Origin of the sequence: Streptomyces lancefieldiae (genome assembly GCF_031845825.1) — a bacterium.
GTDB lineage: Bacteria > Actinomycetota > Actinomycetes > Streptomycetales > Streptomycetaceae > Streptomyces > Streptomyces lancefieldiae.
Map to the genome: position 1 here is coordinate 57672 of NZ_JAVRFH010000001.1, position 57671 is coordinate 115342.

Genomic DNA, 57671 nt, shown 5'->3' on the forward strand with positions numbered 1-57671 from the left:
CGGTCGAGGTTGGACTTGAAGTCCCGATCGGTGCCGAAGTACCGCTTGCCGAGCGTGTCGATCGTGGAGACATGATCCATCATGTTCTCCTCGAACTTCTTGTCGAAGACGATGCCGAAGTTCTCTTCGTCGTTGACGACGGCGGCGGCCCGGACCTTCGGGTCGTCCTTCGTGGCGTTGAAGGCCGGGAGGACGTCCTCCTCGGTGAACTCCGTGCCGAACTTGGCGTTGAACTTCTCGATCAGCTCGGACAGCAGTGACTTCTCGGCGTCCGTGGCACCGCCGACCCCGTCGCCGAAGCCCTTGAGCTCGGCGGGACCCTCGGGGTTGAGGGACACGTCGTGCTCGCCGGTCTTCTCGACGCGCAGGTGGCTGAGGTCCACCTCGCCTATGTCGACTCCGCCGTCGGCGAGCCGCGGGAGCCGGTTGAGCAGGTACCGCCCGTACAGATACAGGCGCTCCAACTCGGCGTCGCGGTAGGGCACGATCTGCGCGAGGAAGCCGTACTTGCGGACGTAGTCGTTGAGGTTGGCGCGGAACTCCTCGGCCACCTCGACGTCGTCCTCCTCCTCGCTCTCCAGGAGGGCGGTGAAGCGAGTGACGGCGGGGGAGAGGAGCCGGTACAGCTCGGCGTGCAGCTTCTCCCACTTGGACTGCGAGCCGCCCGCCTTCTCCTGCGCCTCGAAGTACGCGGCGACGAACTCGTCCATGTCCTGCTCCGAGATGATCGGCGCGGACATGACGCGGCTCTGGGCCGTGTAGAGCAGGTTCGGGTCGGAGGGCAGGGTGTGCGCCTCCTCGAAGTACGGGCGGAACGCGTCCTGGATGTCCTCGGCCTCGTTGACGAAGTCCAGGACGGCGAGGTCGGCCTGGGACTTGCGTTCGGCGGTGCGGTTGAGGCGGGAGAGGGTCTGCACGGCGGCGATGCCGGTCAGCGTCTTATTGACGTACATCGTCGTCAGGAGCGGCTGGTCGAAGCCGGTCTGGTACTTCTCGGCGACGACGAGGATCCGGTACTCCTGCTGGCCCTTGCCGCCGGCCTTCACGGCCTTGTCGTCGGCGCGGGTGTAGGCGAAGGCCTTGGGCAGCGCACTCTCGGAGAGGCCGCCGTTCTCCTTGACCTCGGTGGTCTCCTCGCCGTCGATGGTGAGGGAGCCGGAGATCGCGACCAGGACACCGAGGTCCGGGTACTTGGTGTCGTACGCGCGGTCGGAGATGTAGCTCCGGATGGCACGGGCCATCTGCACGGCGGAGTGGCGGGACGCCGTGACCACCATGGCCTTGGCCCGGCCGCCGAGCCGGCCGCGGGTGTGGGCGACGAAGTGCTCGACGATCACCTGGGCGTGCTGGGACACCGTGTGCTCGTGCATGAGCGCGAACCGGGCGAGCAGGCCGTTCGCCTTGGAGGGGTCGACCTCCTTCTCGTCGTGGTTGAGGTTCGCGAGCTTCCAGTACGTGTTGTAGGTGACGTAATTGCGGAGCGGATCGAGGATGAAGCCTTCCTCGATGGCCTGGCGCATGGAGTAGGTGTGGAAGGGGCGGTAGACGGCCTTGCCGTTCTCCACGCCTTCCGTGCCGAAGAGTTCGAGGGTCTTGGACTTGGGCGTGGCGGTGAACGCGAAGTAGGAGAGGTTGGCGGCGTGCGAGCGCTCGACCGCCTTCGCCTTCAGCTTGTCGTCCACGGTGACCGTGGTCGCGCCCTCGTCGTCCGAGTCGGCGTCCAGGCCGAGGTCGCGGAGGGCGGACTTCACGGCGGTGGCGGCGTCGCCGGACTGGGAGGAGTGCGCCTCGTCGACGATGACCGCGAAGCGGGTGCCCTTGATCTCGGTCGGGTTGCGCTTGATGTAGTCCAGCAGCGCCGGGAACGAGTGCAGGGTGACGGTGACGATCTTGCCGGTGTCCCGGGAGAGGGCGCGGGCGAGCTGTTCGCTCTTCGCGCCGTGCTTCTCGTCGACCTTCACGACCAGGCCGTCGGTCTGACTGAAGCCGCCGACGGTCTCCCGGAGCTGGGCGTCCAGGTTGCGGCGGTCGGTGATGACGATGACCTTGTCGAAGACGGGCTCGCCGGGCTTGATCCGGCCCTCTGCGAGGGCGTCGGGTCGCAGGACGTGCGGATCCCTGCGGGCGTGCAGATCACTGAGGCGGTGGGCCAGCCAGCCGATGGTGTTCGACTTGCCGGACCCGGCGGAGGCCATGACCAGGTAGTTCTGGCCGGCGCCGTGGACGGAGGCGTGCGCGGTGAGCTTCCGGACCACGTCCTACTGGTGGAAGCGGGGGAAGATCGTCTTCTTGGTGATGCCGCCGCCAGGCGTCTTCTCCTTCTGCTGGTGCACGAAACGCTGGAGGAGGTCGAGCCAGTTGTCCCGCCGCCAGACCTCTTCCCAGAGGTAGGAGGTGGCGTACTTGCCGTGGGCGGTGGGTGCCGGGTTGCCGGCCCCGCCGGGCTGGCCGGGGCCGTTCGATCCGGTGTTGAACGGCAGGAACTGCGTGCTCTTGCCGCGCAGCTGCGTGGTGACGAAGACCAGGTCCGGATCGACGGCGAAGTTCGCGATCACGCGCCGCGTGAAGATCAGCTCGGTCGGGTCGCGGTCCGTCCGGTACTGCTCCTTGGCCTGCTCGACGCCCTGTCCGGTGAGCGGGTTCTTCAGCTCGGCCGTGGCGACGGGGATGCCGTTGAGAAACAGGGCCAGGTCGAGGCGGTGGCCCCAGTCGGCCTGCTTGGTGGCGTAGGGGAGCTCGCGGACGACGGTGAGGCGGTTGGCCCGGTAGCCGTCGAGGACGGAGTCGGCGGAGATGAGGTTGGGCTTGAAGTAGGCGACGCGGAGCCGGACTCCGCGGTCCTTGACGCCATTGCGGAGGACGTGGAGGAGGCCGTCATCGGCGATGGCCCGGTCAAGGCGCTGTGCGAAGCCGCGCTGTGCTTCGTTGGGGTCGCCGCCGTAGACGGTGAGCAGTTCCTCCCACCCGTCGGGCTGGGTGGCACCGATGAAGGTGAACAGCTCGTTGGTGTCGAGGCCGAGGTCGGCCTGGTAGTCCTCAGGGTTCGCCTCCCGCCAACCGCGCTCGCAGAGGGCGGAGACGATGGCGGACCCGAAGGAGGACTCGTCGTGCACGGGGCTCATGCGGCGACTCCTTCGGTTACGTTGCGCCCGCTGGCGGTCGATACGTCGAACTGGCCGGTTACAGCGGCGGTAATCAGGGCTTGACGGCGCTCGGCGAGTAGCTTGATCGACCTTTTGAGGGCGCTGCGTACGCGTGCCGTTCTTGAGAAGTCACCGTCGAGCTTTCGCGCCGTTGTTGCTTGCAGACTCAGAGGACATAAGGAGGTCGCCTTTCTTCAAGGCGTACTCTTGGCGCGGCGATACTTGCTCCGGAAGCGCTTTGTGCTGTGCAGGGTCGAAGACGCCTCCGTTGACGCAACCGGCTTTGATCACCCCCCACTCGCGACTGGAAACTTGTCGGTCATCGCACTGCGGCGACCAGCCCTGCTCGATGCGCAGCAACATGTGCCGGAGCCGAATGGCGCCGTGCTTCTGCATCAGATCTTGATAGACCTCAGAGAGACTACTGACGTCTCTGTCGGTAAGGAGCTGCAATTGGCCGGTTTGCCTGGAAGTGAGGTCATCGATGCGGGCGGTCTCGGCGTCGAGGAGGTGGTCCTGGAACTGCACCAAGGCGTGGACATGGGCCGCCCCGGCGAACTGCGGGTCGAGCTGTACGCCGGTGACGCGCGGGTGCGGGTGAGCGGCACGGCGACCCGGCTTCCGCAGGCCGACGAGCGGTAGAGCGCGGTCGGCGTACGCGCAGGGGGCGGGGCGCCCGTACGCGGTGCGGGGGAAGCGGGGCCAGGTGGCGTGAAGGCCACGGTGCGTGTCCCTGGAGTGAGCCGACGGCGACGGTCGGGTGCCTGCGGCGGGTCGAGGGGTGGGCGCCTCTGGGCGGGTGGGGGAGGTGAGGTCACCGGTGACGGCTCATGGCGAGGGCGAGGCGGGCGTCCTTCGGTCCTTCGCGCGTCATGCTGGTTTGCGCGGGCATGGAGAACACCCGGCGCAGGCGGCGGCTGTAGCGCTTGGACCGGTGCAGATCGCCGGTGTGGCGGCCGGAGTCGCGGGGCACGGGAACCAGCCAGGCCGCAGAGGCGAGGTGCCTGGAGTCGGGGGACGGTGCCGCGGGGGTGAAATACGGACGGACCGGTGGTTTCAACGCAGGACGTCTCGCAGCAGCCTGGCGTGCTTCACCGTCTGGCTCGATCCCGTGCGCGCGGCCATCGCGTCGACCTCGGGGGAGACCGCCCTTGGCCGCGCAGCGCGAAGCGCACTCGACCGCGAGCGCGAGGAGTGCCCCGGCTTCCCGGACCGGGAGGAGGGCGCCGGTACGCGGTGCGGTGGACGGCCGGATCCCAGAGCCCGGCCGCAGGCAGACGCCGAAATCACATCCTCGACGCGGCTGTGGACCTCCACCGGCACTGCATCCGGCATCGACGCGGTAGCGGCCTCACCCGCGATCGGCCGGGGGCTACTGCGCTTTGAGGCTCGAGGGTTAGGGTCGTGGCCGGTTCATTGCCACTGGGGAGAGGGCACCGAGGATGAGCGGGACAGTGACGGCGGTCAGCAGCAACGGCGAGTACTCGTTCACCAAGCCGAACCGGGACAGCATCACGCTGCTCGCCGGGCTCGGCGTGGAGGGCGACGTCCATGCCGGCGTGACGGTCAAGCACCGCTCACGCATCGCCCAGGACCCCACCCAGCCGAACCGGCGCCAGGTCCACCTCATCCACGAAGAGCTCTTCGCCGAGGTCGGTGCGGAGGGATTCGAGGTGGCGCCCGGCGATCTCGGCGAGAACATCACCACCCGTGGCATCGATCTGCTCGGCCTGCCGGTCGGCACGCTGCTGCGCATCGGCGACGACGCGGTGCTGGAGGTGACCGGCCTGCGCAACCCCTGCCTGCAGATCGACAACTTCCAGGACGGGCTGCTGAAGCAGGTCGTCGGCCGCGACGAGGCCGGGAACATCGTACGCAAGGCCGGAATCATGAGCATCGTGTCGGAGGGCGGAACGGTGCGTCCGGGCGACACGATCGAAGTGGAGCTTCCCAGCGGGCCGCACCGTCCCCTGGATCGGGTCTGACCGACGCGGCCCCGGGCCCGCAACCCACCGCACCCGTCGGGGAACGACTCCGGACTCCCCGGCGGCACGGCCACCCGCGCGGGCCGTTTTCAGCCGCCGCCAGGACCGTCGCTGCCGAGGCTGGAGAAACGTCAGCATCCGCCGATGAAGCGCAGAGCCGAGGGAACGCCGATGCCAGCGGCGGAGGCGCTCGGCGACGGGCCTGTCACCAGCGGCGACGCCGGTACGGGAGGGAGCTGTACATGAGGCGGGTGCGGTGTGGGGCCGGGATGGGAGGTGTCAACTCTACGGACAGGCGTCGCTGTTGTCCCTATGGTGGGTTGTGAGGGACGGCCGGTGCTCGATGGGGTTCTGTACGGGGCTCCGTGTCGGGTTGCCGAGTGGAAACACCACCTATCACGTCGTGAGGGGACGGCATGACGGCGACCGCGCCAGCGGGCGGGACACCGGAACCCCGGCCGAACACCGCCGGGGACACAGGAGGGAGCACCCCTCCGGTGCCGGCAGGGCAGAGCGGAACCCCGGACGGGACTTCACCGCCCTCCCTCGTACCGCCCCCGCCGACGCGACCCCCAGATGTGTCGCCCCCGCCCCCGGCTTCCCCCGGCGCGGGCAGCGGGGCCGACGACGGTCTCCGGACGGTCCTCCCCCGAAGCGCTCGGAGTGCCGACCGGGGCCTCCCGGCGCAAGAGGAGGCTGTGGTTGTCGGTGGCGGCAGTGAGCGGGGTGCTGGGCGCCTTGGGCGGTGCGCTGCTGGCTTACGTCATGATCGGGCCGAGCGTCACCAAGGAGAACGACTCCAACAAGGCGTACGACGCCTCCCAGCCACCCTTCACGGTGTCCGTGCAGCCCGAGCGGAGTGAGCCCCGTGAGTGGGCGATGGTGCTCGACAGGACGCTGACCGACGACGAAGTCCGGAAAATGAAGAGCAGTCCGGACGTCTTCGCCTACCTGAAGTCGCTGGGTGGCCGTCCGCTCGCCTACGCGCCGATGCTGGAGCACGCTCCCAAGCGGTACATCGAGGAGCAGTCCTCCAGTGGGCGCATGGAGTTCTCGGACACGTTCAAGATGACCGTGCTGAGCACACGCCAGTACCGGTGACCATCAACGACTGGAAGGTCACCGACCTCACGTGCCGGGAGAGCACCGCACAGGCCGTCGTCGGCCTTCCGCCGCAGGGCGGGGCCGCCTCGAGGGTATCCGGCTGCACCTTCCGCCTCGCGCCGACGAACCGGTGCTGACCGACGACACCGAAGGACAGGGCGAGCCCTATTTCGAGAACCGCTTCGTCGAGGTCGGCAACGGTCAGTCCTAGGGCGGGCTCCGGGCGGAGGTCATCGCGCCGCGGGGACAGACCTGCGAATGGGGCGTCCAGGTCCACTACAACGACACCCATCGGCCGGAAGGGCGGTGGGTCCAACTGAAGGACGACAAGGGCGAGCCGCTGCGCATCCGCACGGAGTCCGTCCCGGAGAACCCCCGACAGAGCTGGGTCTTCGGGGCCGTTCCCTGGACGTCCTGCCACGACGACCCCGAGGGGAACATGTGCTCCCTGCTCTGACAGGCAAGGTCGCGGTCCTGGTCGCCGTGCTGGCCGTCCTGTGCGTCCAGGGGTGCGGCTCCTCGCGGTCCGAGGGAGAGGAAGGGCCGGAGCCGGGTCCCTCGGCGCCCTACCGGGGCAACCGCGGATACACCCTTCCGGACAGCCCGTTCACCCGCGAGGACACGGTCGTCACCGCGACGTGCAGCATGGGCGCGCGCTATGCCGGGGTCAACGTGCAGGCCTGGGATCCCGAGCGGTGGGAACTGCGCGAAACCCGGAACTTCTTCATCCCGGTCGACGCCGCGTTCAGCAACTATCCGGACGTCAAGGACGTCCACAGCCCTCTCGTGGACCTCTGCGGAGTGAGTTCGGACAGTCCGTCGCCCTACGCCGTGGACGAGCTGGAGTACGTGACTCCCAGGATCCGTGCCCTGTTCGACCTGGCGTACACGCGCATGGCGGTGGTGTTCCGGGACCCCGACGGCAGGACGACGCACGCCGGCTACGTGGAGAGCGAAGGCAACGCCGACGACTTCGTGAGTCTGAGCGACGCGGAGGGCGACGACGAGCAGAACGCCGTGATGGCGCCCGACGGACGCAGCGTGTGGTTCACGTACATCACCGCCGACGGTGAGCGCAGGATCGGCTCGCGGTCCACGGAGGGGGATCACCGACTGTCGGACGAGGGTCCGGCGATCGGGCACGACCTCCCCCTGACCGTCACCGGGAAGCCCCCGCACGCCGTCCAGGCGAACATGGTCCACCTCGCTCCCGACGGCCGCCGTCTCGCCGCGACCGCGCCGAAGATCTACGGGCACGTCTTCCCCACCCTGAATTCCTCAGGACCGCTCACCGCGGCATCGGGCCGCTCCGCCACCCTGCTCAGTGGGTGCGTCGGCATCGTCGGCTGGGTCGGTGACGAACGGGTGTTGTGCCGCACGCCGTCCGGCACCTTCCGGACCGTGAACGCTCGTGGCGGCCGTGCGGAGGGGGCTGCCGTCGCCGTGGCCCGCGAGGACGACGGGATGGTCGCCGAGGGGATGGTGGTCTCGGCGGACGGTGAGAAGTTCATCACCTCCGTCCCCCCGCCCAACGACCGCTCGGGGCAGCTGGTGGGCCTGGGCGACTTCAGGGTGGTGTCGACCTCGGGGGAAGGAGCCGCGATTCCCGTCTCCGCCGAGTCCTTGACCAACGACACGCTGTTCCTGGAGTGGCGCTGAAGCACGCGGGTGCGGGCGTACAGGCGGGGGCTGTACGGGGGAGGGCGCGGCGTTCGTACGCGGTGCGGGGGAAGCGGACCGAAGCGGCGCGAAAGCCACGGTGCGTGCCCGGACCGTCCACTCGGCTGCCACCGCCGACGCACCACCGCCGGGGCGAACGCCCGAACCGCCGACCGTGACCGCACCCCCCTGTCCGCAGGGCCTCCCGCAGGGGCCGCGAGTCCGCGGTCGGTGGACGGTGTTACGTTCCGCGACATGACCGATCACGCGCTACGGCTGCTGCGGCGGGATCGCCGTCTGGCCGAACTGGCGGCCTTCCCCTTCGGCTTCGACCTGGACCGTGCCGCCCACGGCCATGTCGAGGAGGTCCGCCTCGCCTCGGGCGGGCCGCTGGAGGCGGTGGCCGGGGACGACACCGGCGGCACGTACTTCGTGTGCGCGGACGGCTCGGTGCTCTACGCGGACTCGGAGGGCGCTGCGGGGATCATCGGCTCCAGCGTCGACGAGGCCCTGGAGCTCGTGATCGGCCTGCCCGGCTGGCGCGGCTGTACACGCCTGTCGCCGGACGACGGCGAGGAGAAGATCCTGGCGTGCGTCGCGGGGACCGAGGACGAGATCCGTGAGTGCTACGAAATCGACGAGGAGCGGGCCGAGCTCCGTGCGGCGCTGGGCTTCCCGGAACGCTCCCCGGTCGAGCTGGTGGGCGGACTGCGTGCCGCGCTGCTGCGCACCGAGCCGGACTTCGTGCTGCTCAACGCGGACGAGGGGTGCGCCTACGACCGGTTGGGCCCGGACGGTCCCCCGCTGTGGGAGCCCGTGCTCGCGGCGGGACGCGCCGATCTCGCCCTCCTGCGGCAGGGCGACCGCACGGCATGGCGTGAAGTCGCCGAGGACCCGGTCCGGCGCCGGATCACCCTGCGGGCCGCGCAGTTCGACCGCGCCGAGGGCGATCCGGAGCTGCTGCGGCACCTGCTGCGGCACGAGACACGGTCATCGATGACGGACGAACTGCGGCTCGCGGCCGTGCTGGTGGGGCTGCACGGGGACACCGGAGATCTGCCGTTGCTGCTCGAGGTCCGGGAGACGGACTTCGACACGGCGTGCGGCCTGAGCGGTGTGCCGGAACCGGGTGCGAGCGCGGACGAGTTGCGACAGTGGGCGCGGGAGCTCGACGAGTCGATGTTCGGGACGGACCCGGCGGACGAGCCGGTCTCCACATGGACCGACCTGGCGCGGGACCAGGGGATGACGGACCTCGCGCGGGTGACGCTGATCCGCGCACTCGACACCATCGTCATGGACCAGAGCAGACTCCGCCGCCCCGGGGCTCCCCGCACCCTGGCCACGGCTCCGCTGAGCGGGCTCGCCCGGGACTTCGAGGAACTCGGCGACCTTCCCCAGGCGCTGCGCGCCCAGCGCCTGTACGCGGCCCTCCAGGAGACGGCGTGGGACCGGGCCTCGGCCCGGCACAGCCTCGCCCGTCTGGAGCGGGAGGCGGGCCGGCTGCCGCAGGCGGTGGACAGCCTGGCCGCCGTGCGCGAGGCCCTGGCCACCCCGGACGACGACTCGCTGCGCCACTGGCGGCGGGTCAACCTCGGCCGTTTCATCGCCGAGGAGCACTACCGGCTCACCCTCGCCTTGGCCGACGCGGGCCGCCCCGAGGAGTCCCGTGCCCTCCTCACCGCCGCCGACGCCCTACTCGGCGAGCTCTCGGAGAACGCCGCCAAGGGCGTCCGCGAGCTCGCCGAGCGGACCGCTGCCCGCGTGCGGGAGGTCGACTGGGGGACGGGCACGGTGGGCGGGACAGGGGGGGAAGGGGGATGAAACAGCACAGGGCGAGGGCTTTCGGGTGACAACGCCGTCCGTTTCGGTGAACCCGGGCTCGACGGCCGTCACGACGACGGAGACGGGCCTGAACCGGCCTTTTCGCGAGCGCACTCGGGCGGCTGGGGGGAACTGAGCCGTCGGTCAGCCGCCCTGGTAGATCGTGGTGCACAGCAGCGTGGCACCGTCGTCCACCAGGGCGGCCCAGTAGCGCGTCTGGTCGCCCGCCACCCGGCGGCAGTTGTTCGCGTCGGCGCCCGCCGGGGCGCGGTAGACGCCTGTGATGTGCATGATCTGGTTGTACGGGACGGGCACCGGCTCGCGTCGGCAGACCACGGCCGTCATCAGGGCGAGGGAGATCGAGTCGCCGGACTGCCGGCCGAGAATGCAGTAGTTGGCGTGGTAGACGCGGGTGCGGCAGAGCTTCGTGGTGTCGCCGGTGGTGGCGGACCGGTAGCTCCAGGACGACTTCCCGTAGCCGGTGGGGCAGGCCGTGTTGATGGCGGTCACCTGGACCTGCGCCTGCTCGCCGGCGCAGGACACGGGGTCCGGCGGAGCACCGACGCTCCAGTCGACGCTGGTGGTGCCCCCGCGGCCCGTGTCGTAGACCGGCAGGCAGTCGCCGACCGAGATGGCTTCGAACGCCTTCTCGGTGGGATCCGGAACGGGTGTCGACGGCTCGGGGTCGGGCTCGTCGGCGCTCCCCTCACCGGTGCCGGAGCCATCGGTGATGCGGGCGGTCGGCGAAGACGTGTATGAGGCCGGGCTGGAACTGGAGGGGGGCGGGCCGGCCAGCAGGTCCTTCAGTTCGCCCGCGTTGTTCAAGCCCAGCCAGCCCAGGATCGACAGCACGGATGCGATCCCGCCTAGCAGTGCCCATACCCTGGCACTGGAATGATCATCGGATGCGCCTGCCACCATGCCCTCCCCCGCTGAGGCTCAGGCGATGCTAACCATTCTGGCGCCACTGAGGGCCGAACCCCCTTCATCTCAACTCCGTTGGCCTCCATGCGCGCGGATCCAGCCCCCTGCTGATCGCCGGATCCGCCGTTGATCAGTCACTCCCCAGGCCGCTCAGGCGTGAGGTGGCGTGGTCACAGTGCGATTCGGACGGTCTTGACCTGGGTGTAGGTGTCGAGTCCTTCCAGGCCGCCTTCGCGGCCCGGGCCGGACTGCTTGTGACCGCCGAAGGGGAGGTTGCCGGTGCTCATCTCGGCCCAGGTGTTGATCCAGACGGTGCCGGCCTCGATGGCTGCGGCCATGCGGTGTGCGGTGGTCAGGTCGGTGGTCCACACGGAGGCGGCCAGTCCGTAGTCGGTGTCGTTGGCCTGGGCGATGGCGTCGTCGATGTCGGTGAAGGTGGTGATCACGCCGACGGAGCCGAAGATCTCCTCGCGGACGACGCATGTCGGGGCGGACGTCGTCGAGGAGGGTGGGGGCGAAGAAGTATCCGTGGTCACCGAAGCGCCCGCCGCCGGTCACCACGTTCGCGCCCTCCTCGCGGGCGATGTCGAGGTAGGAGCTGACGCGGTCCAACTGCGCCTTGGTGGAGAGCGGTCCCACCAGCGTGCCCTGGGTCAGCGGGTCGCCCGGGGTGAACGCCTCCATCGTCTTGAGCAACTTCTCGACGAACTCCTCGCGGATGCTCTCCTCGACGAACACCCGTGATCCGGCGACGCAGACCTGTCCCGCGTTACCCAGGAAGCCGGCCGCCACGCCGCGGACCGCGACGTCGAGGTCGGCGTCGGCGAAGACGACCGACGGCGACTTGCCGCCCAGTTCGAGCGTGATGCGCTTGAGCGTGTCGGTGGCCTGGCGCCGGACCAGCTTGCCGGTCGCGGTCGACCCGGTGAAGGCGATCTTCGCGACACCGGGGTGCGCGACCAGCGCCTGACCCGCCTCGGTACCCAGTCCGGTGACGACGTTCACGACACCGACCGGCAGGTCGGTGTCGGCGAGCAGCTCGGCCAGGCGCAGCGTGCTCAGCGAGGCGGTCTCGGCCGGCTTGAGCACGACGGTGTTACCGGCGGCCAGGGCCGGGGCGAGCTTGCCGGGCAGTTGGCCCATCGGACCGTTCCAGCCCCAGATGATGCCGACGACACCGAGGGCCCCTTGCGGGTGTAGGCCATGCGGTCCTTGCCTGCGGGAACACACACGCCGGACAGCTTGGTGGGCCAGCCCGCGTAGTAGCGGAAGACCTCACTCGCCTCGGCCAGCATGTGCGCGGTCAGCATGCGGGGTGCGCCCATGTTGACCGAGTCGATGGTGGCCAGTTCGTCGGCGTGTTCCTCGATGACGTCGGCGATCTGGTTCAGGATCCGGCCGCGCCGGTCGGGGCTCATTTCCGCCCAGGTGGGATCGGTGAACGCCGCGCGCGCGGCGTTCACCGCGGCGTCGACGTCGGCTGCCTCGCCGCGCGGCACACGGGCCAGCGCCTCCTCGGTGGCCGCGGCGTGTACTTCATGGACCCGGCATGCCACGCCATGGAGCTCATCACCGTGCCGTACGGCGGCTGGACCTCGTGACCACACGCACCGAGGGCCGCACCCCCAGCGCGGGGTGCGGCCCTCGGTGCGTCGCCCGTCCCCGTGTGATCGCCGCCGACGCCCCGCGACGCCGGTGCTGCCGCCCACGGCCTGTCCCGTGCGTGATCTGCGAGCGGTTTCGGTTGGGGTGGCCCGGGGAAGCTCGCGGCCGTTGTCGCCCGGTTCTCAGGGCTCCACGCCACAGCGTCGCGCGATTGCTTCGAGGCGTTCGAGTTCCCGTCGCGCTGCTGCCGGGTGGGCGAGGTCGAGGGCCATGCCGGCGCGGGCCGTGATGTAGAGGATGTCCTGGTGGGTGGCGGTGTCCAGGCCGGGAGCGTTCTGGAGTCGGCGGCTCGTGACCCTCAAGAAGAGCGCGATGCCGTCGAGTTCGTCACGCAGGTGCAGGGGCAGCACCTCCCGCAGTTCGTCCTTGGCGTAGTCACGCGCCTGCCGGTCCGCCGCACAGGGGCCGGGCAGCACGGGAGCCCAGGGAAGGCCGGCTACTCGCGCGTCGTCGTACATCTCCGCCACCAAGGCGCGCGCGGACTCGGGGTCGCCCGCGGCAGCTGCCTCGCGGGCCGACTGCAAGGTGGAACGAAGTCGGGCACGGGCCTGGGGGTCTTCGCCGGTCCGGGCGTCCAGATAGCCGGACCACACGTCGAACGCCTTGCTCAGCTCGGCGTCCAGCATGATCTTGTACACGTCCGGCACTCTGCCGCCCCTCCGTCGAGCCCGTCCTGGCATGGACGGCAGCGGTCAGAATAGGAGAGGCACGGGGCGGGACGCCTGTGTATTACCCGGTGGCGGCGTGCAGGCCTCCGCGTTACGGGACAACGCTTAGTGGCGGAGGCGCTCGGCGACGGTCCCGGCCACCTCCTCGAGCCATTGGCGGACGCTGATCCCTGAGGGGGGTGATACGTCCATCCCCAGCACGGAGACAGCCTGCTTCAGGTCCTTGTCCGTGGCAGCCATGGCGAGAAGCCCCGTGATGTCCCGTACGAGCTGGCCCAGGTCAGCGTCCGATGCCCCCGACAAGTAGTCGTCGACAGCCTCGGCGTAGGAGGTGTACTCATCGGAGAAGTCCTGATGGAAGTGGGCTCCGAGAAACTGGTTCAGTTCGGGGAAACGTTCTCTGTACTCCCACTTGTTCTGCGGCAAGGACCGGTTCTGCTGTGCGGGACTTCCGAGGCGGCGGACCAGATGCTCGCGGATGATGCGCAGGCATTCTTCGACGCCCCGCCCGGACGGCGGCTCGATCTTCGGGAGCAGTTCGATGTCGTCCGCGATCTCGGGGGAGAACAGGCCGGTCCGGAGGATGTCATCAAGCTGATGTACTGCGTTGGACGCCCGCTGCGGGTCTGTGGAGACGATCCTGAGATACGCGGACAGGGCGGGCCCAGGGGTCTCGGGAGTGTCGGTGAAGGTGTAGTCGTGCGCCGCGTAGGCCTCCAGGAGTGTCTGCACCTCGTAGAACCGGAATCCGGGGCCGGGGGACAGTGTCATGAGGCTGCTCCGTGTGGTCATGACTCAAGGGGTGGGGTACGAGGTCAGGATCCGGAAACCCGCGGGGGCTTGGGGGTCCCGCTTCAGAATGACACGGACCGAGCGCACCTCCTGTGGTGGGCTGCCATGCTTGAAGTCGGAACGGGTGAGTCGAAGACCAGTGGTCTCCCGGAAGGACCTCTCCAGCTCGAGCTTGGCCTTCCTGCCGTGCAGCCAGCTCTCGATCTTCTTCTGATTGCGCAGCAGGGTTTCGTCCGCGAAGCGCTGAGCATCGGCTTCGCTGAGAAAACGCGAATCCGCGTCGAGCTTCGGGTCGGCGCGGAGACGGTTGCGCATGTCTCCGGTCGTCTTCTCGACGTGCCGCTCAATGGTGTGAGCTCCGTTCTTTCCCTCATCTCCTTTGATGTCGGCACGATGCTTGGGTTTCACCGGGCCTTTCCGCTTGCTTCGTGGCCAGGCGTGCTGAGTCGATTCAGCCGGGGGCCCTGCCGTGCCACCGGCACCGCCGTTGGCTCCCACGGCCATGAGGACGATGCCGGCCGTACCGAGGAGAGCGGCGTTGACGCCCGTTCCGGCAGCGGCTGAGCCAACCGTGCCTGCCCCGGCGAACGCGAGTCCCCCGGGCGGGAACAGAGCGAGGAGTGAGAGCAGAAGAAGGGCGAAACCGAGGTAGGCCAGGAAGGAACCGAGCGCATCGAGCAGATGGAAGGTCGAGAGGATCCTGCCGTCAGGACCGGTATCACCGAGTGCGCGGTAGAACAGGAACGCACCGGTCGTAGCTGCCCCCAGAGCGCAACCCGTGCGAAAACGGTGAACGGCCAGCGGCTCCCCGAGGAGATGAGCCGAGACGGTCTGCCAGGTGCGAAACAGAACGAACAACTGCCAGGCGATCCACAGGAGAGCGGCTGCCCCGAAGCCCATGAGGATCCTGGCTCCCGACCGGGTGCTGAAGAAGGCCTGCAACCCGGCTGTGGAGGCGAAGGAGCCGGCACCGAGAAACAACAACGCGGGCAGGCTGAGAGCAAGAGGAATCAGCAGCAGCCACCAACGATGCGCCTGACCTGCGCGGGCGGCCTTCAGGCGGGCACGTATCGTGCCGCGCTGCCATGCTTGCCGCTGATCCGAGGAGTCCATCTGCGCGGTGATCCCGGAGACCGCCTCGCGCAGTCGTTCCGTGTCGTCGGACGGCGCCACAGAGGCGGCGTACAGCAGGGAGCGCCGCAGCCGCACGTAGCGCAGGGTGATCAGCAGACTCCACGGGAAGCACCAGGCGGCGTAGCGCAGCAGGGCGCCCAGGGTGTCGCCGTCGAGTCGCTCAGAGGCCAGCAGTACGCCCGGCACCGTCTGCTTGCCACGGTGCAACCGGTGTACGTCGACGACCATGGCCACACCGAGACACACCAGAGGCATTGCCCACGCGTTCGCGTCCAGTGTGTCCAGCCACTGTCGGGCCTGCTCGTCTCGCTCCTGGACGACGTAGTTGTTGAGCATGTGATGCACGGAAGGCACCAAGAGAGGCGGAATCGCGAACAGGCGTCTCCAACCCCGTGTCCGCCACAGCAGGCCTACTCCCAGACCCGCGACGGCCGTCCACACCAGATGTGTGAACGTCTCAGTACTCAAGGGGGTGCTCGAGGCCGTCTGTCCGAAAGGGGCCGGGAGCCATGAGGTGAACACTTGCCCCGGCCCGGGCACATAGGGCGGAAAGAGGCTGTCCGGGATGATCCAGCCGCCGTCCCGGGTGATCGCCCGGTCCGCGTCGAGGCCGTATCGCAGTACCGCTTCCAGTAACCCGAAGCCCCCGCCCAACGCGGCGCCCAGCACCACGAAGTCGGTCAGCCCCCACTGACGTCGGATCTTGAGGCTCAGGCCGGCCAGCAGCAGAGGGGAGACCTTGAGCAGTTCCTCGACCCAGGGTGCCACCGTGTAACTGGTGTTGTTGACCACCTTCACCAGCGACAGACCGGAGTAGTCCGCGTAAAGACGCGTGTAGGTCAACTGCAGCAGGGCCGTGGCAACACCGGACCCGTATACGCCCACCGCGATCGCCAGTAGCACGGTCGACAGGCGGACCGAGCGTGTCGGCCACGACAGAGCGAATAACTGCAGCACACCCCAGACGGCCGCAGCCGTCATGACCAAGACCATGCCCCCGCCTCCCCTTTGCCACCACTTGTTTCGTGGAAGCAAAGTCAAGCTAGGTGGTCAACTTGCCGGAAAACAAGAGAATTCAGAGAAATGATGAGCGTGAGAGTTGCAATCAGGAACGGCGCAGCGTGCTGCTGTGCCGATAGCAACGCTACGGTCCGTCACAGTAGGTGGTGTGACCCAGGCACTGTGGTCCGTCCGCTCCCGGACGCCCCGGTCAGCATCAGGAACCGGTCGACGGGGCGGGCGCGGATGCGTGCAGCCTGCGCGTCAGCTCGGCTGCCTGAGCCTCCCGCCCGAAGTGGACGGCGCCTCCGTCCTCGCCGTACGCGTCCAGCCCCCGGGTACGGAATCCAATCACGCCGGGTGAAACGGCGTGACCGACGGCGAGAGCGGCCTGGTCGATCCCCGTGCTCAATCAATGCCCCCGGTCTCGACGAGATGGGCGATGAAGGTGGCGACGACGTGCGGACGGGGGGCTTCCGGGACAGGGGCGTCAGGGAGGCCGGCCTCTGCGCCCCACTCGGTGTTGAACATGACGGCCGTGCCCGCCGGCACCACGTTGTTCCTGAGCCAGAGGACGAAGCCTGCCGCGGACCGGGCGGTGCAGTCCTTGACGGACACGCCTTCGGGCGACGGCAGTGCCATGCCTTCGAGCTGTTCGTCGTCCAAGGTGATCCCGAAGTGCATCGACGACCCGGTGACGGGTCCGTCGGTGCCGTCGTCGACACGGACGGACTCTTCGAGGTTCCGCTCACGCAGCACCGCTTCCAGACGCTCGTACGTCAGACTCCAGCTCTGCCCGTCTGGCGGGGTGAAGACGTACACGGTGCGGAGTTCGGCGATCTCGTCCGGTTCCATCGTGCTGCGGTGCTTCCTCTACGGCAGGCGGTGGTGTCGGGGAACGTAGCGGGCGCGTTCCTGGAGTAGCGGTGAGACGCGCCAAAGCGGATGTCACCGACGGGTGCTGTACGTGAGTCAGCCATCCCATGGCTGGTCGAGCCGAGGCGTACGACGGCTCACGAGGCCGGCAATTCCCTCGAAGAAGTGCAGGCCTCGTGAGCCGTAGACCCGTGCGGCGTCAAGGAAGCCAGCGCAACCGTGCGTCGTCGGCCATCTGACAAGTCAACCGGATCCCTCCGGACGAGGTCACCTGAGCACCGTCCAGGTTGCACTTCCGGTTGGGTTCGTTGCAGCTGCCCTTCTTATGGCCTGGTACATCGGCGCAGTTCAGCGTGTCGTGCGCCGTTTGTCCCTCCGGAGAGAGGTTGTCGTAGTTGCTCCCGTCATGTCGGCCCGGTGAGTCGGAGGGAGTGCTCTGAGGAGTGGGCTCCGTTCGGACCGAAGGTGACTGCTCCGTCGGCTCCGGCTGCGCCACCGACTCAACGGGGTGCACCTTCGTCTGCTCGGCAGGTGATGCGGTGACGGTTACGGTCGCCGTTGCCGTAGCAGTCATCGTGACAGTGGTCGCCGGAGCCGGACGAGTCGCAGTCGTAGCAGTGGTCTGGGTTGCGCCTTGGCCCAGAGCAATAGCAGCGACACATGCTGCGACCACAGCAACCACAGTGATCAGATGCCGCGCGCGGAGGCGAGAGGGAGGAGCATGCGGCAACTCAGCATCTGAGGACGTGAGGAAAGCTCGACAGGAGTCGTTGGACTCCTCCTCACCGGCAGTACGGACGAGCTCTTCCTCTTCCGGGTCAAGGTGCTGCGCAGGGGGCGGGGCGTCGGGTTCGGGGACTTTGGCGTCGGCGGGCTCTTCTTTGCGCACCAACATTCTGGAGAGGACCGCGTCCAGCTGTGCGCGGCGTGCTTCCTGAGCCTCCCGCTGCGCTTGGTCAGGATCCGGCCTGGGGAACGGGATCCTGCAAGTCCAATCGCTCCTGTGGCAGTTCACGCAATTCGAAACGCCTTCGTTCTTGACCCACATCAGCCAACCTACGTTGTGGCCGCAATATGGGCATAGGTGTTGGATTGTAGCCATTTCCCCCTCTTTAATGTCCTACACATGCTTGAAGTGCCTTAAATGTAGATCATGCGTGGAGTGGCTTACTCCGCACTCTCGTCAGCTTGGAGCCCATTGCGCAATGGCACGTTTTTCCCGAAGTGGTGGCGAGTCGCGCGGGTGTGTGCGTTCAGGTGCGTGCTGCGTGTGGGAGGGGCGGCTGAGCGTCCCCGGTATGGGGGAAGCGGCGGCAAGCGATGCGAAAGCTACGGTGTGTGTCTCTAGAGTGATCCGAGTGTGACGGTCGGGTGTGGTGCCTGCGGTGAGTTGAGGAGCGGGCGCCACTGTGCGGGTGGGTGAGGTGAGGTCTCCGGTGACGGCTCATGGTGAGGGCGAGGCGGGCATCCTGCGGTGTTTCGGGCAGCAGTTGCGGCTGTTGCGGACGAGCCGGGGGCTGACGCGGGCGGAGTTGGGTGCGAAGCTCGGGTACGGCGAGGACATGGTCGCGTCGGTGGAGTTGGGGCGGCGGATTCCGAGGCCGGAGTTCATCGAGCGGGCGGATGCGGTGCTGGAGGCCGGCGGGCTGTTGGCGGTGATGAAGGAGGAGGTGGCGCGGGCTCGGTATCCGGCCTTCTTTCGGGATGCGGCGAAGCTGGAGGCGGAGGCGGTTGAGCTGCATGTGTACGCCAACCAGGCCGTGCCGGGGCTGTTGCAGGTCGAGGAGTACGCGAGGGTGGTGTTCGAGATGTGGCGCCCCCTGCTGGGCGAGGAGACCGTGAATCAGCGCGTAGCCGCCCGGCTGGCTCGCCAGGAGTTGTTCTCGCGCATGCCCATGCCGACGATCAGCTTCGTCATCGAGGAGAGCACTCTGCGTCGGCCGCTGGGAGGGAGCGCCGTGATGCGGGCTCAGTTGGAGCAGATCCTTCTCTACGGTCAGCAGCGCAACGTTGAGATCCAGGTCATGCCGACTGATCGTCGCCAGCACGCCGGTATGGGTGGCCCGTTCACCTTGATGGAGACGAGCAAGGCGCAGAGGATCGCTTATGTGGAGGTGAACGAGCACAGTCACCTCTACAGTGAGCGGCCGGTGGTCCGGGGGTTCGAGGAGCGGTACGGCATCCTGAGAGCACAAGGCCTCACGCCGTCGGAGTCACTGGCCTTCGTTCAGAAGCTGTTGGGAGACCTATGAACACGAAAGACACACGCCTCCAGCCCACCTCCGAGCTGCACTGGTTCAAAAGCAGCTATAGCAGCGGCGCTGGCGGTGAGTGTGTTGAAGTCGTGGTTACGGCTGCGGGTGTGAGTGTGCGTGACTCGAAGCGGGCGGCGCAGGGTGGTCCGGTGCTGAAGGTGGGTTCGGAGGCGTGGATAGCGCTGCTTGAGACAGTCTGAGGGGAAGGGCGCTCGCGCTGGGCGGCGTTCTCCCTTCGCGCGGAGCGCCGCCCAGCGATATGCCTCATGTGCCTCAGCGCTTTGGCGGAGTCCAACGCCCGGTAGCGATCTCCTTGTCCAGGCGAGATTGGAAGTGCGCGTGCGCGGCGCGCATTTCGGCTTCGCGGTCTGCCTTGTAGAAGGGGGCGGCGTAGCCGGCCGGGGGTGGGATGGTCTCAGGTTTCTCCAGGTGGGCCAGCAGGTCGAGGTAATCCTGTTTTGTCTGGCCATAGCCGTAAGTGTTGTGATTCGCAGCTATCTTTCGGCCATTCGCGTCGAAGTACGTGGCTGATTCGTAGTCGGAGAGTACCGGGTATCGAGACTTATAGATGGCTACTAGCTGATCGGCGGTAATGCCGAGCCAAGCGGACACGAGCGCGTCGAGCTCGACGAGCGCCGCACGGCGTTCGTATTCGGTGCGCAAAGGCGTGTCATATTCCCAAGCTGGTTTAAGGTGTGCAGCGAGCGGTTTAAGGTTCTGCCAGTTTGGGTTGGCCCACTCTTCGTAGTTTGGCCAAGTGAGGTGAAACAACTCCTTCCAGATCGGCGCGTAATCGCGGGTTAGTGCGTTGAGGCGAAGAGTCCGGAGGAGGAGAGGATGGGCAAGGGGGTGATCGGGGATGGGGGCAGGCATCTTGTGGGCTTCGGCGACCTGGAGGTGGGAACGCCCGGTGATGCGCAACAGGTAGTCCAGCGGGATCGCTGCCCAGAAGCCTGCGTTTAGAGCGGTCAGACGGTTGTCTGGCAGGGCCATTGACTGCACGGTGTGGACGTGTGCGGGGCCTGGCGGGACGAGGGCGGCGAAGAGACTCCGCTGATTACTGTGATCCACCATGACGCGCCATGCCACGCGGACGTAGTCCGTGTAATGGCGGCCTCTAATCGGATCCCAGACATCCTGTGCAGCACGGTAGTCTGTCTCGGGGCAAGCTCGAACGTAGTTGCTGCGGAGAACTGCGTCAGCCGGGAACTCGCGAAGGTCTACGGCAGACCAGTCACGGTTGGTCTTGCACGGGTTGTTGGGGTACTTGCTGAACGGAGTCGCGCCCGCAAAGTGGGGCCCTTGGATGACCAGGTCGTGGAGGTTCGTAATATCCGTGGTGGCCCATCGGATGTATCCCTTCTCCTTCCCCATCTTCTCATGATAACCGGAACTGATCCTTGGGGAATTCTGCCCAACCCGGTTAGAGACGTGAGACAAAGCGCTGATGGCACCCTGCTCATCCTTTGTGACTGGGTAGAGAAGAGCTGCCTCATGGTCCGGCACCTCGGTCTCGCCCGACAGTCGGTTCCATTCGGCCAGGCGCTCCACATCGACATGGACAAGGCGAGCACTGTGGGGGCGGAGGTCCCACTTACCGTCATGTTTGATGCCAGGCAGGGAGCCTTGGCCGTCGTGGTGGAGCGAGGCCGTGAGAGTCTCAGGAGAGAAGAGCCAGCTCAAATGGATGAAAGAGATCGAAGCTGGAGCGCCATAAATGTTCACGCTGAACTCGTTGTTCGCGTGAATTTCAGGAAAGATGCCGGCACGATTGTGGAAGTGTGCATGGACCCTTAGATGCCGGTAGACTGATCCGCGTAGAGGCCCTTCCTTAATGCCGCCGAAGTGGCTGTCAGGGTGGATGAGTCCGATGGTGCCCGCGCCTGCCGCAGAGTTCCAGGCACGGAACATAAAGGCGCGGTACAGATCTGGCTGGGTGCCGACCAGCAAGGGGTACATTGCGGCGTTACCGAGTGACGACACGAGGCCGACGGTGCCAGACAGCTCGTTCAGGAAGTACACACGTGCTGGGGATCCCTTGTCCAGCAGTTCTGACTTTCGCAGCCGCCACTCGGCCACACTCGGCTTTTCTGAGAGCATGAACCACGGCTCGTACTCCGCAAGTACCTCATCCTCGTGCCACCGAGGCCGAACCCAAGGTGGATTCCCCACCTGCAAGTCGAACCCGCCCACCGTAAACACTTGGGCGAACTCCAACTCCCAGTGAAAGAACCCCTGCCGCTCAGCCACATCCCGCGTAACCGCCGCCCACGGATACCGCGACACCAGCGAGGTGAACCGCTCCATGCCCATCCACTCGGGCAACTCGTCCTCGTACCGCTCCAGTTCGGCCAGCGTGTCGAACTGGGACACCAATGAGTCCGCCGGCACGTCATCCGTACCCAACAGCGACTCGGCGAAGTCCAGCCAGTCGTCCAGCGAGGCCAGCGGGATCACCGGGCGGCGCTCGCCCCGGATCTGCTCCTTGCGGCTGCCGCCCCGCGCGCCCTTGGACTTGACCTCGACGACCTGGACGTCACCGAACAGGTCCTCCGACTCGTACGTCTCCCGCGCGGGCGCACCCGACTGGGCCGGGACGGGAGACGGGGACGCTGCCACCGTCCACCCCGCCGACTGCGAGGCGACCTCCGCCGCCCGCGCGTACGACTCATGTGAACCGTTCAGCAGCGCAGCGCTCTGCACAGGCCAGAACCACAGCGCGCACCACGCGTCCATCAGTGTCTTCAGCCGCCAGTACGGGGTGTCCACCGCCTCCAGGTCCGCCTTGACCTTCTCCCTCGGCACCGCGACTTCCGGCGACCGCAGCCAGCCGTTCTCCGCGCCCCACACATCAACCCGCCGCGAGATCTCCCGCTCGGAGATCTCCAGCCGGCGGACGACCAGCCCCCACAGGTACTCCGCCCGCCGGGCCAGGCCCTGCAACCGCTTGGTCTGCGTGGCGTTGGGCGACTTCGTGATCGCCTTCCTCCAAGCGGCCAGCGCCTTCGCCTCCGCCGGGGCCAGGGCCTTGGCCTCCTTCTCGGCCGCGACCGCGCCCCACTCCTTCGCCGGGAGGAGGAAGTGGTGCACCGCCCCCTCGGGCAGCGGAGTTCCCGCCAGCGCCTCCGACAGCGGGAAGCGTTCCGGAGTCGTACCCAGCCAGCCGCCCTTCTTCAGGCGCTCGGCGGAGTAGATCTCCCTGCGCCCGCCGATCAGCGAGTTGCCGCGCCGCAGGTGCAGGCCGAACCACGGGGCCTCCATGCCGGGGTGCATGGTGTTCAGCCACAGTGACACCTCCGCCAGCTCCACCGCCGTGTTGTTGAGGTCCACGCCGTAGGAGTTGTGCAGGGCGATGTACGCCTTGGCCTTCTGGAGTTCGACCGCGTACTTCTCGGTGTCGATGGCGACGCCCAGTTCGTCCTGGCGGCGCCGCAGGTACTCCGCCGCGACCTGGTTGATCGCCTCGTTGAGGAACGCGCCCGAGCCGAGCGCCGGCTCGCAGATCTTCCAGTCGAGGAGTTCGCGCGCCTCCGTCACCGTGTCGTCCTGGTCCAGCCGGTGCTGCAACGCGAGCTGGACCGTCACGCGGGTCAGCGACTCCGGCGTGTAGTAGGAAGCCGAGGTCTGGCGGTCGCGTCCCGACAGGCGGTACACGAACGCGCCCGGCGCGTATTGCACGCGTCGCTCCTCGCCGGTGTCCTCGTCCTTCTCCCGGACGAACACCTCGTCGGGGTACTCGTCGGCCTTCGACGCCGGGATCAGCCAGGAGCCGTCCTTCGGGTCGCCGTTCTTCGCGACCTCGTGCAGCTCCTCGCCCGCGACGAAGCCCGAGTAGGACATCAGGCCCTCGTACACGGCGCCGAGCTGGTTGATGCCGAGCTGGGCGTAGGAGATGAAGCCGCCGCGCTCGCGCTTCTTGCCGCGGGTCAGCATCAGCAGGCGCAGCACCCGGTACAGCGTCTCGTTGCGCAGCCGGGTGTCGATGAAACGCTCCCCGCCCTCGGCCTCACCATCTACGCGCGGGTCGGGGATGGCGTACCGGCCGATCAGCTGGATCGCCCCCGGTTCGAACAGCTTGGAGTGCAGCGGCTCGAAGCGCAGACCCATGTCCTCCGAGGTCTTCGCGGACACGGCCTCGGCCGGCTCCGCGTCCACGCCGTGCGTGCGGCGCGGGCGGTGGCCCTCCTGGACCTTGCGGAAGAGGAGGTCCAGCGACTCGTACAGGTAGAAGCCCTGGCGGGACTTCTCGTCGACCAGGTCCCGCTCGGCGATCAGCTCGCCGAGGCGGCCGAGGCCGTAGCCCATCTGGTACTCGGGGTAGTCCGAGGGCAGGATGCCCAGCTCCGGGCGGGCCTCCGCGTACAGCAGGAACAGGACGCGGTACAGGTAGCGCAGCGACTCGCGGGTCAACTGGCGGCCCAGCTCGGGGAGTTCTTTGACCTCCTCCGGGCGGACGCCGGCCTCGCGGAGCCGGTCCAGGACCTCGTTGGCGATCAGCTCGACGCTCAGCCGCAGGCCGTCGCGCAGTTCGCTGGAGACGCCCACCGCGTGCTTCGTCGACTTGTCGAGAAGAGAGGCGAGCGGGTTCTCGCCGCCCTCCTCCGGCGTGCGCAGCGAGTCGGCGCCGAACAGGGCGGCCACCGTGTCGATCTCGCCGCCCGCCTTGGTGTCGTTGCGCTCCAGCACCCGGTCCAGCGACACCGCCAGGTAGCGGCCCTCGCCCCACACGGCCCGGTCGGCGAGGACGACGACGCCGCCGACCAGCAGCAGGACGTAGCGCGGGGCGTCCTCGCAGGCGAAGAGGAAGGAGGCGAGCTTGGAGCCCGTGGCGATGGTGTGCCGGCCGTCCAGGCGCAGTTCGTCGAGCAGGCGGCCCGCGCCCTCGGGGTCCAGGGCGTCGTCGGGCTCGGCCGACCAGCCGCAGTCCAGGGCGACGAGGTCCTTCTCCGCGTGCGCGACCGTCACCTCGTACGACTGGTCGGCGCGGACGACGGTGAGCGGGCCCGGCTTGGCGTCGAAGCCGAGGGCGCGCAGCACCTCCGCGTTGAGCGCGCGGACGCGCTCGCGCCACTCGGGGGCGTCGTACGTCACGGCGTCGTCACCGGTCGCCGCGCGCTCCTCGTCCATCGTGAAGTAAGAGCGGGCCGAGAAGTACGGGCGGCGCAGCGCCCGCAGACCCGCGCGCGGGGTGATCGGCAGGGCGCCCTCGGGGCGCTCGGTGCCGGCGGCGTCCTCCTCGCGCTGCTTCCACTCGGCGAGCAGACCGGACTTGAGGTCCTTGGGCAGGACCTCGGCGAGGTAGTGCGCGGAGAAGTAGTCGCCGCGGTTGACCAGGGAGTCGAACGTCATCGTGGTGAACCTCTGGGTGATGGGTCAGGCGGCGGCGTGGGCCGGGGCGAGGACGGCGAGGACGCGGAGCATCGGGCGGCCGGTGGTGAGGAGGGAGTCCGCGAGGGAGGCGAGGCGTTCGCGGGTGCCGGTGGGTGCGGCGCCGTTGCCGTTCGCCAGCGTCGGCTGCTCCCACGAGCCCAGGCGGGCCTTGTACTCCTCGATGGGGGCGCGCAGCGGTTCGTCCCACGCCTCGCGGTGCCGCTCCAGGAACACCTCCGCGGTGTCCAGGACGCCGGGGATCGCCTCGGCGAGGCGGGACGTGTCGTGGGCGAGGCCCGGGTTCGCCATCGTCGGACCGACCTTCGCGCGGTGCAGGACCGCCACCATGTCGTCGTCGACCTCGCCGTCCGTGGTGACCGCCATCCACTTGACGACGGTCGGGCGGCCGAGCGCGTTGGAGTAGATGCCCTGCACCAGGTACGTGGGCTGCGGCACGTCGGCGGTCAGCACCGGGGCCTCCTGGCGGTCCAGGCGGACCAGGACCTTGTCCGTGAGCCACTCCATGACCGGGTGCAGGTCGGTCAGCAGGGAGATGTCGGGCCAGCTCGACGTCGCCGAGGCGCGGGCGCGCGTCAGGCTGTGGTCGGCGAGCCGCCGGTTGAAGGTGACCTTCAGGCGGTCGCGCAGGCCCTGCTCGCGGACGTAGTCCAGGGGCAGCGCCTTGAGGCGGTGGACCAGGTCGGAGGGCGGGACGAAGGAGAGCAGCCCGGTCTCGGGGTCGGTGGACAGGTCCAGCCGGTCGTGGGCGTCGGGGTATACCTCGCGCAGCGCCTCGTCGAGGAAGTCGCGGGCGGAGGCGAACAGCCGGGGCACGTGCGCCCGGGGGACCGTCCCGGTGCCGTCGCCCGCGTCGGAGGCGCCGGCGTCCTCCTCCGGTTCGTCGCCCACGGCGCCGAAGAAGTCGGCGAGGAAGTCGTCCACGTCGCCGTCGGCGTCGGAGGCGCCGCGGGAGTCCAGGGACTCGTCCACGTCGCGGCCCCGCAGCAGGTCCTGGATGAGGGACTTCTCCTCGGCCTCCGCCCGGTACAGGCCGGACACCGCCTCCGCCGTGCCCAGCGACCGGTGGGCCTCGGCCTCGCGCTCCAGCAGGCGTTCCGCGACGAGGGTGTCGTCCTTGGCGCCGTCGACGGAGCTGGTGAGGATCAGCGCCCGGAACTGCGGCTGGTGCGGCTGCCCGTAGCGGTCGATGCGGCCGTTGCGCTGCTCGATGCGGATCAGCGACCAGGGCACGTCGTAGTGGACGAGCTGGTGGCACTGGCGGTGCAGGTTGACGCCCTCGGAGGCGACGTCGCCGGTGAACAGGATCCGCACGGGCGTGTCCGCGAGGCCGAAATCCTCCACGCACTGCATCTGCTGCTCGTCCGACAGGCCGCCGTGCATGACCCGCGCCGCCTGCTCGGCGGCCTTGCCCTTGAAGCCGAGGGCCCCCGGCACGGTCCGCGCCAGCCACTCCAGGGTCTGCACGCGCTCGGAGAAGACCACGACCCGGGTGTCGGACTTCGGGCCGACCCCGATCTCCCGCAGCTGCTCCACCAGGGCCCCGAACTTGCCCGAGTCCTCCTCCGACATGCCCGACGCCAGCTCCAGCAGCCGGTGCAGGGCCGCGCGCTCGGCGGCCGTCGCCTCCGGGTCGTCCTTCTTCTCCAGCGTCTTGATGCGCGTGGTGACCGTGGCCTTCAGCGCCGCGTGGGAGGAGAGGAACGACTTCAGCAGCGTGTACGGGAACAGGGGGACGTCGCTGACCGACTTCGCGCCGTCGGACGGCAGCCAGACCGCGGCCAGTTCCTCGAAGACCTTCTCCTCGGCGGGGGTGGCCGTCACCCGGATCGAACGGGAGGGGCCGCGGTCCGCCCACTGGCCCTTCATCTGCTCCCGCACCTCGGGGCTGACCTTGGTGCGGCGGATGAACAGGTGCTTGATGTCCTCGGCGCGGTAGTGCTCCGGGTCGCGGATCGCGGCCGGGTCGAGCAGGGAGATCAGCTCGGCGAAGGAGCGGGCGTCACCGTTGTGCGGGGTCGCGGAGGCCAGCAGCAGGGCGTCCGTGTGCGGGGCCAGCGTGCGGGCCAGCTGGTTGCGCAGGGAGCCCTTGTTGATGAGGTTGTGCGACTCGTCGATGACGACCGCGTCCCAGGTGATCCGCTCCAGGTGGTGCTTGTACTGGTCGGTGTTCTTCAGGGTGTCGATGGAGACGATGACGCGCTTGAAGTACGTGAACGGGTTGCGGCCGGCGGGGATCTCCCGCTGGATCCGCTCGATGCCCACCGAGTCCAGGCGCACCAGCGGGATCGCGAACCGCGTCCACAGCTCGTGCTGGAACTGCTCCAGGACGTGCTGCGGGGTGACGACGAGGATCCGCTCGCCACGGCCGCGGCGGATCAGCTCGGCGAGGGTGAGGCCGATCTCCAGGGTCTTGCCGAGGCCGACGACGTCCGCGATGAGCAGGCGGGGGCGCAGATTGCGGCCCGAGAGGGCGAGTTGGGCGGGACGCTGCTGGTAGGGGAGGGAGTCCAGGAGGAAGGAGTCCGCGAGTGCCAGGCCCCGCTCGGCCTGCGGCAGCGGCGTCTTGCGCAGGACCGCTTCCAGGAACAGGCGCGAGCGGCGGAAGTTCGGCGAGTCGTCCGGCACCAGGCGGGTCCGCCTCGGGTCGAGCAGCTCGACCTGGTCCAGGCCGGTGAAGAACACCGCCTCCTGGTCGCGCACGAAGTCCGACGCGCCCACCGCCTCGATCCGGGCGCCGTCGTGCTCGGTCCGCGTCGTGTTGCGGACCAGCCACACCTCGTCCCGTACGAGGACCTGGGCGCCCGGCGGGAACTGGGCGTCCCCACCACTCACCGTGGGAGTGGTGCTCAAGTCGGCGGTCACGCGGGTGCCTCCTGGGCGTTCGTGTCGATGGGGTGGCTGCGTCCCCTGGCGTACGGTCGGTGAGCGTATGGCCGGTGAGCGTACGGCCGGACCGGTGACCGGTGACCGGTGACCGATGGGACGTGTGGTCGGGGGAGAAGGTGTGCGACGGGGTGCGGCAGGCCGGGACGGGGATCAGAAGGCGGCCTTCGCCGCATACGTGGCACGGAGACGCTCCGCCGTCCTGCGGGCCTGTACGGAGTGGCGCAGGGTGTGCGTCGCCGTCCTGGGCCGTCTGGATGCCGTGGGCGGGCGGTCCGGCGCCGGCTGTTCGGTCGTCGGCTGTTCAACTGTCGGCGGTTCATGCGGAGAGCCGGCGGACGGGTCCTGGGGGGTCGGAGCCACTGGGCCGGGGGCGACCAGGGTGAGGGAGGGAGCCGGGACATCGGCCGGCATCGGGGTGTCCAGGTCGGCCGGAGTGATCTCCGTGGCGGGGGTGTCACTCGCGGGGGCGGGCCAGGGGACGGTGGGGGAGACGTCGGCGGACGCCGGCCTGTGCCGTTGCTCCGCCGTGTGCGCGGTGAGCTTGCGGCGCGCCTGGGCGATCTTCATGCCCTGCGCCTCGATCAGCGCACGGCACTGCTGCACCACATCGGTCAGCGAGGGCCGGGTCCCGGCGTCGTGGGCGAGCATGGCGGTCAGTAGCGGCACCAGTTCGCCGGGCAGACCGGACAGGTCCGGCGCCGTACCGGGGTCGGTGACCAGGTGGAACACCATGTACGGGGTCGCCGCTTCGTGCGGATAGTGACCCGTGGCGGCGAACAGCAGCAGCGCGCCCAGCGCGTACACGTCCACGGCCGCCGTCAGCGGCTTCACACCGGCGGCCTGCTCGGGAGCCATGCAGATCGGGGTGCCGACGACCTGGTGGGGGGCGGTGAGGGAGACGTTCGACTCGGTGAAGGCGGCCAGGCCGAAGTCGATGATCTTCGGGCCGTTGGGCCCGAGCAGGACGTTGGCCGGCTTCAGGTCCCGGTGGAGGAGGCCCTGCGTGTGCACGGCCGACAGTGCCTCGGCGAGGACCGCACCGAGCGCCGCGGTGAGGACGGACGGGAGCGGTCCGTGCGTCTTGACGTGCCGGGCGAGGTCCGGGCCGTCCACGTACTCGGTGGCCAGCCACGGCTGCTCCGCCTCCGCGTCGGCTCCCAGGAACGCCGCGATGCGCGGACCCCAGATGGTCTTGAGCACCTCGATCTCCTGCGCGAACCGCTGACGGGACTCGTAGTCCACGACCGACGGCTTGATCACCTTCACCGCCGCGGGCTCACCGCCGAGCGACTCTCCCAGGAAGACCTGACCCATGCCTCCCTGGCCGATCCGGCCGAGGAGTTCGAAGTCGCCCAGCGCGGGCGGGTCCTCGGGGTTCAGGGGCGTGATCTGCACGTGTGTCCTCGAAATTCGGTCATGGCGAGCGTCTGATCAGCCGCGATGCGCGCCTGGAGACACGGTAGTGGACGTGGTGGGCATGTGGGACGCGTATGACGGGATGGAGATGGCAACCCCTCTGGGTGAAGAAGCTGTGGAGAGTCGGGACAGGTGGGGGCGACTGCATGCGTGCCGGCAGGGCGATGTCATGGTTTGCCGCCTAACGGGCGTAATTGTCATTCGCCTGTGGCGCCGCGTCCGGAGACGGAAGTAGTTGTCCACCGGTCAACCCGCCCGCCAGCAGCCGCGCCGTCTCCTCCGCCAGCCGCGTCGCCCGCTGCGCCTCCGCCCGGAGTTCGTGCACGTGCCGGAACGCCTCCCCGTACCGCCGCTGCTCCTCCAGCGGCAGCAGCGGCACGCGCAGCCGGCCCGGAGCGACCGTCAGGACCGTGCTGCCCGTCGACGCACCCGCGATGTTCTCCTCCGTGCCCAGGAACCCGGCGAGGAACCAGGCGTCCAGGCGTGCCGGGTCGGGGCGGAAGAGGTGGACCTGGTGGCCGAGCAGCGCGCCGGCGTCCTCCTCGCCCGCGACCCGGGCCATCGGGCCGTCCGTGCTCGCGACCGCCCGCACGAGGACGTCCCCGGCGGCGATCACGGGCGCCGTGCCGCTGCGCAGCTCCGCGGGGTCGCCGGTGGGACCCGACCCGCGCGCGATGTCCGAGCCGGTGAGCACCGCACGGGCCCCGGCCTCGCGGCTCTCGCCGTCCTCCCGGCCCCGCGCGTTCTCCGGCAGCGTGCGCAGCAAGGTGAGCGCCCCGCCGCGCGCGAGGTCGGAAGCCGTCGCCGTCCGCCACTCGCGCACACCGACGTCCGAGGCGCTCCAGCCCTCGCGTCCGGCCGTCCGTGCGAGGGACTTCGCGGCCTTCACCAGGTTCTGGCGCGTGGCGCCGACCTCGGCCGACAGCTTCGCCGGGTCGACCTCCGACCGTGACGCCCGTACGAGCCGCGCCGGGGTCAGGTCCACCACGTCGTCCAGCAGGTCCACCACCCCGACCGCGTGCGCGACGCCCGGCTCGCCCTCGAAAGCCTCCGGGTCCGCCGTGAATGTCTCCCACGCCTCCAGCGCCCGGGCCGTGACCCCGGCCCAGCCCACGGAGGCGGACCGGCTCGCGCCCCGCGTCCGCGCGGCCACCGCCGTCCCACCTCGCCCGGTCGCCGTCACCGTTGGTGTTTCCGCCGCCGTGTCCACGAACAGCACGGACTTGCGCTCCGGGCCGCCCGGCTCGGGCCGCTGCAACACCCACACCTGAAGCCCGATGTGCAGCGGGACCGACGCGCCGACCGGCAGCGCGATGACCGCGCGCAGGGCCCCGCTGCGTACCAGCTCCGCCCGCACGCGACGGCCCGACGCGCGGCCGGCCGTGGCGGGCGGCAGGAGCAGGGCCGCGTGGCCGCCGGGCGTCAGGTGGGCGAGCGCGTGCTGCACCCACGCCAGCTCCGACTCGGCGCGGGCCGGTACGCCGTACGCCCAGCGCGGGTCGTACGCCAGCTCGTCGTGGCCCCAGTCGCGGACGCCGTACGGCGGGTTGCACAGCACCGCGTCGGCGACCAGGTCGGGGAAGGCGTCCGCGCGCAAGCTGTCGCCGGCGCGCGCGGCGACCGTGGCCTCCGGGGCGGTCAGTGTCAGGCTCACGGCGCTGCGCCGGGCCTGCACGGGGAGCGTGTCCTGGCCGTACAGCTCGCGGGCGCCCCGGCGGGCGGCGGCCGCCAGCAGGGTGCCGCTGCCGCAGGCCGGGTCGAGGACGCGGTCCGGGGTGCCGGGGATCAGGCGGGCGAGCAGGTCGGCGAGGGGCGCGGGGGTCCGGTACGCGCCCGACGCGGCGCTGTCCTCCAGTTCCCGCTCCGCCAGTACGCCCAGCGCGGCCTGGCCGCCCTCGTCGCGTACACACGCGTACAGCGCGCGCAGCACCGCCGTGTCGTCCGCCTCGAAACGCACGGGGTCCGCGCCCGGCACGGCCCCGGCCACCGACGCCGCGTCGTCCTGCGCGCGGGCGGCGAGGTCCGCGTCCGGCAGCCGGATGGCGGCCGTCAGCTCCTCCGGTGAGCGGCCCGCCGCCGCGAGGACGAGGAGCAGCAGGTCCGACGTGCCGCCGCCGCTCTGCGCATGCAGGCGCAGGACGGTGCGGAGCTCCTCCGAGGGGCTGGCCGCCGAGGCGTGGCCGCGCGAGGCGAGCCAGGCGCGCACGGACTCCAGGTCGTACAGCGGACTGCTCTCCGTGCCGCCCGAGGGTGCGGGGAAGTCCTCGTGCCGACGGCGCCAGTTGCTGACCGTGGCGCGCGTGACCCCCGCGATGCGGGAGATCTCGGCGGCGGTCACCTGGGCTGATGACTGGGGCATGGCGGGAGTCCTGGGCCTCTCAGTAGCGAACGGTCAACAAGCTACAGCACTCGTCAAATCTGTCAACCCGTTTGACGACGCTTTCGATGTCATGCTTCTCTGTGTCTGCTCACGAATGGAAGCCGCTCACCAGAACTCCGGGGGAGTCCCATGCGCCTGACCATGCCGACCGCCGTCGTCGAAGGCACCCAGCTCACCGTCATCCCGTTCCGCGACGACGCGGTCGTCGGGACGATGGCGGTGCCCGCGCTCGTCCAGCTGGTGCCGTCGCCCCGCGCCGAGGAGGACCCGCGCAAGCTCAAGGCCGCCTCGGGTCTGGTGCGCCGACACGCCGAACTGCGGGCCACCGTGCAGCGCACGCTGAAGTCCTCGCAGAAGGGCAAGAACGTCGGCCCCTACTCCGAGTACATCGCCGCCGGCCTCAAGGGGGAACTCGGCGCCGCCTGGTCCACGCCGCCCATCACCCTGTGGCATGCCGGACCCCTCGCCGCGCTCAGCGACGAACTCGTCCCCGGCACCGGCCTGCGCACCCTCACCGTCGCGCCCGGCACGATGGTCGTCGCCATCGACGGCGAGACCCAGACCACCGCCTGGCACGACCTCTACGACGACCCCGAGGCGTACGGGCTGACGTACCCGCAGCTCTCCCAGGTGCGCATCCCCTTCGAGCTGTACGTCGACCTGGCCCCGGCGGACGCGCGGCAGATCTTCTACGACCGCAACGTCCAGGGCGTCGCCGTGGCGAAGAACCTCGCCATGTCCATGGACCAGCGGGACTTCGGCACCCGCCTCGCGCACCTGGTCGCCGACTCGGTGCGGATCGACGTCGACGGGCAGCGGGTGCCGTTCGCCCGGCTCGTCAACGTCAGCAAGCGACAGCTGTCGGCCGGGGACCGCGAGGTCGTCACCCTCTCCGCGCTGCGCGCCCTCGTCGTCACCACCCTCTACGGGCGGGGCGGGCTCGCGCGTTCCGCCGAGTCCGTGCACGAGGACGAGCTGCCGGCGGGCGTCAGGCCCGAGCAGGCGGAAGCCGCCGTCGTCCCCGTCCTCGGCGAGCTGATCGTCCGCCACGCCCGCGACTTCGCGGAGCGCGGCGCCATCACCGCGCCCGCCGTTCTCGCCGGGCTCGGCATCGCCGTCCACCCCACCATGCCGTGGAGCGACTCGGGGCCCGTGTTCCGCATGGACGACCTGCTCCGCCTCCTCGACGGGATCCGCTGGGAGCGGGAGGCGAAGTACTGGGACGGGGTCGCCGCCAAGACCGGGGCGTCCGGCCGCCTCAACTTCAGCGGCGGGGTCAAGGACTCCGGCGGTCGCGTCGCCGACGCGATCCTCTACCCGGCGACCGAGACGGGCCGCAGGATTCGCGGCCTGTAGGCAGCGCCCGGCCCCCCGCCGGCAGGAAGAACCTTCCCCACCACGAGGCGCGCGGAGCGTCGGACCGTAAGGCCCGACCCTGACGCGTACGGAACGGAGTACCTCATGACCGACCGGCAGCCCGTTCCGGAACCAGGTTCCGCAGGCGGCCACGCCACCCAGCCGGCTTTCGGACCGCACGGCGGCGGCCAGGTCCCGTTCCCGCCGATGCCAACGAACAGCCCGGTCGGGAAACCCGGCCCGCCACGCAGAGCATGGTGGAAGTACGGCGCCGCCGCCCTCGTCTTCGAGTACTTCAAGACCAACCGGTGTCAGGAGTGGAAGAGGGTCGGCTGAGACGGGCAGCGGCCCGTCCCGGATGCCACACGGCCCCGGCGGGCAGGTCACCTGCGGATATGGGGCCGGGGGGAGGGCTAGGTGAAGTTTCTGTGCGCGGTTACTCTGTCGGCGTGTACGACATGACCGACCCGGTTGCCGCCCGCCGAGCGGCGATAGCCGCCGAGAAGGAGCGCCTGGCGCGAGCACGGGAGCGTCGGCCGGGCCGTGGGCCCGCCGGAGCGAACGGCTTCGCCCAGCGGAAGTGGCGTTGGCTCGGCGTCAACGGCGGTGAGGCCGTCGAGGCCGTGCTGGCGATGCTGCGTGACATCGTCGAGGTGCCCGCGCTGACGGGCGATCAGCGCGACACACTGACCCGGGCCGTCGCCGGAGTGCCCGACCGCGAGACGCTGCTCCCCGCGGTCCGCGCGGGCCTCGCGGGGCTGAAGCCGGAAGGCGTCCTCGGGCACCTGCGGACTCTGTGGGCCGCCGAGGTGCGCTGGCTCAACGCGCCCGGATCGGAGCGGTGCCGGATCCTGTGCTCGACCGCCCCCGGCCTGGAACTGGTCGGCGTCAGGTCCCGCGCGGTCTCGGGCGGGCCCGCGTTCTCCCTGTTCGCCACCGCCGCCACCCGAGGCGCGATTCCCGTGCCGAACGCGGTCCTGGCCCAAGTCCTTCCCTGGGCGCCCCTGTCGGTCCTCGACGATCTCGTGGACCACGGCGGCCTGATGGCCGAGGACGAGCCCTGGCAGGCGCGTGACGAGGACGAAGCGCTCTACCTGCGCGCACGCCTGGTCCCGAAGTCGGTCGGTCCCGAAGAGGCCGAACGGCTCGGATGGCACGGCATGCTGCGGCGGCGGGCATTCCTGGCCGACGAGACGATCATGCGGCAGGAGCCCGAGGACGTCTGGGACCTGCTGTACGACGTGGTCAGGGACCTTCAGCTCCCGTCCCTGGACGCGCTCGACGCCGCGTTGCCGCGCGCCCAGCAGATCCAGTTGCGCGACCTCAGGTCCGGTGCGCTCCTCGGCCAGTGGGACGGCGACACCGTCCGCGACGAAGGACTGTGGAAGCTGATGGCCGCACTGTGGCGGCCGACCGCGCCCGTGGACCCGCGACGCAGCGACTTCTACGCTCTGTTCGCGCTCAACCGGGCCTACGACCTGCTGAGGTCCGGCGATCTGGAGGGGGCCCGTCGCCAGGCCGAGTCCTTCGTGCGGGAGCGGGCGCATGGTCCGTCCCTGGCCCCCGGCCTCATGGAGGAGGCGTACACCCTCGCCGCGTACATCGCCGCCGTCACCTCGCCCGAGGTCGAGAACGACCGGGCCGCGAGGGAACAGCTGGCCCTCGCGGAGACGTACGCGCAGAAGGCGGCGGCGAACGGTGATCCCGTCGCGGAACGCAATCTCGTACAGGTGCGCACCTGGAGGGTCACGCCCAAGAACAAGCGGGGCGAGATGACGAACCCGTTCCTCGAAATCGGTCTCGACCATGGGGCGGACGGCTGGGAACGACACTGCCGGGACCTCTTCCGCAGCTACGCGCAGGAGGGGGACCAGACGGCCCAGGCCCGGCTCAACCGGGCGGAGGGCCGCATCGAGGAGGCCGCGCGGCACGAGGCCGGATACGACGTCTTCTTCCAGGTGCCTCTCGACCGCTCCCGCTATGAGTGGCCCGACGCGGTGCCCAGACGACTGGTGCCGCCGCTGGAGCCGATGGTCCGCCGTACCGCCCTCACCAGCGGCACGGACCTCGAATCCATCCGAGCGCTCGCGGCCGTCGAACTGCTCGACGACTTCCGCAGCACCGCACCCCATCTCGACCGTCACGGTCCCACCCGCTGACGGCCCATTCCGACAGAACGCACGACGGTGAGCGAGGCGCAACCAGCCCATGGCCCGAAACAGGAAGACCACGGCAGGCCGTGGTGAGAAGAGAGTCAAACCTTCCAAGAACGAGCGTGCACATCGTCCCTGCCCGCACTGCGGGCAGATACAGCCGGGCAGGAACCGCGCGGACGCGCCGCACAAGCCCGGCGGGCTGAAGCACCGCAAGGCGAAGCAGCGACAGTCGGCCGACCAGGCCGCCGCTGCGAAACAGCAGGCCGCGCCCCGAGCGCCGGAGCCCATCGACGCCAAGACCATCATCCAGGGCGTGGTCGAACGGATTCCTGCCGCTCTGGAGGCCACGGCCGCCGGTGACGTCGCCGCCCCGGCCACCGGCGTCAACGTCGCCGTGCGGAAAGCGGTCCTGGACGAGTTCCGGACGCGGACCCAGTTCGCGGGGCGCCTCGCGGAGATCGACGCGCTGCTGTGGGCCCAGCCGGGCCACGGCGGCGAGCTCGTCAGCGGCACCCTGGAGGACCATCTGCGGCAGTTGCGTCTTCGCAGGGTGACCGAGCCGGAGGAGGAGGGCCAGTTCCTCGTCACCGAGGGCGAAGGAGACGGCTTCGAGGTCCTGCGTCCGGCGTACGTGGACGAACTGACCGGCAAGGTCCTTCTGTCCGGGCACCTGCGGAGGGTGGGCGCGCGTGACGGTGCTGTGGGGGGAGAAGAGTGACAACGGGCATCGACTTCGGCACCACCAACTCGGTGGCCGCCCAGTGGAACGGCGAGTACGTCGAGATCCTGGAGCTCGGGGGCCAGGGACTTGACGCGGACTGGGAGCGGCCCGGCTTCGAGAAGCTGTACCCGTCGGTGGTGGGCACCAGTTCCCTCCGCACGGGTGCCCTGTTCGGCTGGGAAGCCAAACTGCGGTCCGAGAAGGCCGTCGAGGCGTGCAAGCGGCTGCTGCGCGAAGAGCCGCTCGTGACGGTCGGCGGTCGGCGGTTCGCTGCCACCACCGCGGCCGCCGGCGTATTCCGCTCGATGGCCATCGCCGCCGAGGAGGAAGCCGCGACCGAGATCGGTGAGGCCGTGATCACCGTGCCGGCGAACGCCACCGGAGCGGCTCGTTTCCGTACCCGGGAAGCGGCGCGTGCGGCGGGCATCGCAGTCAAGACGCTGCTCAACGAGCCCACAGCCGCTGCCATCGCCTACGCGCACACCATGGAGGAGGACGGGGAGTTCCTCGTCTTCGACTGGGGTGGCGGAACCATGGACGCCACCCTGCTGCTGCACGACGACGGATTCTTCGACGAGAAGGCCAGCCGTGGGGTCAACAAGCTCGGCGGTCTGGAGATCGACGCGCGACTGCGTCGCATGGTGCTCGACCGGGCGCCCGCGCGCAGGACGTGGTCCGAGTCCGAACAGCGGCAGTTCGCCCTCGACATCGAGCGCAACAAGATCCTCCTGTCGACCCAGGAGTCCGTGCGCGTCACGACGCCGGACGGCATCGTCGTGGAGATCAGCCAGGACGAGTTCTCCGCCGCGATCCAGGACCTCATCAGCCGGGCACTGGATCCGGTCGAGGAGTGCCTCGACCAGGCACGTATCGATCCGAGCGAGCTCAAGGCCGTGCTGATGATCGGCGGCAGCAGCCAGATCCCCGCCGTGCGCGACGCCGTGGCCGAGGCGCTGGACTGCGAACTCGTCGGGGCGGATCTCTGCCACCCGATGACCGCGGTCGCCGAGGGCGCCGCGATCTGCGCGGCCGCCATGGACGGAGAAGTGAAGAGCATCATCCGCGTCGTCAACACGCACGCGCTGGGCACGATCACCAAGGACCAGTACGGCAAGCGTGAGTTCAGTGCGCTGATCGACCGCAACCAGCGCCTTCCGCAGCAGCGGAAGAAGTCCTACCAGCCGTCCAGGGACGGCGTGACCAAACTGACCGTCGAGGTGTGGGAAGGCGACCCGGACCGGCCCGTCGACCACCCCGACAATGTCAAACTCACCGAACTCGTCTTCACCTACCCGCCGCACCACTCCCGGGTGGCCGAGGACGGCGTGTTCGACCTGGAGTACACCTACAGCAAGGAAGGCCTGCTGACGGTGAAGGCCATGCTGCAGAAGACGGGGCATCCCGTCCTCGACGGCGAGGTCAGGGTCTTCGGCGACAGCACCGTCCCCCCGGAGATCGAGAACGAGCTGAAGGAACTCTTCTCGTTGCGCACGACCGGCCGGGAGGCGCCGCGGCCGACACATCCCCATCCCGTCGCGGCACCCCCGGACCAGCGTCGGGCCGACGCCGGGGCGGCGAGGGGAACGGCGGTCCGGCCGACGCCTGCATCCCTGGCCAAGTCCGTCACGGCCGGCAAACAGCCGGCCAGGGCCCTGGTGGTGGATGGTTCGAACCTCGCGTGGAACGGTCGTCCGCCCCGCTCCGCAGGAGGGCGTCCGAGCTTCCAGGCACTCCAGACCGCCATCAAGGCGCTGCGGTTGAAGAATCCCGCTCTGGACATACACGTCGTCGTCGACGCCACGCTCCGGCACGATGTCACCGCGGAGGAGCGCCCTCTGGTCGAGGAAGCGATCGCCGCCGGCACCGTGGTGCAGCCCCCAGCGGGCACCGAGGGCCGCGGAGACGCCCTGGTCATCAGCATCGCGGCCGAGATCGGCGGCGTCATCGTCTCCAACGACAACTTCGCACCCTTCCAGAAGGCGAACCCCTGGCTCCTGGAATCCGGCCGGGTTCTGGGTGCCACGCATTCCCAGGGGCTCTGGTTCTTCAACCCGCGCGTACCCAACGCCGCCGTACCGACAGGACGCCGCCGTTGACATCCGTCGTGCGGGTGTGCTGCGCGCGGGGACCGTGTTCCGCGCCACGCAGGGCACACAGACCGCGCTCTGTGTCCCAGGACCCGCCGTTCGTACGCACTGCCTTCTCGGGGTCGGCGCGCCGGCCGGAGGTGAGCTCCGTCATCGTGCCGTTCCTCAGCCCTGTTCGGTGGCGGAAGCAGCCGCGTGTGCCTTCTTCCTGTGGTTGACGATGCTCGCCGGTGCGCCGACGTAGTCGCAGGACGGGCATGTCTGCCACGCTCCCTCGGCCACGGCGCGTGCGCTCACCGAGTGTCCCGGGCCGTACCCGTGGCCGTGCAGCAACTGGGCGACGGACGAGCCGTATTCGGCCGCGAGGAGCGCCGCCTCCGCGACCTTGTCGTGTCCCGGTGCGAAGAAGGACCCGGCGCCTGTCTTCTTGGCGCAGCCGCACCAGCAGGTGCCGGTGGGAGTGAGGTCGGGGAGAGGCTTCGTCGTCATGACGTCACCGTAGATCAGCGGGCGAGACGCGCCCGGCCCTTTGGGATGTTTGGTCGCAGCACATGGTGTCGGTGCCCGACCCTCCCCGCCTGACCAGCGTGAAGACGCTCCTGCATATGATGTGCAAGTGCGCACTCCGGACTACAGCATCAGGACAGCAACCCCCGCCGACCTGGACGCCGCCCGAGCCGTCATGCTCGACACCGTCTACCGCGACTTCGGCACGGGATACGTGCCCCGCTGGCACGGCGACATCATCGACCCGGCCGGTGCGTACCTGAGCCCGGAGCGGCACACCCTCCTCGTCGCGGTGGAGGGGGCCGGTGAGGTCGTCGCCACCGCCGCGCTCGACTCCCGGGGGCCCGCCCACCCCCCGAACCCGCGCCACGTCGCCGAGCGCTACCCCTCCGGCGTCACCGCACAACTGCGGCGGGTGTACGTGCGGCCCGAGCACCGTCGGCGCGGGCTGGCGCGGCGGCTGGTCGACGAGTTGCTGGCGTTCGCCGCCGCGGACGGCGGTTACCGGGCCGTGTATCTGCACACCGACCCGGGTGTCACCGGGGCCGAGCCCTTCTGGCGGTCGCTCGCCAAGGTCGTGCACGACGAGCGGGAGGACGCGGGCGGGGGGCAGCGGGTCGTGCACTTCGACGTGCCCATGGGGTGAGGGGTGGCCGGCACGGTAATGGAAATGATTGCCAGGTAGGCTTCCGTTCGCCGCACCGCCAGTGCCCCCGCGCCCGCCGCCTTCGCCCGACCCGCTCACCACGCACCCGATCGAACCGAGGACCATGCGCTCCCACCGCCGCCCCCGGCTGCTCGCCCCCCTCGCCTCCCTCCTGCTCCTCCCGCTGATATCGAGCTGCTTCGCCTCCGGCGGCGGTGACGACTCGGGCTCCGGCGGCGACGACGGCGGCTCCCGCCTCCGCGTGGCCCTCGCCTTCCCGCCCGCCGAGAACTTCTCCCCGTACGGCGCCGACGCCACCCTCCTCAGCCGGCTCGGTGTCACCGAGGGCCTCACCGCCCTCGACGCCAACGGCTCAGCCGCCCCGGCGCTCGCCGAGTCCTGGCGGCGGGACGGGGACAAGGCCTGGGAGTTCACGCTCCGCGACGCCACCTTCCAGGACGGCGGCGACGTCACCCCGGCCGCCGTCGCCGACTCCCTCACCCACGCCACCGACGCCCAGCCCGCGCCCGCCGCGCTGGCCGGCGTCACCCTCACCGCCAAGGCCGACGGCGAGCGGGTGGTACGGATCACCACCGCCGAGCCCGATCCCGTACTGCCGCTGCGGCTGTCCAGTCCCAGCCTCGCCGTGCTGTCCGCCAAGGCCTACGCCGGCGAGGACCGCGTCGACCCCGTCGGCCACGCCACCGGCCCCTTCGAGCTGACCAAGGTGAACGGCGCCACCTCCGCCACCCTCGACCGGTTCGACGACTACTGGGGCGGACGCGCCCAGGCCTCCGGGATCGACGCCCGCTTCATCGCCGACGGCACCGCCCGCGCCAACGCCCTCAGGACCGGTGAGCTCGACATCGCCGAGGCCGTACCCGTCGCCCAGGCCGCCACCCTCGACAAGGACACGCGGCGCGACACCGCCACCACCCGCACCACCAGCCTGCTCCTCAACGCCTCCTCCGGGGTCTTCGAGGACGCCGGGCTGCGGGCCGCCGCCCGTGCCGCCGTCGACACCTCCGTGTTCGCCAAGGACGTGTACGAGGGGTACGCCGACCCCGGTGCCGGCATCTACGGGCCCGCCGTGACCTGGGCCGAGGGGAAGCGGACCGCGCCCGTCGGACGCGCCGCGGCCGGCAGGGCGGGCGGCCGGACACTCACCCTCGCCACCTACGACAACCGGCCCGAACTGCCCGAGGTCGCCCAGGTGGTCAAGCAGCAACTGGAGAAAGCCGGGTTCAAGGTGAAGCTCACCGTCCGTGAGTACTCCCGGCTGGAGAGCGACGCCCTGGAGGGGAAGTTCGACGCGTTCGTCCTCGCCCGGAACACCCTCGTCGACACCGGTGACCCCGTCGCCGTCCTCGCCGGCGACTACACCTGCGACGGCGGCTTCAACATCGCCCAGCTCTGCGACAAGGACGTCGACGCGGCCGTCGCCAAGGCCGAGCAGACCGCCGACACCGACGAGCGGCAGGACGCCGCCATGGCCGCCGAGGCACGCATCCTCGGCAGCGACGCCGTCGTCCCCCTCGTGCACCAGCGGATCATCACCGGCATCGCCGACTCCGTACAGGGCGTGGTCCTCGAGCCGTACGAGCGCACCCTCGTCGGCACCGGCACGCGGCGCTGAGCCGTGCGGCAGCGGATGGCCACCGTGGTGTGGCGGGTCGTCCTCGCGGCCGGGCTGGTGTGCGGGATCGGGCTGCTGCCGTGGCTCACCCGCACCGACCCGGCGTACACCGTCCTCAAGGCGCGGTCGGCCGAACGTGATCCGACACCGGAGGTGCTCGCCGACATCCGTGAGCAACTCGGGCTCGACGGGGGGCCTGCGCAGGTGCTCACCCGCTGGCTCGGCGGGCTCGTGCGCGGCGACGCCGGGCAGTCGTGGATCTCCGGGAGCGATGTCCTGCCCGACGTGCTCCAGGCGCTCGGTGCCTCCCTGATGCTGATGGCCGTGGCGCTCGTCGTCGCCTGCCTCACCGCCGGGCTCATCTGCACCCGCACGCTCCGCCTGGGCGCGCGGCGGCGGCTCGACGGGCGGCGGCGCGGCGGCACCGCCTCCGCCGTGATCGCCTCGCTGCCCGAGTTCCTCGTCGCCTCCGTGCTCGCCACCGTCGTCGGGGTGCAGCTCGGGTGGCTGCCCGCGCTGGGGTGGTACGGGCCCCAGTGGACCGTGCTGCCCGCGCTCGCCCTCGGGCTGCCCGCCGGGGCCGTGCTCGGGCGGCTCCTCGACGACCTGCTGCCCGGCGCGTTCGGCGAGCCCTGGGCGCTGGCCGCCGCCGCGCGGGGACTGACCGGCCGGCGCATCGCCCGCCAGGCGTTGCGGCGGTGCGTGCCCGCGCTGCTGCCCAACCTCTCACTGTTCGTCGTGGGCCTCACCGGCGGAGCCGTCGCCGTCGAGCAGGTCTTCGACATCCCCGGGCTCGGCCGCACCACCCTCCAGGCCGCCCTCGCCCAGGACCTGCCCGTCCTCCAGGCCGGCACCCTCGCCCTCGTGCTCCTCGGCGCGCTCGCCACCGGCGCCACCCGCCTCGCGGCCCGCCTGCTCACCGGCCCCGCCCTGCGCGACGGCGCCCTGTCCTCCCTGCACCGGCCCACCCCGCCCGCCGGCGGACTGCTGGCCCTCCTCTACGGCGCCGTCCTGCTCGCCGTCGTCGGGCTCGGCCTGCCGCGCGACCCGCTCGCCCTCGACACGGGGGAACGGTTGCGAGCCCCCTCCCTCGACCATCCCTTCGGCACCGACGCCCTCGGCCGCGACCTGCTCGCCCGCGTCGGTCACGGGGCCCTGGACACCCTGCTGTTCGCCGCCGCCATCAGTGCCGCCGCGCTGCTCGCGGGCGTACTCCTCGGACTCGTGCCCCGCATCTCCGCGCCGCTCGTCGACACCGTCAACGCCGTACCGCCCGTGCTCGTCGCCCTCCTCGTCACCGCGGTCGCGGGGAGCGGGGCGGCCACGCCCGCGTTCGCCGTGGGCGCCGTCGCCTGGGCGCCGCTCGCCGCGCACACCTCCTCCCTCCTCCGACAGGAACGCGCCACCCTGCACATCACCGCCACCAGAGGGCTGGGCGCCGGACGGTGGCACCTGCTGCGCCACGAACTGCTGCCCGCCGTCCTGCCGCCCGTCCTGCGCCACGCCCTGCTGCGGCTCCCCGGTGTCGCCCTCGCGCTCGCCTCGCTAGGCTTCCTCGGCCTGGGCGCCCAGCCGCCGTCCCCCGAGTGGGGCCTGCTCCTCGCCGAGAACCAGCCCTACGCCGAACGCGCCCCCTGGGCCGTCCTCGCCCCCGCCGCCGTCCTGGCCCTGCTCGGCGCCCTCGCCGTCACCGCCGCGGGCGGACTGCGCCTGCCCCGGCGGCGGCGTCCTCGCGGTACGTCCCAGGCCGTCGTTCCCCAGCCTGTGCTGGAGAAGGAGCTGGTCGAAGCCCGATGACCTCGCTGTCCACCGGCCGGCTCGCGAAGGCTGCAGGGCGCGGCGCCCCGCTCTCCCCGCTGCTCCGGCTGCTCATCCTCACCCAACTCGCCTTCAACATAGGCTTCTTCGCCGTCCTTCCCTTCCTCGCCGAGCACCTCGGGCAGTCCGTCGGCATGGCGGGCTGGCTGGTCGGGTTCGTGCTCGGGCTGCGGACCTTCAGCCAGCAGGGGCTGTTCGTGGTCGGCGGGGCGCTGGCGGACCGGTACGGCATCCGGCCCGTCGTGCTCGCCGGGTGCGTGCTGCGGATCGCCGGGTTCGGGTGGCTCGGGTTCGCCGAGCGGACCTGGGCGGTCATCGGGGCGGTGCTGCTCATCGGGTTCGCCGCCGCGCTGTTCTCGCCGGCCGTCGAGTCCGAGGTGGCCCGGCAGGCCGTCGCCCGGGAGGAGGCGGGCGGCGGGGACCGGACCAGGGTGCTCGCGCTGTTCACCGTCGCCGGGCAGGCGGGGGCCTTCGTCGGGCCGCTGCTGGGGGCCCTGCTGCTGGCCGTCGACTTCCGTACGGTGTGCCTCGCCGGGGCCGGTGTCTTCGTGCTCGTCCTCGCCGGGCACGCGTGGCTGCTGCCGCAGCACATTCCCGGGCGCGCCCGCACCCGGGTGGAGGGCGGGGTGCGGCTGCTGCTGCGCAACCGGCGCTTCCTCGCGCTGTGCTGCGCGTACGGCGCCTATCTGCTCGCCTACAACCAGCTCTACCTGGCCCTGCCCGCCGAGGTGGAGCGGGCCGCGGGGTCCCAGGCGCCGCTGGCCTGGCTGTTCGCGCTGTCCTCGCTGCTCGTGGTGACCGCGCAGTTGCCGGTCACCCGGTGGGCGGGCGAGCGGCTGGCGCCGCGCCGGTCGATGGTGGCGGGGCTGGTGCTGATCGGGGCCGGCTTCGCCGGCGTCGCGTTCGCGCGGCCCGCCGGGTGGACGGGGGCGGGCGGACTGGTTCCCGCCGCCGGGTTCGTCGTGCTGCTCACCCTCGGGCAGATGCTGGTCGCGCCCGTCGCCCGCGCCTGGGTGCCGGACCTCGCCGAGGAGGGGCGGCTCGGGCTGTACACGGGGGCGCTGTCCTCCGTCTCGGGACTCGTCGTGCTGGCGGGCAGTTCCGCGACCGGCCTCCTGCTGGACAGCGGGCTGCCCGTCGCCGTGCCGTGGCTGGTGCTGGCCGCCGTACCGCTGGCGGCGGTGGGGCTCCTGCCGCGACGCCCCTGACCGGCGGCGTGTTCCCGGCAGGTCGTGGGGCGGGGCGCGGGCCGCTTGTCCCGGGGACGGGTACGGACGCCGCCGGCCGTCCCGGCCGCTGCTCGCCGTGGGGGTGCCGCTGCATGCCGGTGGCTGGGGCACCCGGGGGCGTCATCGCCTGGGTGTCCGGCGTGGCTGGGCTGGGTGCGGCAGGGGGCCGGGTGTGGTGCCGCTTGCCGTGTGGCTGTGCGCTGGTCGTCGGCGGCTGGGTCCGCAGGAGGGCAGGGGTTCGGGGCGGCTGGGCTGGGTGCGACAGCGGGCCGGGTGTGGTGCCGCTTGCCATGTGGCTGTGCGCTGGTCGTCGGCGGCTGGGTCCCCAGGAGGGCGGGGGTTCGGGGCGGCCGGGCTGGGCGTGGCGCCGGGCTGGGCCTGGCCGTGGTGTGCCGGATGCTCGGCTCGCGGCGGCATCGGGCTGTTCGCCGCACTGCGCGCGCCGGCGTGGTGATGACCGCCGTCCCGCCGACCGCCCGGCATGCGGCCCGCGGGTTCACTGCCGGCTGACGCTGCGGGTGACGCCCGCGACGACCGTGGTGGCCAGGATCCAGCCCATGACGATCAGGACGTACGACAGGGTCTGGTACCCGCCCTCGGGCGCGAAGGCGTTCTCCTGGCCGAAGGAGATGACCGGCAGCAGCAGGTCGAGCGTGTAGAAGACCGGGTCGAAGTCCGGGGACTCGGCCGGCTTGAGCGGTGGCGGGGGACGGAGGCCGTACGTGACCGAGCCGACCGCGAGCAGCGACAGCAGCCAGCCGCCGGCCCGCAGCGGACGGAAGCCGTACCCGACGGCGGCGTCCTGGAGCAGGCCCCAGGCCCTGCCGTACCAGGGCAGGGTGCGGCGCTGCCGGCGCTGCTTGGCGAGCTGGACCCGCCGGGCCGCGTCGTCGTCGCCGATCCTGCGGTAGGCGGCCGTCAACTGCTCGTAGGCGTAGGGAACATAGCCGTCGCCGTCCCGCTCCAGCATCGGCAGCCGCCGCTCGGCGGGCTCGTGCGGGGCCAGGGCGGTGAAGGTGAGGTCGCTGAGGTACACCTCGTCGGGCAGCATCTCCGGGCCGAGGGTGAGGATGTCTATCTGGGAGCGGCGCAGGTTGAGGGCGCCCACGACGCGGTCGCCGCGCCGCAGCCACAGCTCCCCGATGACACAGCTGCTCGCCCGCAGCGCGGTGCCGCCGGGCCGGGACAGGCTCGCGTGCAGCAGGTCCAGGGTGCCCGGGATGCGGGCGCCCCGGAAGTCGACCCGGCCGCGGGCGCGCAGGCACGAGGCGCCGACGCCCGAGCCGACGACGAGGTTCTGCGCGTCCAGGGCTGCGCCGTCGGGCGCGTCGAGATCGGCGTCCCTGAGGTTGAGCGTCCCGGAGACGGAGGCGCCGGTGAGCCGTACCTGCCCGCGCGTGCGCAGTCCGGGGGCCCACAGGTCGGCGCCGAGGACGGCCTGGTTGAGCTGGAGCACCGGCCCCTCGGCGTCCGGGGCGTCGATCCGGGTGCTCTCCAGGTACAGGCTGCCGGTGACCTCGGCCCCGCCGAGCCGGACCATCCCGCCGAACCGGGTGCGGGTCAGCCGCAGTACGCCGTCCACCCGGACCGCGTGCGAGATCAGCCCGGGCAGCACGGACTCGCTCAGGTTCAGCTCGCGCAGCCGCGCCGCGTACAGCCTCGGTACCTCGTCGAAGTGGCAGTGCCGCAGCCGCACCGGGTGGTCGACCGTCGCGTACGGCAGCTCCAGGGGGCCGGTGACGCGCGCGCCCGCCACACTGAGCGAGGCCGTCTCGCCCTCGCGCTGCGGGCCCGCGAGGAGCAGGGCCCGCAGCACGGAGGCACGCACGGTCCGCTCCGGGCCCCAGGTCCCGCCGTCGGCGGCGTCCTCGTCCGCCGCGGCCCGGAAGTCCACGGCCTCGCCCGTGGCGAACGCCCGCCATACACGCGCCTCGGCCGGTGTCAGGTCGTTGGTCTCCATCGCGGGGACTCTGACCCGAACCGGCCGGTCGCGTCAACGTGTTACCACCACGTCGTGCTACTTCTTCGCCGCCTCCACGGCGTGGCCGCCGAACTGGTTGCGCAGCGCGGCGATCATCTTCATCTGCGGCGAGTCCTCCTGCCGGGACGCGAACCGCGCGAAGAGGGAGGCGGTGATCGCCGGCAGCGGCACCGCGTTGTCGATGGCCGCCTCGACCGTCCAGCGGCCCTCGCCCGAGTCCTCCGCGTAACCGCGCAGCTTGTCCAGGTGCTGGTCGTCGTCGAGCGCGTTGACGGCCAGGTCCAGCAGCCAGGAGCGGATGACCGTGCCCTCCTGCCAGGAGCGGAAGACCTCGCGGACGTTGTCCACGGAGTCGACCTTCTCCAGCAGCTCCCAGCCCTCGGCGTACGCCTGCATCATGGCGTACTCGATGCCGTTGTGGACCATCTTGGAGAAGTGCCCGGCGCCCACCTTGCCCGCGTGGACGTAGCCGTACGGGCCGTCGGGCTTGAGGGCGTCGAAGATCGGCTTGAGGTCGTCGACGACTTCCTTCTCCCCGCCGACCATCAGGGCGTACCCGTTCTTCAGGCCCCACACACCGCCCGAGACACCCGCGTCGACGAAGTTGATGCCGTGCTTGCCCAGCTCCTCGGCGTGCCTCTCGTCGTCGGTCCAGCGGGAGTTGCCGCCGTCGATGACGGTGTCACCGTGCCTGAGCAGGGTCGCCAGCTGGTCGATGACGTGCTGGGTGGCGGCGCCGGCCGGCACCATCACCCAGACCGAGCGCGGCCGGTCGAGCTGCTCGACGAGGTCGACCAGGCTGGCGACGTCGGCCTTCTCCGGATTGGTGTCGTATCCGACGACGGTGTGGCCGGCGTTGCGCAGACGCTCGCGCATGTTGCCGCCCATCTTGCCGAGACCCACAAGACCGATCTGCATGTCAGTGCACTTCCTTCAGTTCACGGTAGGCGGCCACCAGCGCGGCCGTGGACGGATCGAGGCCGGGCACGTCAGCGCCCTCGGTCAGAGCGGGTTCGACGCGCTTGGCGAGGACCTTGCCGAGCTCGACGCCCCACTGGTCGAAGGAGTCGATGTTCCAGATCGCGCCCTGGACGAACACCTTGTGCTCGTACAGCGCGATCAGCTGGCCGAGGACGGAGGGCGTCAGCTCGGTGGCCAGGACGGTCGTGGTGGGGTGGTTGCCCCGGAAGGTGCGGTGCGGCACCTGCTCCTCGGGCACGCCCTCCGCCCGGACCTCGTCGGAGGTCTTGCCGAAGGCCAGCGCCTGCCCCTGGGCGAACAGGTTGGCCATCAGCAGGTCGTGCTGCGCCTTGAGCTCGTCGCTCAGCTCGGCGACGGGCCGGGCGAAGCCGATCAGGTCGGCCGGGATGAGCTTGGTGCCCTGGTGGATCAACTGGTAGTACGCGTGCTGCCCGTTGGTGCCCGGCGTGCCCCAGACCACGGGCCCCGTCTGCCACTCCACGGGGTTCCCCTCGCGGTCGACCGACTTGCCGTTGGACTCCATGTCGAGCTGCTGGAGGTACGCCGTGAACTTCGACAGGTAGTGGCTGTACGGCAGGACCGCGTGGGACTGCGCGCCGAGGAAGTTGCCGTACCAGACGCCCAGCAGACCCAGGATCAGCGGGGCGTTGGCCTCCGCGTCGGCGTTGCGGAAGTGCTCGTCGACGATGCGGAAGCCGTCGAGCATCTCCCGGAAGCGGTCCGGGCCGATGGCGATCATCAGGGAGAGCCCGATCGCCGAGTCGTACGAGTACCGTCCGCCGACCCAGTCCCAGAACTCGAACATGTTCGCCGTGTCGATGCCGAAGCCGGCGACCTTCTCGGCGTTGGTCGACAGCGCGACGAAGTGCTGGGCGACCGCCTTGTCGTCGCCCTTCTCGCCGCCGCCCAGCCCGTCCAGCAGCCAGGAGCGCGCCGAGGTGGCGTTGGTGATCGTCTCGATGGTGGTGAACGTCTTGGACGCGACGATGAACAGCGTCTCGGCCGGGTCCAGGTCCCGGACCGCCTCGTGCAGGTCGGCGCCGTCCACGTTCGACACGAAACGGAAGGTCAGCGAGCGGTCGGTGAAGGCGCGCAGCGCCTCGTACGCCATCGCCGGACCGAGGTCGGAGCCGCCGATGCCGATGTTGACGACGTTGCGGATGCGCTTGCCGGTGTACCCGGTCCACTCGCCGGAGCGGACCCGGTCGGCGAAGTCGGCCATCCTGTCGAGCACGGCGTGCACCTTGGGGACGACGTTCTCGCCGTCGACCTCGACGACCGCGTTCCGCGGGGCGCGCAGCGCGGTGTGCAGCACGGCCCGGTCCTCGGTGATGTTGATCCGCTCCCCGCGGAACATGGCGTCGCGCAGCCCGAACACGTCGGTGGCGGCGGCCAGCTCCCGCAGCAGGGCCAGCGTCTCGTCGGTGACCAGGCTCTTGGAGTAGTCGATGCGCAGGTCGCCGACGCGCACGACGTACCGCTCCGCCCGCCCCGGGTCCGCGGCGAACAGCTCACGCAGGTCCGGGTGGGGCAGCGCGCCCGCGCGGTGGTCCTTGAGGGCGGTCCACTCGGGCCGCCGGGTCGGCTTCGGGGAGTCAGACATGGACGGCGTTCTCCTTGGGGGCCTCGCCGCGCAGGGCGATGGCGTACATCTCGTCCGCGTCGAGGCGCCTGAGCTCCTCGGCGATGAGTTCGGAGGTGGGGCGGACCTTCAGCGCGAGGGTGCGCGGGGGCTGGTCGGGCAGGGTCATCGTGGCGAGCGGGCCCTCCGGCCGGTCGATGACGATCTCGCCGTTCGCCGTGCCGAGGCGGACGGCCGTGACGACCGGTCCGTCGGTGATCACCCGGTCGACCCGGACGTTCAGCCGGGCCTCCAGCCAGCGGGCCAGCAGCTCGGCGGCCGGGTTGTCCCCCTCGGCCTCCACGACCGCCGAGGTCACCGGCACCCGGGCCTGGTCCAGCGCCGCGGCCAGCATGGAGCGCCACAGCGTCAGCCGGGTCCAGGCGAGGTCGGTGTCACCGGGCGCGTAGGAGCGGACCCGCTTCTCCAGGACCTCCATCGGCCGCTCGACCGCGTACAGGTCGGTGATCCGGCGCTGGGCCAGCGCGCCCAGCGGGTCCTTCGCGGGGTTGTCCGGCGCCTCCACCGGCCACCACACGACGACCGGGGCGTCCGGCAGCAGCAGCGGCAGCACGACCGAGTCGGCGTGCTCGGAGACCTCGCCGTACATGCGCAGGACGACCGTCTCGCCGGTGCCGGCCTCGGAGCCCACCCGGACCTCGGCGTCGAGGTGCGAGAGGGTGCGGTCGCGCAGGTTGCGGGCGTGCCGCTTGATGACGACCAGGGTGCGCGAGGGGTGCTCGTGCGAGGCCTCCTCGGCGGCCTTGATCGAGTCGTAGGCGTTCTCCTCGTCCGTGACGATCACCATCGTCAGGACCATGCCCACGGCCGGCGTGCCGATGGCCCGGCGGCCCTGCACCAGCGCCTTGTTGATGTTGCTTGCCGTGGTGTCGGTCAGGTCGATCCTCATGGCCTGCGCCAGCTCCGTCCGTCTCGTGCGAGCATCTCGTCGGCTTCCCGCGGGCCCCAGCTGCCCGAGGCGTACTGCGCGGGCCGCTCGTGCGTGGCCCAGTACTCCTCGATCGGGTCGAGGATCCGCCAGGACTCTTCCACTTCCTGGTGACGGGGGAACAGGTTGGCGTCGCCCAGAAGGACGTCCAGGATCAGCCGTTCGTACGCCTCCGGGCTGGTCTCCGTGAACGACTCGCCGTAGGCGAAGTCCATCGACACGTCCCGGATCTCCATCGACGTGCCCGGCACCTTGGAGCCGAACCGCACCGTCATGCCCTCGTCGGGCTGGACGCGGATGACGATCGCGTTCTCGCCCAGCTCCTCCGTCGCGGTGGTGTCGAACGGCGAGTGCGGGGCCCGCTGGAAGACGACCGCGATCTCCGTCACCCGGCGGCCGAGGCGCTTGCCGGTGCGCAGGTAGAACGGCACGCCCGCCCAGCGGCGGTTGTCGATCCCCAGCTTGATCGCCGCGTAGGTGTCGGTGGTGGAGGCCGGGTCGATGCCCTCCTCGTCCAGGTACCCGGGCACCTGCGCGCCGCCCTGCCAGCCGCCGGCGTACTGTCCGCGCACGGTGTGCTCGCCGAGGTCGTCCGGCAGCCGCACCGCGCGCAGCACCTTCAGCTTCTCGGTGAGCAGCGAGGCGGCGTCGAAGGAGGCGGGCTCCTCCATCGCGGTGAGCGCCATCAGCTGGAGCAGGTGGTTCTGGATGACGTCACGGGCGGCGCCGATGCCGTCGTAGTAGCCGGCCCGGCCGCCGATGCCGATGTCCTCGGCCATGGTGATCTGCACGTGGTCGACGTAGGAGCGGTTCCAGATCGGCTCGTACATCTGGTTGGCGAAGCGCAGCGCCAGGATGTTCTGGACGGTCTCCTTGCCCAGGTAGTGGTCGATGCGGAAGACCTGCTCCGGGTCGAAGACCTCGTGCACGAGCGCGTTGAGGTCGCGGGCGCTGTCCAGGTCGTGCCCGAACGGCTTCTCGATCACCGCGCGGCGCCAGGAGCCCTCCGGGGCGTCGGTCAGCCCGTGCTTCTTGAGCTGCTGGACGACCTTCGGGAAGAACTTCGGCGGCACCGAGAGGTAGAAGGCGTAGTTGCCGCTGGTGCCGCGGGAGGCGTCCAGCTCCTCGACGGCCTTGCGCAGCTGTTCGAACGCGTCGTCGTCGTCGAAGTCGCCGGGGATGAACCGCATGCCCTCGGAGAGCTGCTGCCAGACCTCCTCGCGGAACGGTGTGCGCGCGTGCTCCTTGACGGCGTCGTGCACGACCTGGGCGAAGTCCTGGTCCTCCCAGTCCCGGCGGGCGAAGCCGACCAGGGAGAAGCCCGGCGGCAGCAGGCCGCGGTTGGCCAGGTCGTAGACGGCCGGCATCAGCTTGCGGCGGGACAGGTCGCCGGTGACGCCGAAGATGACCAGTCCGGACGGGCCCGCGATGCGGGGCAGGCGGCGGTCCTGGGGATCGCGCAGGGGGTTGCTCCAGTCGAGGGGCGCCGCGGGGGCGACGGCCTTCTCGGCCCTCTCGTCCGCCCCTTCCGCCTTCGCACCCTTGCCGGCGCCGGCCGTCCCGGACTTCTTGGAGGTCCGGGCCGCCTTGGCCGCCCTGGGCGTCCCGGCGGCGCGGGGCTCCTCGGCCTGACCGGCCTGCGGCTCTCCGGCGGCCTCCTGGGCCGTCCTGGCCTCCTTGGCCTCCTTCGTCGCCTTGGTCTCGTGGACCGTCGTAGCGGGAAGGTCCTCGCTCATTCCCCGTCAACTCCCTTGCTGTTGAGGGACTTCGTCACGGCGTCGAGCAGGTCCTGCCAGGCGACCTCGAACTTGGCCACGCCCTCCTGCTCCAGCTGCTCCACCACCTCGTCGTACGAGATGCCGAGCCGCTCCACGGCCGCGAGGTCCGCCCGGGCCTGGGCGTAACCACCGGTGACCGTGTCGCCCTGTACGTCGCCGTGGTCGGCGGCGGCGTTCAGGGTGGCCTCCGGCATCGTGTTCACGGTGCCGGGAGCGACCAGCTCCTCCACGTACAGGGTGTCCCGGAATGCCGGGTCCTTCACACCGGTGGACGCCCACAGGGGGCGCTGGGCGTTGGCGCCGGCCTCGGCCAGGGCGGCGAACCGGTCCCCGGGGCGGGTCGCGTTGCCGGCGGCGCCGAATACCCGTTCGTACGCCTCGTAGGCCAGTCGCGCGTTGGCCAGGGCCGCCTTCCCCTTCAGGGCGAGGGCCTCGTCCGTGCCCAGCAGGGTCAGGCGCTTGTCGATCTCGCTGTCGACGCGGGAGACGAAGAACGAGGCGACGGAGTGGATGCCCGCCAGGTCGATCCCGGCCGCCCGCGCCTTCTCCAGGCCGGCGAGGTAGGCGTCCATGACCTCGCGGTAGCGCTCCAGGGAGAAGATCAGCGTGACGTTGACGCTGATGCCGGCGCCGATCACCTCGGTGATCGCCGGGAGACCGGCCTTCGTCGCCGGGATCTTGATCATCGCGTTGGGGCGGTCGACCAGCCAGGCCAGCTGCCGCGCCTCGGCGACCGTGGCCGTCGTGTCGTGGGCGAGGCGGGGGTCGACCTCGATGGAGACCCGGCCGTCCCGGCCGCCGGTGGCGTCGTACACCTCGCGCAGGACGTCGGCGGCGGCGCGGACGTCGACGGTGGTCATCATGCGGACCGCCTCGTCGACGGTGACGCCCCTGGTCGCGAGGTCGGCGAGCTGCTCCTCGTAGCCCTCGCCGGAGCCGATGGCGGCCTGGAAGATCGACGGGTTGGTGGTGACGCCGACGACGTTCTTCGTCTCGATCAGCTCGGCGAGGTTGCCGGACTCGATCCGCCGCCGCGACAGGTCGTCCAGCCAGATGGAGACGCCCTCGTCGGACAGGCGTCGCAGTGCTCCCGCGGGCGCGGTTGCTTCGGTCACAGTGATCATCTTCTCTTTCTGCTTCTCTGTGCGTTCGGCTCAGCCGCGGGCGGCGGCCAGGGACTCCCTGGCGGCGGCGGCGACGTTCTCGGCGGTGAAGCCGAACTCGGCGAACAGGGTCTTGGCGTCGGCGGAGGCGCCGAAGTGCTCCAGGGAGACGATGCGGCCCGCGTCTCCGACGAACCGGTGCCAGGTCAGGCCGATGCCGGCCTCCACGGCCACCCGGGCCTTCACGGACGGCGGCAGCACGCTCTCGCGGTACTCGCGCGGCTGCTCCTCGAACCACTCCACGGAGGGCATCGACACCACCCGCGTGGGCGTGCCCTCCGCCTCCAGCGCCTCTCGCGCCGCCATGGCGAGCTGCACCTCGGAGCCGGTGGCGATCAGGACGACGTCCGGGGCGCCGGTGGAGGCGTCGGCGAGGACGTAGCCGCCGCGTGCGGCGTCGGGGTTCGGCGCGTACGTCGGTACGCCCTGGCGGGTGAGGGCGAGTCCGTGCGGGGCCGGGTTGGTGGAGTGGCGCCTGAGGATCTCGGCCCAGGCGGTCGCGGTCTCGTTGGCGTCGGCCGGACGGACGACGTTCAGACCGGGGATCGCGCGCAGGGCGGCCAGGTGCTCCACCGGCTGGTGCGTCGGACCGTCCTCACCGAGGCCGATGGAGTCGTGCGTCCACACGTACGTCACCGGAAGCTGCATCAGGGCGGACATGCGCACCGCGTTGCGCATGTAGTCGGAGAAGACCAGGAAGGTGCCGCCGTAGACGCGGGTGTTGCCGTGCAGCGCGATGCCGTTCATCTCCGCGGCCATCGAGAACTCGCGGATGCCGAAGTGCACGGTGCGGCCGTACGGATCGGCCTCCGGCAGCGGGTTGCCCTCGGGCAGGAAGGAGCTGGTCTTGTCGATCGTGGTGTTGTTGGAGCCGGCCAGGTCGGCCGAGCCGCCCCAGAGCTCGGGCAGCACCGGGCCGAGGGCCTGGAGGACCTTGCCCGAGGCGGCGCGGGTGGCGACGGCCTTGCCGGTCTCGAACACCGGCAGGGTGTCCTCCCAGCCCTCCGGCAGCCGGCCGGCGACCACGCGGTCGAACAGCGTCGCGCGCTCCGGCTGGTCGCCGCGCCAGGTGGCGATCCGCTTGTCCCAGGCGGTGTGCGCCTCGGCGCCCCGGTCCAGGGCCCGGCGGGTGTGGGCGAGGACCTCGTCCGCGACCTCGAAGGACTTCTCCGGGTCGAAGCCGAGGACGCGCTTGGTGGCGGCCACCTCGTCCTCGCCGAGCGCGGAGCCGTGGGAGGCCTCGGTGTTCTGGGCGTTCGGGGCGGGCCAGGCGATGATCGTGCGCATGGCGATGAGGGAGGGGCGGCCGGTCTCGGCCCGCGCCGCCGTCAGGGCCGCGTACAGCGCGTGCACGTCGACGTCACCGCTCTCGGCGGGCTCGATCCGCTGCACGTGCCAGCCGTAGGCCTCGTACCGCTTCAGCACGTCCTCGGAGAACGCGGTCGCCGTGTCGCCCTCGATGGAGATGTGGTTGTCGTCGTAGAGGAAGACGAGGTTGCCGAGCTTCTGGTGTCCCGCGAGGGACGACGCCTCGGCGGAGACGCCCTCCTGGAGGTCGCCGTCGGAGACGATCGCCCAGATGGTGTGGTCGAAGGGGGACTCGCCCGCGGGAGCCTCGGGGTCGAACAGGCCGCGCTCGTAGCGCGCGGCCATCGCCATGCCGACCGCGTTGGCGACGCCCTGGCCGAGCGGGCCGGTGGTGGTCTCCACGCCCGCGGTGTGGCCGTACTCGGGGTGGCCCGGCGTCTTCGAACCGTGCGTGCGGAACGCCTTGAGGTCGTCCAGCTCCAGCTCGTACCCGGCGAGGTAGAGCTGCGTGTAGAGGGTCAGCGACGTGTGGCCGGGGGAGAGGACGAAGCGGTCACGGCCCGTCCACTCGGGGTCGGCGGGGTCGTGACGCATCACCTTCTGAAAGATCGTGTACGCCGCCGGCGCCAGGGCCATCGCCGTGCCGGGGTGCCCGTTGCCGACCTTCTGCACGGCATCGGCCGCCAGAACACGGGCGGTGTCGACGGCACGCCGGTCGAGTTCGGTCCATTCGAAGCGGTCCGCGCTGTCCGCAGTGTGCGTGCTCATCTTCAAGAAATCCTCGATAGGAGCGAAGGGGCTGGTCTGATGTGTTCAAACTTAAAAGTCTGACTTTTGGGAGTGAAGGTCGTGGTGTGCCAGCCTGTGGTGAAACTGGGACACGCCCCGGCGCCTCGGCGCACGGGTGGGACGGCGCGAGAAGGACATGGCGGACGAAAACACGCAAGACGGCGACGGTGACGGCGGTGGGATCAGAACGTTCCCCTTCCCGGTCGATCTCAGCCTCCTCGGCGTCGGCATGCAGGTCGGTCCCATGGGCGCCGGCCGCACCTGGCACGCGCAGGCCCCGCTGCACCGTGTGCACCGCATCGACTTCCACGTCGTCATGCTCTTCACCGGCGGCCCGGTCCGACACATGATCGACTTCGCCGAGTACGAGGCGACGGCCGGCGATCTGCTGTGGATCCGCCCCGGACAGGTCCACCGCTTCTCCCGGACGAGCGAGTACCGCGGAACGGTGCTGACCATGCAGCCCGGCTTCCTGCCGCGCGCCACCGTGGAGGCCACCGGCCTCTACCGCTACGACCTGCCGCCCCTGCTCCGCCCCGACGAGGCGCGGCGCGCCGCGCTCACGGCCTCGCTCGACCACCTGCGGCGCGAGTACGAGGACGCCACCACCCTGCCGCTCAGCCTGCACACCGCGGTACTGCGCCACACGCTGTCCGCGTTCCTGCTGCGCCTGGCGCACCTCGCGGCCAGTTCCGCGCAGGCGGCGCGGCAGGGGCGGGCGGACGCGCCGGGGGACACCTTCACCCTCTTCAGGGACGCGGTCGAGCGGGACTTCGCCACCAACCACAGCGTCAGCGCCTATGCCGACGCGCTCGGTTACTCCCGCCGCACCCTCGTCCGCGCGGTGCGCGCCGCCACCGGCGAGACGCCCAAGGGGTTCATCGACAAGCGCGTCGTCCTGGAGGCCAAGCGCCTCCTCGCCCACACCGACATGCCGATCGGCCGGGTCGGCGCGGCGGTCGGCTTCCCCGACGCGGCGAACTTCTCCAAGTTCTTCCAGCAGCACACGGACCTGACGCCGGCGGCGTTCCGGGCGGAGCTGCGCTGAGCGGCCCGCGAGGGCACGACGGAGGGGCTCCCCGCGCGCGGGGAGCCCCTCCGCCCTCCGGTGGGGGGCCGGTCGCCGCTCAGCGGCCGAAGCCGAACCGGTTCACGTTCACGAGGTCGGCGGGCCGGCCGCCGGTGAAGGTCAGGTGCACGTCGGGCGTGCCCGTCACCGCGGTGAGCGCGCGTACGCGTCCCGTGCCCGGCCGACGCGGCTCCGGCGAGCGGTCGGGCACGGCGAGCCCTTCTACCGGGCCCTTCCACCAGGTCCTTCCACCAGGACCTTCTACCGGGCCCTTCCACCAGGACCTTCTACCGGGCCCTTCCACCAGGACCTTCTACCGGGCCCTTCCACCGGGCCCTTCCACCAAATCCTTCCGCCGGGCCCTTCCGCCGCGATGGCTCGGCCCGCACCGGCCGTCAGGGCCCCCGGCCGGTGCGGGCGCGGCGAACGCCCTCGTGACCCGCTCGCCGGGTCAGGCGGCGCCGAGTGCGCTGCCGGCCTTCCACTTCTTCCACGCGAGGTTCCAGCCGTTCAGGCCGTTGGCCGGGTCGACCGTCCGCTCCTTGGAGTCCTTCGCACCGGAGTTCTTCACGATCACCACGTCGCCGAGCCGGGAGCCGGTGTAGAAGGCGTGGCCCGCCGTGGCCTTGTCGTCCCCGCCCTTGGCGTCGTGCAGGCCGATGCAGCCGTGCGTGGTGTTGCTGTGTCCGAAGACCGAGGCGGAGGTCCAGTAGTTGCCGTGGATGAAGGTGCCCGAGGTGGTCAGGCGCTGGGCGTGCGGCACGTCCGCGATGTCGTACTCGTGGCCGAGTCCGACCGTCGAGGACTCCATCCGGGTCTGCTCCAGCCGCTCGCTGATCACCATGATCCCGGACCAGGTGGTGTGGTCCGCGTTCCCGCCCGTGACCGGGTAGGTGGCGACCGTCTTGCCGTCCCGCTTGACGGTCATCCGGTGCGTGGCCAGGTCGACGGTGCTGATCTGCGCGCGGCCGATGGTGAAGGCGACGTCCTTCGACTGGGTGCCGTAGACACCGTCGGCGGCTCGCACGCCCGCCAGGCGCAGGCGGACGTTGACCTTCGTGCCGGACGCCCAGTACTTCTCGGGGCGGAAGTCGAGCCGGGTGTCGTCGAACCAGTGGCCGACGACCTCGACCCCGGGATCGGCAGTCACCGTGATCGCCCGCTCGACCGCGGCCTTGCGCGTCACGGCGTGCGAGAAGGTGATCGACACCGGCATTCCCACCCCGTACGTGCCGCCCGCGTCGGGGGTGACGGAGGCGGTCAGCGTCTTCCTGGCGGCGGTGGGGGTCCCCTCGGCCGCCCGTGCCGTGCCGCCGCCCAGGCCGGTCAGCGCCGCGGCGACCGGCACGGCGCCGAGCGCGGCGAGCACCCCGCGTCGGGACCACCCGGTCTGCTGGTCGGCCCGGTCGGGTATGTGGGGGGTGCTCACGGCATGCGGCCTTTCTGCGGTGGGGCGGGGGATGTGTGCAGTCTGCACCGTATATCTGGGTTGACCCTGTGCGTGCCTGTCCGGGGTCTGTGACGGTTGTGAGAAATGTGGCAGACGAGCACAGGCGGTCGGCCGGTCGCTCCCTGTGGCCGACCGGTTGCGGCGCGGCCGGGGGTGGTGCCCTCCTCGCGCGAGCCGCACCGCTGGTGCGCCCGACGGTCGGCGGGCCCCGGGCCGGGCGTGCCATGATCGGCACCAGGCGCAAGCCCGGGTCGGGCCGGGCGACGGGAGGGTGCGGACATGAGGCTGACGATTCTGGGGGGCGGCGGTTTCCGGGTGCCGCTCGTGTACGGGGCGCTCCTCGGGGACCGCGCCGAGGGACGCGTGACGCACGTCGTGCTGCACGACCTGGACGCGGCCCGGCTGTCGGCGGTGACCCGGGTGCTGGCCGAGCAGGCGGCCGGGGTGCCCGACGCGCCGGCGGTGACCGCCACGACCGACCTGGACGAGGCGCTGCGCGGGGCCGACTTCGTCTTCTCCGCGATCCGCGTCGGCGGCCTGGAAGGGCGGGCCGACGACGAACGGGTGGCGCTCGCCGAAGGCGTGCTCGGGCAGGAGACGGTCGGCGCGGGCGGCGTCGCGTACGGACTGCGGACCGTCCCGGTCGCCGTCGACATCGCGCGCCGGGTGGCCCGGCTGGCGCCGGACGCCTGGGTCATCAACTTCACCAACCCGGCCGGTCTGGTCACCGAGGCCATGTCCCGGCATCTCGGCGACCGCGTCCTCGGCATCTGCGACTCGCCGGTCGGCCTCGGGCGCCGCATCGCCCGCGTGCTGGGCGCCGACCCGGACCGGGCCTTCATCGACTACGTCGGCCTCAACCACCTCGGCTGGGTCCGCGGCCTGCGCGTCGCCGGACGCGACGAACTCCCGCGGCTGCTCGCCGACCCGGCGCTGCTCGGCTCCTTCGAGGAGGGCCGGCTCTTCGGCCCCGAGTGGCTGCAGTCCCTGGGCGCGATCCCCAACGAGTACCTGCACTACTACTACTTCAACCGGGAGACGGTCCGCGCCTACCGGGAGGCCGACCGCACCCGCGGCGCGTTCCTGCGCGACCAGCAGGCCCGCTTCTACGAGGAGATGCGCCGCCCCGACGCCCCGGCGCTGGCCACCTGGGACCGCACCCGCGCCGAACGCGAGGCCACCTACATGGCCGAGAACCGGGAAACGGCGGGTGCGGGCGAGCGCGAGGCGGACGACCTGTCCGGCGGCTACGAGAAGGTGGCGCTGGCCCTGATGCGGGCCGTCGCCCGCGACGAGCGCGCCACCCTGATCCTCAACGTCCGCAA

General features: G+C 70.6%; 38 protein-coding genes and 5 pseudogenes (2 of these 43 cut by a window edge). 19 read left to right on the top strand and 24 right to left on the bottom strand.

Translation table 11 applies throughout. The annotated features are described in order from the left end of the window. Together RM812_RS00205 and RM812_RS00210 are read right to left on the bottom strand one after the other, a co-directional pair. Positions 1 to 3122: pseudogene (locus tag RM812_RS00205) on the bottom strand (type I restriction endonuclease subunit R) (it extends 61 nt beyond the left edge of the window). A 150-nt stretch (positions 3123 to 3272) separates the two neighbouring features. Continuing rightward, entirely contained in the window at positions 3273 to 3539 is a 267-nt protein-coding gene (locus RM812_RS00210; protein WP_311570271.1) for a restriction endonuclease subunit S domain-containing protein, read from the bottom strand. A 108-nt stretch (positions 3540 to 3647) separates the two neighbouring features. On the opposite strand from RM812_RS00210, the pseudogene RM812_RS00215 reads away from it, so the two are divergent. Then, positions 3648 to 3785 (top strand): annotated as a pseudogene (locus RM812_RS00215) (phenazine biosynthesis protein PhzF); the annotation flags it as partial. Between the two features lie 205 nt (positions 3786 to 3990). On the opposite strand, the pseudogene RM812_RS00220 reads toward RM812_RS00215, so the two are convergent. Next, positions 3991 to 4155: pseudogene (locus tag RM812_RS00220) on the bottom strand (transposase); the annotation flags it as partial. Between the two features lie 430 nt (positions 4156 to 4585). Between RM812_RS00220 and RM812_RS00225 the strand changes: the two are divergent. The 4 genes from RM812_RS00225 (at position 4586) to RM812_RS00240 (ending at position 9715) form a co-directional block, all read left to right on the top strand. Further along, a complete protein-coding gene (locus RM812_RS00225; RefSeq protein WP_311570272.1) occupies positions 4586 to 5128 on the top strand; it encodes an MOSC domain-containing protein in 543 nt (180 codons plus the stop codon). Between the two features lie 708 nt (positions 5129 to 5836). Continuing rightward, a complete protein-coding gene (locus tag RM812_RS00230; RefSeq protein WP_311570273.1) occupies positions 5837 to 6229 on the top strand; it encodes a hypothetical protein in 393 nt (130 codons plus the stop codon). 444 nt (positions 6230 to 6673) lie between these two features. Continuing rightward, the gene (locus RM812_RS00235; protein ID WP_311570274.1) at positions 6674 to 7891 is read left to right on the top strand and encodes a hypothetical protein; all 1218 of its coding nucleotides are present in this window, start codon (positions 6674 to 6676) and stop codon (positions 7889 to 7891) included. A gap of 255 nt (positions 7892 to 8146) precedes the next feature. Further along, positions 8147 to 9715 (top strand): hypothetical protein, encoded by a 1569-nt coding sequence (locus RM812_RS00240; protein ID WP_311570275.1) that lies wholly within the window; start codon positions 8147 to 8149, stop codon positions 9713 to 9715. 144 nt (positions 9716 to 9859) lie between these two features. On the opposite strand, the gene RM812_RS00245 is transcribed toward RM812_RS00240, so the two are convergent. Both RM812_RS00245 and RM812_RS42975 read right to left on the bottom strand, forming a co-directional pair. Next, the gene (locus RM812_RS00245) at positions 9860 to 10567 is read right to left on the bottom strand and encodes a hypothetical protein (protein WP_311570276.1); all 708 of its coding nucleotides are present in this window, start codon (positions 10565 to 10567) and stop codon (positions 9860 to 9862) included. A 242-nt stretch (positions 10568 to 10809) separates the two neighbouring features. Beyond that, a pseudogene (locus RM812_RS42975) lies at positions 10810 to 12195 on the bottom strand (aldehyde dehydrogenase family protein). On the opposite strand from RM812_RS42975, the pseudogene RM812_RS00265 reads away from it, so the two are divergent. Further along, positions 12157 to 12240, top strand: a pseudogene (locus RM812_RS00265) (VOC family protein); the annotation flags it as partial. The pseudogenes RM812_RS42975 and RM812_RS00265 sit on opposite strands and share 39 nt — an antisense overlap. Before the next feature lie 186 nt (positions 12241 to 12426). Here RM812_RS00265 and RM812_RS00270 read toward each other — a convergent pair. The 5 genes from RM812_RS00270 to RM812_RS00290 form a co-directional block, all read right to left on the bottom strand. After that, on the bottom strand, positions 12427 to 12942 hold the full coding sequence (locus tag RM812_RS00270; RefSeq protein WP_311570280.1) for a hypothetical protein: 516 nt from the start codon (positions 12940 to 12942) through the stop codon (positions 12427 to 12429). Between the two features lie 135 nt (positions 12943 to 13077). After that, complete coding sequence (locus RM812_RS00275) at positions 13078 to 13743, bottom strand: contact-dependent growth inhibition system immunity protein (RefSeq protein ID WP_311570281.1); 666 nt, start codon at positions 13741 to 13743, stop codon at positions 13078 to 13080. A gap of 24 nt (positions 13744 to 13767) precedes the next feature. Next, positions 13768 to 15891: an RNase A-like domain-containing protein gene (locus tag RM812_RS00280; protein WP_311570282.1), complete on the bottom strand. Its 2124-nt coding sequence runs from the start codon at positions 15889 to 15891 to the stop codon at positions 13768 to 13770. Positions 15892 to 16114: 223 nt separating this feature from the next. After that, entirely contained in the window at positions 16115 to 16309 is a 195-nt protein-coding gene (locus RM812_RS00285) for a hypothetical protein (RefSeq protein ID WP_311570283.1), read from the bottom strand. Further along, the gene (locus tag RM812_RS00290; protein WP_311570284.1) at positions 16306 to 16752 is read right to left on the bottom strand and encodes a hypothetical protein; all 447 of its coding nucleotides are present in this window, start codon (positions 16750 to 16752) and stop codon (positions 16306 to 16308) included. Before RM812_RS00290 ends, RM812_RS00285 begins: the two co-directional genes overlap by 4 nt. 1457 nt (positions 16753 to 18209) lie before the next feature. Between RM812_RS00290 and RM812_RS00295 the strand changes: the two genes are divergently transcribed. After that, positions 18210 to 19025, top strand: a complete 816-nt coding sequence (locus tag RM812_RS00295) for a helix-turn-helix domain-containing protein (protein WP_311570285.1) — start codon at positions 18210 to 18212, stop codon at positions 19023 to 19025. After that, the gene (locus tag RM812_RS00300) at positions 19022 to 19228 is read left to right on the top strand and encodes a DUF397 domain-containing protein (RefSeq protein WP_311570286.1); all 207 of its coding nucleotides are present in this window, start codon (positions 19022 to 19024) and stop codon (positions 19226 to 19228) included. The genes RM812_RS00295 and RM812_RS00300 overlap by 4 nt, the downstream gene beginning before the upstream one ends. Before the next feature lie 73 nt (positions 19229 to 19301). Here the strand turns inward: RM812_RS00300 and RM812_RS00305 are convergent, their stop codons facing one another. The 4 genes from RM812_RS00305 to RM812_RS00320 all read right to left on the bottom strand — a co-directional run bounded on the left by RM812_RS00305 (position 19302) and on the right by RM812_RS00320 (position 31080). Further along, positions 19302 to 24377, bottom strand: coding sequence for a class I SAM-dependent DNA methyltransferase (locus RM812_RS00305; RefSeq protein ID WP_311570287.1), 5076 nt, complete (start codon positions 24375 to 24377; stop codon positions 19302 to 19304). Positions 24378 to 24401: 24 nt separating this feature from the next. Beyond that, on the bottom strand, positions 24402 to 27281 hold the full coding sequence (locus RM812_RS00310) for a DEAD/DEAH box helicase (RefSeq protein ID WP_311570288.1): 2880 nt from the start codon (positions 27279 to 27281) through the stop codon (positions 24402 to 24404). A 174-nt stretch (positions 27282 to 27455) separates the two neighbouring features. Continuing rightward, positions 27456 to 28700, bottom strand: a complete 1245-nt coding sequence (locus RM812_RS00315) for a protein kinase domain-containing protein (protein ID WP_311570289.1) — start codon at positions 28698 to 28700, stop codon at positions 27456 to 27458. Between the two features lie 202 nt (positions 28701 to 28902). Then, positions 28903 to 31080 (bottom strand): N-6 DNA methylase, encoded by a 2178-nt coding sequence (locus RM812_RS00320; protein WP_311570290.1) that lies wholly within the window; start codon positions 31078 to 31080, stop codon positions 28903 to 28905. Between the two features lie 150 nt (positions 31081 to 31230). On the opposite strand from RM812_RS00320, the gene RM812_RS00325 reads away from it, so the two are divergent. The 5 genes from RM812_RS00325 to RM812_RS00345 all read left to right on the top strand — a co-directional run bounded on the left by RM812_RS00325 (position 31231) and on the right by RM812_RS00345 (position 37430). Next, positions 31231 to 32457 carry a DNA sulfur modification protein DndB gene (locus RM812_RS00325; protein ID WP_311570291.1) on the top strand — a complete coding sequence of 409 codons (1227 nt, stop codon included), beginning with the start codon at positions 31231 to 31233 and terminating at the stop codon, positions 32455 to 32457. Between the two features lie 207 nt (positions 32458 to 32664). Beyond that, on the top strand, positions 32665 to 32793 hold the full coding sequence (locus RM812_RS00330; protein ID WP_311570292.1) for a hypothetical protein: 129 nt from the start codon (positions 32665 to 32667) through the stop codon (positions 32791 to 32793). 122 nt (positions 32794 to 32915) lie between these two features. Beyond that, the gene (locus RM812_RS00335; RefSeq protein ID WP_311570613.1) at positions 32916 to 34616 is read left to right on the top strand and encodes a hypothetical protein; all 1701 of its coding nucleotides are present in this window, start codon (positions 32916 to 32918) and stop codon (positions 34614 to 34616) included. Between the two features lie 49 nt (positions 34617 to 34665). Further along, positions 34666 to 35331, top strand: coding sequence for a hypothetical protein (locus RM812_RS00340; RefSeq protein ID WP_311570293.1), 666 nt, complete (start codon positions 34666 to 34668; stop codon positions 35329 to 35331). Continuing rightward, positions 35328 to 37430 (top strand): Hsp70 family protein, encoded by a 2103-nt coding sequence (locus tag RM812_RS00345; RefSeq protein WP_311570294.1) that lies wholly within the window; start codon positions 35328 to 35330, stop codon positions 37428 to 37430. The genes RM812_RS00340 and RM812_RS00345 overlap by 4 nt, the downstream gene beginning before the upstream one ends. A 156-nt stretch (positions 37431 to 37586) precedes the next feature. Here the strand turns inward: RM812_RS00345 and RM812_RS00350 are convergent, their stop codons facing one another. Beyond that, positions 37587 to 37910 (bottom strand): hypothetical protein, encoded by a 324-nt coding sequence (locus RM812_RS00350; protein ID WP_311570295.1) that lies wholly within the window; start codon positions 37908 to 37910, stop codon positions 37587 to 37589. A gap of 127 nt (positions 37911 to 38037) precedes the next feature. On the opposite strand from RM812_RS00350, the gene RM812_RS00355 reads away from it, so the two are divergent. The 4 genes from RM812_RS00355 to RM812_RS00370 all read left to right on the top strand — a co-directional run bounded on the left by RM812_RS00355 (position 38038) and on the right by RM812_RS00370 (position 43236). Continuing rightward, positions 38038 to 38574 carry a GNAT family N-acetyltransferase gene (locus RM812_RS00355; RefSeq protein ID WP_311570296.1) on the top strand — a complete coding sequence of 179 codons (537 nt, stop codon included), beginning with the start codon at positions 38038 to 38040 and terminating at the stop codon, positions 38572 to 38574. Between the two features lie 124 nt (positions 38575 to 38698). Then, positions 38699 to 40210, top strand: a complete 1512-nt coding sequence (locus tag RM812_RS00360) for an ABC transporter substrate-binding protein (protein ID WP_311570297.1) — start codon at positions 38699 to 38701, stop codon at positions 40208 to 40210. Positions 40211 to 40225: 15 nt separating this feature from the next. Continuing rightward, positions 40226 to 42007 (top strand): ABC transporter permease subunit, encoded by a 1782-nt coding sequence (locus RM812_RS00365; RefSeq protein ID WP_394816411.1) that lies wholly within the window; start codon positions 40226 to 40228, stop codon positions 42005 to 42007. Continuing rightward, complete coding sequence (locus RM812_RS00370) at positions 42004 to 43236, top strand: MDR family MFS transporter (protein WP_311570299.1); 1233 nt, start codon at positions 42004 to 42006, stop codon at positions 43234 to 43236. Before RM812_RS00365 ends, RM812_RS00370 begins: the two co-directional genes overlap by 4 nt. 517 nt (positions 43237 to 43753) lie before the next feature. Here the strand turns inward: RM812_RS00370 and RM812_RS00375 are convergent. The 7 genes from RM812_RS00375 to tkt are packed head-to-tail and all read right to left on the bottom strand — an operon-like array spanning position 43754 to position 53806. Next, positions 43754 to 45217, bottom strand: a complete 1464-nt coding sequence (locus tag RM812_RS00375; protein ID WP_311570300.1) for a membrane-associated oxidoreductase — start codon at positions 45215 to 45217, stop codon at positions 43754 to 43756. A 57-nt stretch (positions 45218 to 45274) separates the two neighbouring features. Then, positions 45275 to 46156, bottom strand: coding sequence for a phosphogluconate dehydrogenase (NAD(+)-dependent, decarboxylating) (gene gnd / locus RM812_RS00380; RefSeq protein ID WP_311570301.1), 882 nt, complete (start codon positions 46154 to 46156; stop codon positions 45275 to 45277). Position 46157: 1 nt separating this feature from the next. Beyond that, positions 46158 to 47822, bottom strand: coding sequence for a glucose-6-phosphate isomerase (pgi, locus tag RM812_RS00385; protein ID WP_311570302.1), 1665 nt, complete (start codon positions 47820 to 47822; stop codon positions 46158 to 46160). Then, on the bottom strand, positions 47815 to 48750 hold the full coding sequence (opcA, locus tag RM812_RS00390) for a glucose-6-phosphate dehydrogenase assembly protein OpcA (RefSeq protein WP_311570303.1): 936 nt from the start codon (positions 48748 to 48750) through the stop codon (positions 47815 to 47817). The genes pgi and opcA overlap by 8 nt, the downstream gene beginning before the upstream one ends. Further along, positions 48747 to 50525: a glucose-6-phosphate dehydrogenase gene (gene zwf, locus RM812_RS00395; protein ID WP_311570304.1), complete on the bottom strand. Its 1779-nt coding sequence runs from the start codon at positions 50523 to 50525 to the stop codon at positions 48747 to 48749. The genes opcA and zwf overlap by 4 nt, the downstream gene beginning before the upstream one ends. Next, positions 50522 to 51691 carry a transaldolase gene (gene tal, locus RM812_RS00400; protein WP_311570305.1) on the bottom strand — a complete coding sequence of 390 codons (1170 nt, stop codon included), beginning with the start codon at positions 51689 to 51691 and terminating at the stop codon, positions 50522 to 50524. The genes zwf and tal overlap by 4 nt, the downstream gene beginning before the upstream one ends. 30 nt (positions 51692 to 51721) lie before the next feature. After that, the gene (gene tkt, locus RM812_RS00405) at positions 51722 to 53806 is read right to left on the bottom strand and encodes a transketolase (RefSeq protein ID WP_311570306.1); all 2085 of its coding nucleotides are present in this window, start codon (positions 53804 to 53806) and stop codon (positions 51722 to 51724) included. A 157-nt stretch (positions 53807 to 53963) separates the two neighbouring features. Between tkt and RM812_RS00410 the strand changes: the two genes are divergently transcribed. Continuing rightward, on the top strand, positions 53964 to 54875 hold the full coding sequence (locus RM812_RS00410; RefSeq protein WP_311570307.1) for a helix-turn-helix domain-containing protein: 912 nt from the start codon (positions 53964 to 53966) through the stop codon (positions 54873 to 54875). Positions 54876 to 54954: 79 nt separating this feature from the next. On the opposite strand, the gene RM812_RS00415 is transcribed toward RM812_RS00410, so the two are convergent. Both RM812_RS00415 and RM812_RS00420 read right to left on the bottom strand, forming a co-directional pair. Next, the gene (locus RM812_RS00415) at positions 54955 to 55107 is read right to left on the bottom strand and encodes a carbohydrate-binding protein (RefSeq protein WP_311570630.1); all 153 of its coding nucleotides are present in this window, start codon (positions 55105 to 55107) and stop codon (positions 54955 to 54957) included. A gap of 240 nt (positions 55108 to 55347) precedes the next feature. Beyond that, positions 55348 to 56325, bottom strand: a complete 978-nt coding sequence (locus RM812_RS00420; RefSeq protein ID WP_311570308.1) for a L,D-transpeptidase — start codon at positions 56323 to 56325, stop codon at positions 55348 to 55350. Positions 56326 to 56625: 300 nt separating this feature from the next. Here RM812_RS00420 and RM812_RS00425 point away from each other — a divergent pair, with 300 nt between their 5' ends. Further along, positions 56626 to 57671 carry the 5' portion of a 6-phospho-beta-glucosidase gene (locus RM812_RS00425; protein ID WP_311570309.1) on the top strand. It continues 292 nt past the right edge of the window, so only the first 1046 of its 1338 coding nucleotides appear in the window; it begins with the start codon at positions 56626 to 56628; its stop codon lies beyond the right edge, outside the window.

Bases quoted from the DNA above. Each gene is read 5' to 3' on its own strand.
- RM812_RS00410 (WP_311570307.1), top strand. From the start codon at position 53,964: ATGGCGGACGAAAACACGCAAGACGGCGACGGTGACGGCGGTGGGATC.
- pgi (WP_311570302.1), bottom strand. From the start codon at position 47,822: ATGTCTGACTCCCCGAAGCCGACCCGGCGGCCCGAGTGGACCGCCCTC.
- RM812_RS00300 (WP_311570286.1), top strand. From the start codon at position 19,022: ATGAACACGAAAGACACACGCCTCCAGCCCACCTCCGAGCTGCACTGG.
- RM812_RS00370 (WP_311570299.1), top strand. From the start codon at position 42,004: ATGACCTCGCTGTCCACCGGCCGGCTCGCGAAGGCTGCAGGGCGCGGC.
- RM812_RS00290 (WP_311570284.1), bottom strand. From the start codon at position 16,752: ATGGAACCGGACGAGATCGCCGAACTCCGCACCGTGTACGTCTTCACC.
- RM812_RS00360 (WP_311570297.1), top strand. From the start codon at position 38,699: ATGCGCTCCCACCGCCGCCCCCGGCTGCTCGCCCCCCTCGCCTCCCTC.
- opcA (WP_311570303.1), bottom strand. From the start codon at position 48,750: ATGAGGATCGACCTGACCGACACCACGGCAAGCAACATCAACAAGGCG.
- RM812_RS00280 (WP_311570282.1), bottom strand. From the start codon at position 15,891: ATGGTCTTGGTCATGACGGCTGCGGCCGTCTGGGGTGTGCTGCAGTTA.
- RM812_RS00350 (WP_311570295.1), bottom strand. From the start codon at position 37,910: ATGACGACGAAGCCTCTCCCCGACCTCACTCCCACCGGCACCTGCTGG.
- RM812_RS00320 (WP_311570290.1), bottom strand. From the start codon at position 31,080: ATGCCCCAGTCATCAGCCCAGGTGACCGCCGCCGAGATCTCCCGCATC.
- RM812_RS00225 (WP_311570272.1), top strand. From the start codon at position 4,586: ATGAGCGGGACAGTGACGGCGGTCAGCAGCAACGGCGAGTACTCGTTC.
- RM812_RS00275 (WP_311570281.1), bottom strand. From the start codon at position 13,743: ATGACACTGTCCCCCGGCCCCGGATTCCGGTTCTACGAGGTGCAGACA.
- tal (WP_311570305.1), bottom strand. From the start codon at position 51,691: ATGATCACTGTGACCGAAGCAACCGCGCCCGCGGGAGCACTGCGACGC.
- RM812_RS00305 (WP_311570287.1), bottom strand. From the start codon at position 24,377: ATGACGTTCGACTCCCTGGTCAACCGCGGCGACTACTTCTCCGCGCAC.
- RM812_RS00240 (WP_311570275.1), top strand. From the start codon at position 8,147: ATGACCGATCACGCGCTACGGCTGCTGCGGCGGGATCGCCGTCTGGCC.
- RM812_RS00210 (WP_311570271.1), bottom strand. From the start codon at position 3,539: ATGCAGAAGCACGGCGCCATTCGGCTCCGGCACATGTTGCTGCGCATC.
- RM812_RS00330 (WP_311570292.1), top strand. From the start codon at position 32,665: ATGCCAACGAACAGCCCGGTCGGGAAACCCGGCCCGCCACGCAGAGCA.
- RM812_RS00340 (WP_311570293.1), top strand. From the start codon at position 34,666: ATGGCCCGAAACAGGAAGACCACGGCAGGCCGTGGTGAGAAGAGAGTC.
- gnd (WP_311570301.1), bottom strand. From the start codon at position 46,156: ATGCAGATCGGTCTTGTGGGTCTCGGCAAGATGGGCGGCAACATGCGC.
- zwf (WP_311570304.1), bottom strand. From the start codon at position 50,525: ATGAGCGAGGACCTTCCCGCTACGACGGTCCACGAGACCAAGGCGACG.
- tkt (WP_311570306.1), bottom strand. From the start codon at position 53,806: ATGAGCACGCACACTGCGGACAGCGCGGACCGCTTCGAATGGACCGAA.
- RM812_RS00335 (WP_311570613.1), top strand. From the start codon at position 32,916: ATGACCGACCCGGTTGCCGCCCGCCGAGCGGCGATAGCCGCCGAGAAG.
- RM812_RS00365 (WP_394816411.1), top strand. From the start codon at position 40,226: ATGGCCACCGTGGTGTGGCGGGTCGTCCTCGCGGCCGGGCTGGTGTGC.
- RM812_RS00325 (WP_311570291.1), top strand. From the start codon at position 31,231: ATGCGCCTGACCATGCCGACCGCCGTCGTCGAAGGCACCCAGCTCACC.
- RM812_RS00375 (WP_311570300.1), bottom strand. From the start codon at position 45,217: ATGGAGACCAACGACCTGACACCGGCCGAGGCGCGTGTATGGCGGGCG.